Origin of the sequence: Citromicrobium bathyomarinum (assembly GCF_038594485.1) — a bacterium.
GTDB lineage: Bacteria > Pseudomonadota > Alphaproteobacteria > Sphingomonadales > Sphingomonadaceae > Alteriqipengyuania > Alteriqipengyuania bathyomarina_A.
The window spans coordinates 223,958-276,860 of record NZ_JBCFZG010000004.1 but is presented as its reverse complement, the minus strand read 5'-3'; the positions used below and the strand labels follow the sequence as shown (position 1 = coordinate 276,860).

Here is a 52,903-nt window from a genome sequence, read left to right as displayed (position 1 = left end):
CCGTTTCACCATGCCTCTACCCCGGCCAACGCATAAAGCGGGTGTCTGGCCCACGGGTTCTCCGAAAAACCTTCCAGCCCGCCGCGCACCAGCGACCAGCGGACCGGCGCGCCGAGCGGTATATACGCCTCTTGCGCCAGCAGGGCCCCTTCCGCCTCGGCCAGCAGGTTGCCCGCCTCGGCCGCGCCATCGGCCTGCAGCGATCGGGTCACCAGCGCGTCTGCGTCGGGGGAGCATGGGCCGGGGACCAGCGTGCAGTTGAACTGGTTGAGGAACCAGCGAGCGCTGGGGTAGCGCGCAAGCCGGTCGATCATCACCAGATCGGCCCCCTCGCGCACGCGGACCCGCCGCAGCTCCACCCCGATCGTCGCCATGTCGAGCGACAAGGCTTCCATCAGCCGATCCGCACCCGGCCCGTCGGGCAGCCAGAGGCGCACGCGCGCCTTCTGCCCGGTCGCGCGGCTCCACGCGGTCACCCGCGCGCGCGCCTGCGCCCGTCGGTCTTCCAGCGAAAGATTGGCCCAGCGCACGTTCTGCCTGCCCGATTCTTCGGGTAGCCCTGCCGGCACGATCCGCGCCGTCGGCTGCCATCCGCCCAGACTGAACTGTTCGAGCAGCCCCGGACGGTCGATCGCCATCGACAGCGCCTCGCGATTTCCGATCTGCGAAAGGAAACCCTGCTCGTTCGTCACGATCATCCCGAACAGACCGATTGCAGGATCGAGCCGGATCGTCCCGCGAGACAGCGGGCCGGTGTCGGCAAGCGGCAGGGTAAACAAGGTGCCATCGAGCAGCGCGGCGGCGTCTCCGCTGGAAAACGCCTCGTTCGCCTGTTTTCCCGATGCCGCCCACAGCCGAACCGGTTTGCCCGGTCGCCCCCCCGCCTGTTCGGGCAACCCCATTTCTTCTGGCGGGACGGGCTGCAATATTGCCACCTCTCCCTGCCGTTCCAGCCGCATGGGACCGATCGATTCGCCGTTGCGGGTGATCGCCAGTTCGGGCTGCGCGAGGAGCTGCAGGAATTCGGGCATCGGCCCGGTCAGGCGGATTTCGATGACCCGGTTCGTCATCGCGCGAATATCGTCGACCTTGCGCAGATCGAGCCCGAGCGAGGTTCCGCGCAATTGCCGGATCGTCGCGAGCAGGCTCTTGCGGGCATCCTCGGCCGTCAGCGGTTCGCCATCGGGCCAGTTGACCTGGCGCAGGCGGAAGATGAAGCTGCGGCCATCACCGGTGACGATCCAGCTTTCGCCCAGGGCGGGGACGACCTCGCCTTCCGCATTCAGCGCGACAATTCCGGAACTGGTCGCATCGCGGACCAGCTGTGCGCCCGGCGACAGGCGCAGGCCATCGGGAAAGACCGAATCGGGCTGCCCGATCAGGACGACCGGCAGCGTATCGTTATCGCCGTTGCCGCTGCACGAGCCGAGCAGCGACGCGAACGCCAGCATAACGAGGCTGAGTGGAGTGGTACGGGCCATCACGGGGGATGGCACTAGCAGGACCGCGCGCGCCGGTCAGCGCCGTAATCGTCAAATCTTGCGAAACGACCTCTGCTCGCGCTGTTCGGCGCTCTGCGGTGCGATCGAGGATGGTCGCACGTAACGCGGCGTCTGGTCGCCGGGAGCGACCGGTTCGCGCACCCGCTTCGAATCGATTTCGTTGTCGAACACGATCCCGAAGCGGTTGTCTTGCGTCCACGCGACCGAACCCTTGATCCGGCCGATATTGCGCAGCTCGATTCCCAGCCGCATGCCGCGTTCGACCTCCAGGTCGGCTTCCGCCATCATCCCCCCGTCGGAAAGGTTGCGCACCTTGACGCGCACGGGCTCGCCGCCATCGCCAAGGGTCAGATCGGCAGACAGAAACAGGCTGTCGCGCTTCAGCGAACGGGTGTCGATAGCAGTCATGAAGCCCAGGTAACCTTCAGCTTTCGAAACGGTTGGGTCGAACGGACCCGCAATGGGCCCAGGCCCTGCCTTAGACCATCACTGACTAACGAAGTTTAAACGCCGGTTTACCGAGCTTCTTTGGCTTGCCTCGCAGCTCAGTCGTTGCGCGAAATCTTCTCGCGGCGTTCGTGTGCCTCTTGCGCCTCGACGGTCATCGTCGCGACCGGGCGCGCGATCAGGCGCTGGAGCCCGATCGGATCGCCGCTGACTTCGCAATACCCATATTCGCCTTCGTCGATTCGGCGCAGCGCGGCTTCGATCTTGGCGATCAGCTTGCGCTGGCGATCGCGCGTGCGCAGCTCGATTCCCCAGTCGGTCTCGCTCGATGCGCGGTCGGTCAGGTCGGGTTCGCGCAATGGGGCGTCGGCAAGGTTCTGCAAGGTGCCGCCCGCTTCTGTGTGGAGCGACTGCTTCCATTCGATCAGCAACTTGCGGAAGAACTGCCGCTGCCTCTCGTTCATGTACTCTTCGTCGTCGGCAGGCGTGTAATCATCCGGCAAGGCTTCGTTCGCCTTGGCCAGAATTTCGCTTTCGTTGAGCGCCCCTGCGGCCATCACGTCCTCTATCTCTTGCGGTCCCACCCATGACCGGCCCCGCTGTCTGCCGTTGCGGCAAGCGGCGATGCCATGGCGGCGGCTCTTAGCAGGCATGCCAAGCCGAACAAGCGCTTATCCCAAGATGTCGTGCGATCTGTCGCTTCTGGAATGAACGCACGCCGAACGTGCCGACGCGCGGGGCGCAGAAAACGGTGTCGTCTTTAACGGCCTGTTTACCATAACCGGCAAGAACGGGATCTGCGGGCTGAAACCCGTCTAAAAGGGGATGAGAAGGACAGGGGAATATCATGCGACTGACTGCGATCGAAATCGAAACGGCCACGCCGGCCACCAACCAGGTTGCCGACCTGACGATTGCGAGGCTGATCGCCTCGGCAACCGATGGCGATGCTCAAGCGTGTTACGAGCTGGGCGTTATCTGGTCGACCGGAGGCCACGGGGTCGATTGCGACCTGATCGAGGCACACCAGTGGTTCAACCTTGCCGCCGCGCGGGGCCATCAGGAAGCAGCCTGGTGCCGGAGCGACATCTCGGACGAAATGACCGCGCGCGAAATCGCCGAAGCACAGCGGCGCGCCCGCCAGTGGCTCGGTGACCACCGCAAGAGCGCCTGACGCGGGTTACCGTTATCGGCTAGCCTTTCCTGAAGGGCGTCCGCGCCTCGAGGAAATTCTGCTCCACCGCGATGCCCTGACGCTCGCGTTCAAGAAATTCCGCCACCGCCGCGCGCAAGCCCGGGTCGGCAATGTAATGCGCCGAATGCGTCTGCACCGGGGCATATCCGCGGGCGAGCTTGTGCCCGCCCTGTGCGCCAGCCTCCACCCGCGCGAGGCCGCGCGCGATCGCCGCGTCGATCGCCTGATAGTAACATAGCTCGAAATGCAGGAACGGGATGTCGACGAGGCACCCCCAGTAGCGCCCGAAAAGCGTGGTGCCGCCGATCACGTTCATCGCGCCTGCGACCGGCTGTCCATCCAGATAAGCGAAGATGAGCAGGATGTGCTCACCCATCCGCTCGCCCAGCAGCGTGAACGCTTCGCGCGTCAGATAGGGCGTGCCCCACTTCCTTGCGCCGGTGTCCTGATAGAATTCCCAGAACGCATCCCACACCTCTTCGGTCAGATCATCGCCGGTCAGGTGGCGAATCTCGACCTGCTCCTGTGCTTTTGCCCGCTCCTTGCGCAGGTTCTTGCGCTTGCGGCTGGCAAGCGTGTCGAGAAACGCGTCGAAATCCGCGAAGCGCTCGTTTTCCCAGTGGAACTGCAAGTCGCTGCGGATCAGCCAGCCCGCCTGCTCGAACAGCGCCAACTGCTCGGGCGCAATGAAGGTGGCGTGCGCGCCCGACAGCGCATGTTCGTGGCAGACCTGCTCGGCCGCGCGCAGCAGGGGCGCGGCGAAAGCCTGGTCCTCGAACAGCAGGCGCGGCCCCGTTGCGGGGGTAAACGGCGCGGCAATCTGCAGCTTGGGGTAATAGCGGCCGCCCGCGTGTTCGTACGCGTCCGCCCAGCCCTGATCGAACACGAATTCGCCCCGGCTGTGCGATTTGAGGTAGGCGGGCATCGCCGCGTGGATCGCCCCGCCCTCGTCCGCAATCGTGATCGGCGCGCCCTGCCAGCCGGTGCCCGGCCCGACGCTGCCCGAATCTTCCATCGCGGAAAGGAACGCGTGGCTGACGAAGGGATTGTCATCCCCCGCCAGCCGATCCCACTCGGCCGCGTCGATCCCGGCGACCCCGCCGTGAATTCGTGCCGTGAGTTCGATATCCGCCATTTCGTCGATATGGGGAGCCTTGCGCGCTTTGCGCAGCCCTAGTGCTGCGGATGCAGTGCGATGATCGCGTCGACCTCGACCGCGGCACCCAGCGGCAGGCTCGGCACGCCGACCGCCGCGCGCGAATGCCGCCCTGCTTCGCCGAACACGTCGAACATCAGTTCCGACGCGCCGTTGGCGACCTTGGGCTGGTCGGTGAAATCGGCGGTGCAATTGACGAAGGCGCCGAGCTTGATGACCCGCTCCACCCGGTCGAGCGAGATGCGCGCCGCCTCCAGCTGTGCAAGGATCATCAGTCCGCAGGCGCGTGCGGCGGCCATGCCATCATCGAGGCTCACGTCTTCGCCCAGACGCCCGGTGACCAGTTCGCCGTCGACGAACGGCAGCTGGCCGGAGACATAGGCAAGGTCGCCGTGCACCGCGACGGGCACGTAGCTGGCCACGGGGGCCGCAGCCTTGGGCAAGGTGATCCCCAGTTCGTCGAGGCGGGCTTGGATGGTCATGCGGGTTCCTCCAGTCGTTCCAGTATCCATGGCAGCGCGTCGCGCCACGTATCGATTCGTGCGTGCGCATCGCCCGCCTTCTGCCCACAGGCAATATGCGGGGCGAGGTCGGGTTCGCCGCACAGGTGCAGCCGGGCAATTTCGGGCGCATGTTCGCGCGCCGACGCGTGATGCTGCGACAGGTCGTCGATGAAGACCGCGCGGCTGGGGGCGTACTCGTCCAGAATGCGGGCGATCGCGCCGCCCTTGGGCCCCTGGTTGGTATAGACCTTCACGTCGATCCCGTGCCGCGCAAGCTGGCGCGCGCGATCTTCCTGCCGGTGGTCGAGCAGGTTGGTCAGCACGACGACGTCCGCCTTTTCAGCCAGCGTGCCATAGGCTTCGACCGCGCCCGCGATCGGCTCCTGCCGCTCCATCTCGGTATCGAAGAAGCCGTTGAGCAGCCGCCAGATGTCCTTCTGCTCGACCGTTTCGCCGCTCTCGCGCCGGGTCAGCGCGGTGGTGAAATCGGGCGCGTCGAAAGCGAAGTCGATGTCGTGCGCCTCGCCCAGCCAGTCGCGGAAATGCGCGACCATGTGCAGCAGCACCTCGTCGCAATCGGTGATCACCAGCGGGCGGCTCATACAGACAGCTCCCGGTGCGCGGAGATGATCGCTTCAGGTTCGACGTTGAGCGCATCGGCGGCGAGCACCAGGTCGGGCTCGTGCGCGGCAAGAAAGTCGAGCACGGCGGCCTGCACGTGTCTGTCCTCGATCCCGTGGCGCAGCCGGTCCGGCGTCAGGCCGGTCAGCGAGAGCAGCCGTTCCGCGCGCCGTTCGTCGGTCAGGATCCAGCCGAGCGCGCCCAGCGCCAGCGCTTCTGCACCTGTATGTTCGGTCGCGGGCGGCCTGGAAGGATCGGGCGTTGTCATGGGGGCGGCTGCTGGCCTATTCGTTCGCGTTAGAAGGAGTGGACGGCCCGTGGCAAAGCGCATCCTCGTTGTCGAGGACAACGATCTCAACCGCAAATTGTTCTGCGACGTGCTTCGCGCCAAGGGGTACGAAGTGCTGGGGTGCGCGGACGGCAACGCGGTGATCGAATCGGCGCGGCGGTTTCGCCCCGATCTGGCGATCATGGATATCCAGCTGCCGCATGTTTCCGGGCTGGACCTGATCGCTCAGATGAAATCCGACGCGCACCTCTCCGCCGTCCCCGTGCTCGCGGTCACAGCCTATGCGGGCAAGGGCGACGAGGATCGCATTCGCGCCGCCGGGGCGGAGGATTACCTTGCGAAACCAGTCTCCATCGGGCCCTTTTCGGCCAAGGTGATCGGGCTGATCGGGCTGATCGGGGAGTAGCGCAGCCTCGCGAAAGCTTGACAAAAGGCGGGCCAAGGCGCTTTGCCCCGCCAATTCTCGAAAGATCATAGAAAAAAGGATGCCCGCGATGGACCGTGCCGAGATCGACCGGCGAATCCGCGACCTGATCGCCCCGTTCAACAAGAACGACGTGACGATTACCGATGCGACGACGTTCCAGGGCGATCTGGAATTCGACAGCCTGACCGTGATGGATTTCGTCGCCGCGATCGAGGACGAGTTCGACATCATCATCTCGATGAACCAGCAGGCCGAGATCGAGACCTACGGCCAGCTGGTCGATTCGGTGAAGAAGCTGGTCGAGGCGGAGTGAGCGCAGCATGAGCGAAGGCATCAGCCAGCCCGACGCCCCGGAGGCGTTCGAAGGCCGCGCCAAGGGCGATCTGTTCGCCAAGTTCGACGAGCTGATCGCGATGCGCGAAGGCCTGCTCGCCAGCGGGGTGGAAGACCCCTTCAACCTCGTAATGGAAAAGGTCCTGTCGCCGACCCGCGCAATCTGCAACGGGCGCGAGACAATCCTGCTGGGCACCTACAACTACATGGGCATGACCTTCGACGAAGATGTCATTGCCGCGGGCAAGGAGGCGCTCGAGAAGTTCGGCAGCGGCACCACCGGCAGCCGCGTGCTGAACGGGACGTACCAGGGCCACAAGGAGTGCGAGGACGCGCTCAAGGAATTTTACGGAATGGACCACGCGATGGTCTTTTCCACCGGCTACCAGGCCAATCTCGGAATCATCTCCACGATCGCCGGCAAGGGCGATTACGTCGTGCTCGATATCGATAGCCACGCCTCGATCTACGATGGCTGCGCGATGGGCCGGGCCGAGATCGTCCCCTTCCGCCACAACGACATCGAAGCGCTCGAAAAGCGGCTGAAGCGCATTCCCGCCGACGCGGGCAAGCTGGTCGTGCTCGAAGGCGTCTATTCGATGCTCGGCGATGTCGCACCGCTCAAGGAGATGATCCGCGTCTCCAAGGAAGCGGGCGCGATGGTGCTGGTCGACGAAGCGCATTCGATGGGCTTCATCGGCGAACATGGCCGCGGCGTCGCCGAGGATCAGGGCGTGCTCGACGATGTCGACTTCGTGATCGGCACCTTCTCGAAGAGCGTCGGCACGGTGGGCGGCTTCTGCGTCTCCAACCACCCCGATTTCGAGATCATGCGGCTGGTCTGCCGACCCTACGTGTTCACCGCCAGCCTGCCGCCGAGCGTGGTCGCCACCGCCGCGACCAGCATCCGCAAGCTGATGCACGGGTCGAACAAGCGCGCACACCTGTGGGAGAATTCCCGCACGCTGCACAAGGGGTTGAAGGACCTCGGCTTCCAGCTCGGCACCGACGAGCCGCAAAGCGCGATCATCGCCGTCATCATGCCCGACCTGACCAAGGGCGCGCAGATGTGGGAGGCGCTGCTGAAGGAAGGGCTGTACGTCAACCTCGCCCGCCCGCCCGCAACGCCCGCCAACATGACGCTGCTGCGCTGTTCGCTGTGCGCAGAGCATAGCGACGAGGAAGTCAGCACGATCCTCGGCATGTTCGAACGCGCAGGCAAGGCTGTCGGGATCATCTGATTTGCTGCGGTTCGATGACGTTGCCCTTTGGCAACGCACAGAAAAGTGCCGCACAAATATATAGCCCTAAAGAGTTTTCCGGTTGCGCAGCGCCTGGGTTCCGGGTGATCTGATCGAAGGTAACTCCCGGGGGGGAAATCAACAGATGATCAGCCGTAAAACGGGCGCCTCTGCCGTGCGCCCGTCATGCCTCGCGCTTGCCGCGACCTTCCTTCTCATGGCGTGCGGTGGTGAGGGCAGCAGCGCCACGCCCACACCGACACCGGTGGGCAGCAATTCGGCACCCACCTTTACCTCGGCAACGACGGCTTCGATTGCCGAAAATTCGACCGGCGCGTTCTATACTGCGGTTGCCAGCGATGCGGATGGCGATGCGATCACGCTTGCGATCGAAGGCGGTGCCGATGCAGATTTGTTCGCAATCTCGGGGAGCCAGCTGCGTTTCAGTGCCCCGCCCAATTTCGACCTCCCTGCCGACTCGGACCGCGACAATGCCTACCAGGTCACGCTGCGCGCTCGGGACGGCAGGGGCGGATCGGCCGATCTCGCGCTGACGGTCACCGTCAGCAATGATCGAGAGGGGATTGCGGTTCGACGTGTGGCGACCGGACTCACCGATGCGGTCGCGCTTGCCGCCGGCGAAGGGGCGACCGGGCTCCTCGTGGGATTCCAGAACGGCGAGTACCTTCGGATCGACGGCGCCACGGGCGCAGCGGGTGCGCGCGCCAAATTCGGATCGATAGGCGTTGTCTCTTACGAACTGCTCGACATTCTGGAGCGGCCGGGGAGCGGTGCCTACAACGGCGTGTTCTTTCTGCTTCGCCTGGAAGGCAGCAACGCGCTGGTGGTCTTTAGAAACAGCAATCTGGTTCTCGGCAGTCCTGCGAACCCCGAACCGGTAACGGGCTCACTCGGCTTTGGCCCCAACGGCGACATTTTCGTGGCTTTTGGCGCGAGCAACGGTGCGGACGCACAGAACGAGGCCTCGTTCTTCGGCAAGCTCTTCCGGGTGACCAACAACCCCGATCCCTATGCCGGGGCGAGTTGTTGCCGCTACTTTTTCGCCGAAAGGGTCGGGCGCGGTGTCCGGTCGCCTCATGGGCTGGGCCTCGTCAACGGGATGGTGGCATTCACGGACAGAGGCGCGGATGTCGCCGACGAAGTGAGCGCCTATCCCGGTTCCGGTTACGTCAATTTCGGCTGGCCCTTTTTCGAAGGCACACAGCGGATTTCCGATGGTGAGCCAGCCTCACTCACCGCTCCGCTTGCGGCCTTGCCACTAGGTTCCGACACAAGGGCGAGCGCCGGACTCCTCGGGCCGGTATTCTACGATGGTACGGCCATCGACGGATTGCGCGATCATGTGGTGTTTCTGGACGCCGACGGCACGGTCTTCAGCTACGATATCGACCGCAACGCCGATGGCACCGTGATCGGCGAATTGCAGGTGGAAGTCCGGACCGAAGACTTCGCGCCGGACGCAGGCAGCATCGAAAGCCCGGTCGCTGTTGTCCGCGACAACGAAGGAACGGTGTATATTCTCGACGGGGATGGAGAGTTGTTCCGGGTCGAGGCTGCGACCTAGGGGGCCGAAGGGAGTCGGCATCCCGCTTTGCCGCCCGTCTCGTCGTTTGGCGTACCGACGGGCGGCAGAATTGTTCGAAGCGGGATCCTCCGATCAGCCGCCGTCGACCCCATGCCGCACCGGTTTCACCGGGATGCGCAGGTAGGCGACGCCGTTGTCCTCCGCTTCGGGGAAGTGCCCGGCGCGAATGTTTACCTGGATCGAGGGGAGCAGCAGCCGCGGCACGGCAAGGTCGCTGTCGCGCGCCTCGCGCATGGCGACGAAATCCTCCTCGCTCACGCCGTCGTGGACGTGGACGCTGTTCTTGCGCTGCTCGCCCACCGTGGTCTCCCACGCATAATCGTCGCGCCCCGGGGCCTTGTAATCGTGGCACATGAACAGCCGCGTCTCGTCGGGCAGCGAAAGGAGGCGGCGGATCGAGTGGTAGAGCTGGCGCGCGTCGCCCCCCGGGAAGTCCGCCCGTGCGGTGCCGAAGTCGGGCATGAACAGCGTATCGCCCACGAACACAGCGTCGCCCACCTTGTAGGCGAGATCGGCAGGCGTGTGGCCGGGGACGTGGAGCACCTCGACTTGCAGCGATCCGATGGAGAAGGTCTCTCCATCCTCGAACAGGTCGTCGAAGTCCGATCCGTCGGTCTTGAGGTCGTCCATCCCGAAGACCGGGCGGAAGATCTTCTGCACGTCGCGGATATGCGCGCCGATCCCGATTCGCGCGCCGGTCTTTCCCTTGATGAAGGGAGCGGCGCTCAGATGGTCGGCATGGGCGTGGGTTTCGAGCACGCGCTCGATCGTCACGCCTTCCTCCGCAGCGGCGGCGAGGATCGCTTCGGCAGAGCGCACATCCGCCTCGCCCGCGGCGAGATCGAAGTCGAGCACCGGGTCGATCACCGCGCCCTTTGCCGTGTCCGGGTCCCAGACCAGATAGCTGACCGTGTTGGTTGGTTCGTCGAAGAATGCACGAATGCGGGCGTTTGCCATGACGCGTCTCCATCAAGTGTTCGTTGTCGCTTGACATATATTAGACGTGACTTAATTAGCAAGTGCTAATGGAAAACGAAGTGCTTCTCGCCCCCGCACACCTCGCCACGTTCGAGGCGAATGCCGCGAATGTCGCAGAGCTGCTCAAGGCGCTCGGCAACACGCGCAGGCTGATGGTGATGTGCAAGCTGGCCGAACGCGGCGAGATGCGGGTTGCCGCGCTCGCAGAGGAGGTCGGCCTGTCGCAGTCCGCCCTGTCACAGCATCTCGCGAGGATGCGGGCCGAAGGCCTGGTCGATTTCCGGCGAGAGGCGCAGACGGCGTGGTACCGGATCGCCGATCCGCGCTGCCGCACGCTGCTCGCCACCCTTCACGATCTCTATTGTCAGGAGTGAGCGCGATGGATGCGACGACGATTGCGCTCACGCTGCTTTCGGGGGGAGTTATCGGCTTCGTGCTGGGGCTGGTCGGCGGCGGCGGGTCGATCCTTGCCGTGCCGCTGCTGGTTTACGCCGTGGGCATCGATTCGCCGCATGTCGCGATCGGCACCGCTGCCGTCGCCGTGGCGCTGAATGCGCTGGTCGGCCTGATCGGGCACGCGCGCAGCGGCAATGTCCGCTGGAACTGCGCGATCAGCTTCGCGCTCGCCGGGTCGGCAGGGGCGGCGCTGGGCGCGGAAGCGGGCAAGGCGTTCGACGGGCAGCGATTGCTCGGCCTGTTCGGCGGGCTGATGATCGTGGTCGGGATGCTGATGCTGCGCAAGCGCCGCGGGGTGGAGAACGCGCAGGTCCGTATGACCCGTGCCAACGCGAAGCAGATGCTCGCGCGGATCGTGCCCACGGGGCTTGGCACCGGGCTGCTCGCCGGTTTCTTCGGCATCGGTGGCGGGTTCCTGATCGTGCCGGGGCTCGTGTTGGCCACGGCGATGCCGCTGACGTTGGCGATCGGCAGTTCGCTGGTCGCGGTCACCGCCTTCGGGCTGACCACTGCCGGGTCCTATGCGCTCTCGGGTCTCGTCGACTGGGTCGTGGTCGCCTGGCTGGTGGCCGGGGGCGTTGCGGGGAGCGTGCTGGGGCGCGGAGTCGGCACGAAGCTGGCTGGCCACAAGCGCGTTCTGGAGGTCGGTTTTGCCGTTCTCGTCGCGGCCATCGGCCTGTGGGTCATCGCCGGATCGCTCGGCTGGCACGGCAGTTGATCCCGGCGATCTTCGTACAGGCGGAACCGCTCGCCCCTCCTTTCGTCTGACAGGGCAGAAGGAGATTTATCGAATGGCAAATGTGAGCACCGGCAGCGCGAAATACGAAGGCTTCGGCAAGGACGGCAAGGGCCACGTCTCGACCGGATCGGGCGCGCTCGACAACCAGCCTTACGGCTTCAACACGCGGTTCGAGGGTGCGCCAGGGACCAACCCCGAAGAACTGATTGCCGCCGCGCACGCCAGCTGCTTCACCATGGCGCTGTCGTTCCAGCTGGCGGGCAAGGGCCATTCGGACGGCACGATCGAGACCACCTGCAAGGTGACGCTGGAGAAGATCGGCGACGGCTTCACCGTGACCAAGTCCGCGCTTTCGGTAAAGGGCGGCGGCGAAGGGCTCGACAAGGCAACCTTCGAGGAATGCGCCAAAACCGCGAAAGAGAACTGCCCGCTGTCGCGGCTGCTCGACACCGAAATCACGCTGGAGACCGAGTTCACTGGCTAACCTCGCGCGGGCGCGGCGCTAGAAGTCTTCCAGCGTCGCGTTCGCGCAGGGGTCGTTGGCGCTGCTGGCGTCGTCGTGGTGGCCCAGCTGCGTGACCAGCAGGAAGCCGCCTACCACCAGCACCACGAAGAGCGTGGTCAACGGCACCAGGTACTTGTCGATGAAGATCTTGATCGGCGCGCCGAACAGGCGGAACAGCACACCCACGGTCATGAAGATCAGCCCGCGCCCGGCAATGCTCGCGATCAGGAACGTCGCGAAGTTCATGTGCACGAACCCGGCGGTGATCGTCATCAGCTTGTAGGGGATCGGCGTGCTCGCGGTGGTGAACACCGCCCAGCCGCCATTGGCGTTGACCGTGCAGGCCGCCCACGGGAAGATGTCGGCATAGCCCAGCTTGGTAATCAGCCACAGCCCGATGCTGTCATACAGCAGCGCGCCGATCGCATAGCCGAACATGCCGCCGACGACCGAGGCGGCGGTGGCGATCAGCGCGAAACGCACCGCCTTCTTCGGCTCGGCAAGGCACATCAGCCCCAGCAGCGGGTGCGGCGGGATCGGGAAGAAACTCGATTCGACGAAGGCGAACAGCGCCAGCCACCACTGCGCGTGGGGATGCGCCGCCTTTTCCATCGTCCAGTTGTACAATCCGCGCAGCATGGCCGCTCCCTCGCCCGTGTTGCCGCCGCTTAGGCGAGCCCGCGAACCCGCGCAAGCAACCGCATTCGCAGCTAAATCACCATATGGGTTATTTTATGATTGACATCGCGACGCTCTTTGGTTAGAGAAGCGGAACATCGCGATGGTGCGAACGGCCCGGACGGCCAACGCCCCCCGCAGCGGCCTACGCCAGATTTCGAGGCGCTCCTTTTATGACCAGCAATATGCGCACTTCGCTCCCCGCAAGGGCGAAGCGCAAGAACGTGCGCTTTACCGATGCGCAGAAGGCGGCCGAAGGCGAAGGCCCGGTCAACAAGCACTGGCGGACCTACTTCCTCCAGAACCTCGCCGCGACTTCCAACGTCAGCGCTTCGGCGAAGAAAGCGGGCATCTCGCTCAGCCGGGCATACAAGACGCGGCGCGAACATGCCGACTTCGCCGCCGCGTGGCGCGCCGCGCTTTACGAAGGATACGAACATCTGGAGATGGAAGTGCTCGCGTGCCTGCGGGGCTACGATCCGGAGCGCAAGCTCGACATCGCCAACGCGATCCGCCTGCTGGCGGCGCACCGCGCCACGGTGGCGGAGGAGCGTGCACGGCGCGGCGGGCGGGACGAGGCGGCAGTGTTCGCCGCGCTTGACCGCAAGCTCGACGCGATCCGCGCACGCCGCCTTGCCAAGCCGGCGCAGGCTCACGCCGATGAAGCCTAACCGGCTCGATGATCTCGCCAACCTGTCGGATGCCGGGCGAGCCGACTGGTACGCCTCGCTGAAGGAGGACGAAGCCGACGCGCTTGGCCTGTACTGGCGCCTGTGGGCGCGGGCCCAGCAATTGCCGCCGTTGGGCGAATGGGACACCTGGCTGATCTGCGCCGGTCGAGGTTTCGGCAAGACCCGGGCGGGGGCAGAGTGGGTGCGCGCGATCGCGGGCGGCGATCCCGAAGCGCGCATCGCGCTCGTCGGGGCGTCGCTGGGCGAGGTGCGCAGCGTGATGATCGAGGGCGAAAGCGGTATCCTCGCGGTGTGCGCGCCGGATCAGTCTCCGCTGTGGGAACCCTCTCTGCGGCGACTCTCATGGCCGGGCGGCGCGCGCGGCTATTGCTACTCTGCCGCCGAGCCCGAATCCTTGCGCGGTCCGCAACACAGCCATGCGTGGTGCGACGAGATCGCCAAGTGGGACAATGCAGGCGAGCGTGCCACGGCGGCGTGGGACAACCTGCAGATGGGCCTGCGGCTGGGCGAACACCCCCGCGTGGCTGCCACCACCACGCCGCGCGCCGTGCCGCTGGTCCGGCGATTGCTGGAGGGAGGCGAAACGGGCGATGTCGCGGTAACGCGCGGGACGACATGGGACAACGAGGGCAACCTGCCCGCCCGCTTCGTCAACCGGATGCGCCGCCAGTTCGCCCGCACCACGCTGGGGCGGCAGGAACTCGACGGCGAACTGCTGACCGATATCGAAGGCGCGCTATGGACCCGCGCCATGCTGGAAACGTGCCGCCAAGCTCCCCCTCCCCTTCAGGGGAGCGAGCGGGGCTGCCGTCCTGTCCCCCGGACAGGATCGGCGGGCGCCCCGCTGGGGGGTGGGGCCGACAAGGCCTCAAACCCCACCCGCATCGTCATAGGCGTAGATCCCCCCGCCAGCGCCCACGGCGACGCCTGCGGGATCGTAGTCTGCGGCGTGGATGAGGAAGGCCTCGCGACCGTCCTCTCCGACGAAAGCGTCGAACGCGCCTCACCCGAGAAATGGGCCCGCGCCGTTGCCCGTGCCGCCGAGAAATGGCAAGCCGACCGAGTGATTGCCGAAGCCAACCAGGGCGGCGCGATGGTCGAAAGCGTGCTGCGCGCAGGCGAAGTCTTGCTGCCGGTCAAGCTGGTCCACGCCAGCCGCGGCAAGGCCGTCCGCGCCGAGCCGGTCGCCGCGCTCTACGAAGCAGGCCGCGTACGCCACGCCGGGCTGTTTGCGAAGCTAGAGGACCAGCTATGCGGGCTTATCGTAGGCGGCGGCTACGAAGGCCCGGGAAGATCGCCCGACCGCGCCGACGCGCTGGTCTGGGCGCTGACCGAGCTGATGCTGGGGCGAAGCGGAAGGCCGCGGGTGCGGGGGATGTAAACCAACTAGTCACCCCGGACTTGGGCAGAGCAGGAGGCCAAAAATCATTAGTTTTTAGCGATTTGTGGACAAATCGATAAGTGACTCATTCACCTCAGAAAATTCGATTTGCTCCCATGTGAGCAATGTGCAAAATGCGGTTATCGGAAATATCCGATGGTGGTAGCCGCCCTACCGCTCAGTCTAGGTTAGAATGAGAACGACAACTGGTTGGGCCAGCGCCGGGTGTGAGCAGTCACGTGCTCCTCCCGGCCGAACCGCCAGCGCTTATAAGAACGTACAAATACGCGCTTCATAAGCCACCGCCTTTCTTTATGCAGGGTTGAGCCTGCTCTCCGGAAGGCACGCTTGCCTCCGCCGCCGTTCAGAGGCGCGCGGTCCGGAAAAAAGACGGTAGGACGACTACCGATTCGCATCATCGGCTATCAGGCCGGATTCGCGCAATATAAAAATCTCATTTTGTTCTTGTTGCTGGGGATAACGTGCCGCGTTGTCGCCTCGACAGGTCACGCCCTCTGAAAATCGAAGGGAACCCCATGTCCTTCCTCAATACCATCACCTCCGCCTTCAAGGGCGGGGGGAGCGCCCGTGTGCCTATTGCACGCGGGTTTGCCTCGCCCTGGGCTTCGGCCTTCGAAATGCGCGGACAATCCGCACCACCGTTCGACTATGCCACCAGTCTGGAGGCCGGATACGCCTCCAACCCGGTCGCGCAGCGGGCGGTGCGGATCGTGGCCGAGGGGGTGGGGGCCGCGCCCGTCTCCACCGATGCGGACGAACTGCTCGCGCTGGTCACCGCGCCCAGCGCGGGGCAATCGCTGGTCGAGAGCATAGCCGCGCACCTGCTGCTCCACGGCAATGCCTTCATCCAGATCCTGAAGGACGCCAGCGGCAGGCCGGTCGAGCTGTTCGCCTTGCGGCCGGAGCGGGTGACGATCCGCCAGCGCGCCGACGGCTGGCCGGAAAGCTTCGCCTATCACCTCGGCGCGCAGACGCATGTGATCCCGCTGGAGGACGAGGATGGCTGGCCCGAGCTGATCCATCTCAAATGCCTCAATCCGGGCGACGATCACTATGGCGCGGGCGCGCTCAGCGCCGCCGCGCAGGCCATCGCGATCCACAACGCGGCGAGCCGCTGGAACCATGCCCTGCTGGAGAATGCCGCGCGGCCCTCGGGCGCATTGGTTTATCAACCCGGTGACGGGCAGGGGTTGACCGCCGACCAGTTCGAGCGGCTGAAGGCCGAGCTCGCCAGCGCCTTTCAGGGCAACGGCAATGCGGGTCGCCCGATGCTCCTCGAAGGCGGGCTCAGCTGGCAGAGCATGGCGCTCTCTCCCGCCGATATGGACTTCGCGACGCTCAAGGCGGCGGCGGCGCGCGACATTGCGCTCGCCTTCGGGGTCCCGCCGATGCTGCTCGGCCTGCCGGGGGACAACACCTATTCCAATTACCGCGAGGCCAACCGCGCGCTGTGGCGGCTCACCCTGCTGCCGCTGGCCGACAAGATCTTCGGCGGGATCGCGCAGGGCATGGCGCCGTGGTTCGAGGACGCCTCGATCGCGGTCGACCTCGACCGGGTGCCCGCACTCTCCGAAGACCGCGAACGGCTGTGGAAGCAGGTCAGCGAAGCGGATTTCCTCACACCCGAAGAACGCCGCGCGATGCTGGGGCTAGAACGGCCAAAGTGATGGCACTTCGCCCCGATAATTCTCGGCGAAGCTGCACTCGTGGCGGTCGTAGTGGTAGCTTCCACCGCTATCCAGACAGGTATCTGCTGCCCAGAATCCTGCCGATTGCAGGTATCCCAGATACGCCAAGACGGGTGCGGCCAGGACCACCGCCACGATCAGCAATCTGCGCAAATTCGACAATCTCTCGCCCCCTCGGCGGGCCAGTCTTGCCGCATCTCAAGAGGCTAGTGAACCCATGACCAACGAAGACATGCTCGCCGCGCTGCTGGCGCAGGCGCGTACCGAGGGTGCCGAACTCGTCACCCTGCGCGCCATCGCGGAGGAAGCGGGCGAACTTGGTGCCAACCGTGCGCTGGTGCGCATCGGCCTGTCGGACGAAGCCGCGTCGGGCGATATCGACGAATTGCGCGAGCTGTTGCAGGCGTGGCGCGATGCCAAGGCGAGCGCGTGGAAGGCCGCAATCGAGTGGCTGGTGCGCGGGATGTGCGCGCTGCTGCTGCTCGGCATTGCGGTGCGGCTCGGCGTGCCGGGGCTGCTGAAGTGAGTGTGTCGACGTTTGCCCGCGTTCTCCCCTCCCTTGGGGGAGGGGCCGGGGGTGGGGGTACGGCCTCGATTGCTCACGCAGAACCACCTCCCCTCGATCCCCTCCCCGCCGGGGAGGGGAGGATGTTGCGGATCGCCGGATACGCCGCGCTGTTCGATATTGCCGACGCCGCGCGCGATACCATTCGTCACGGGGCCTTCGCCGCCACGCTCGCGCGACAACGCGAGCCGCTGCCGCTCTACTGGCAGCACGATCCACGCCGGAGGATCGGCACGGTTGAACGGATCGAAGAGGATTCGCGCGGGCTGAGGGTCGTCGCGCGGATCGACCGGCCCGCCAGCCGTGCCGCTGCGCTACTCGCTGCGCGCTCCGTCAGCGGGCTCAGCTTCGGATACCGCGCCACGCAGGCGCGCCACGGCCCCCAAGGCCGCGAACTTTTGGCGGTCGACCTTATCGAAATCAGCCTGGTGACGCACCCGCTACAGCATGGCGCGCGGGTCCATCTGATCGCCTGACGCGCGGGCTATTCGAAGCCCCAGTCCTTGAAGATCGCGTCGAGCCCGACGTCGATCCCACCCGTATAGTCGCCCTTGTCGAACTTCGCGGCCATCGCCTTGGTCGTCGGGTCGGTGAAGGCTGGCCGGAAGGTTTCATCGCCGACGAAGAATATTTCGCGCTGGTCGATCGCGATCACGATCGCCGGTGCGCCCTTTTCGAAGGCGAGCTTCCCGGCGGACAGGGCGTGATCGTTTCCGCTGAAACTGTCGACGAACATGAGCTCGAACGGTCCGGCGTTGTAGTCATTGAAGAACTTGTCGACCTGCGCCTTCAGCTTCGCCTGCGTCGCGGGATCATGCAGCCCGGACCAACCCGCCTCGGCGGTCGCGCTGGCGGTCGGGGTGGGTGTCGGTGCGGCATCCTCGGTTACAGGCGCACCATCCGCGACGGTCGATTCTTCGGTCGCTGCATCATCGCTGGCCTCAGACGGCGCGCCGCATCCGGCGAGCGCGGCGGTCAAAATTACGGCCATGAATGCAGTCTGCAGTGAACGGATCATCGCTTCGGTCTCCCCTTCCTCAACGGTCGGTGGAGCGTAGGTCCGGGTCCGCCACCGGTCAAATCGAGCCAGAAATGCCTTCCCCGGGCGCGCCGTGTTGCGGGCGCGCCTCTCGCCATCCTGCCCTCCCTCCAAGAAAGGTGAACTGCCCCATGGATATCCAGACCCCGATTACCGACCCCGCCACCGATCCGCTCGACGCCAGCTTCGACATCGTCGCGCGGCAGGATGCGCTGGAAGAAAACGTCGCCACGATCCGCACCGACCTCGACGAAGTGAAGGCCCGCGTCGACAAAATCGGCCGCGCGGCGCAGCGCCCCGCGCTCGGCACAGGCGACAGCGCACCTGCCGAGGTGAAGGGCTTCGTCGACGGCTACCTGCGGCGCGGTGCGGTGCACGAGATCAAGTCGCTCTCCGGCACCGTGCCCTCCGATGGCGGCTACGCGGTCCCCCGCCAGATCGACGCGATGATCGCCCGCGAGTTGACCGACATCAGCCCGATCCGCGCCATCGCGCAGGTCGTGCAGACGGGCACCGCAGGCTATCGCAAGCTCATCTCTACCGGTGGCACCGCGAGCGGCTGGGCGAGCGAGATCGGTGAGCGCGACGCAACCGACACGCCGACCTTTGCCGAAATCGCCCCGCCGACGGGCGATCTCTACGCCAACCCGGCGGCATCGCAGTCGATGCTCGACGATGCGGCCTTCGACCTCGAATCCTGGCTGGCGAGCGAGATCGCGATGGAATTCGCCCGCGCAGAGGGTGCAGCCTTCGTCAATGGCAGCGGCACCAACCAGCCCAAGGGCTTCCTCAAGGCGACCACCTCCACGCTGGGCGACGGTTCGCGCGCCTTCGGATCGGTGCAGTATATCGGCACGGGCAGCGCGACCGGGCTCGGCGAGGATCCCGACCTGACGCTGATCGACCTGGTCCATACGCTGAAAGCCGGCCACCGGCAGGGCGCTGCTTTCGTGATGAACTCCGCTACGCTGGCCGAAGTGCGCAAGCTCAAGACCGTCGATGGCGCGTTCCTCTGGCAGCCGGGCCTTGTCGAAGGCCAGCCCGATCGCCTGCTCGGTTATCCGGTGGTCGAGGCGGAGGACATGCCCGACATCGCGGCGGACGCATATCCGATCGCCTTCGGCAATTTCCGCCACGGCTACCTGATCGCCGAACGCAGCGCCACGCAGGTGCTGCGCGATCCCTTCAGCAACAAGCCCTTCGTCCACTTCTACGCGACCAAGCGGATCGGCGGACAGGTGCTCGACAGCGCAGCGATCAAGCTGCTGCGCATCGAAGCGTAGTTCGTTTGCGTCCTCAAGCGCCGGGCGCGGGCCATCCGGCCCGCTTGGCTGCGGCCTAACCGGCCCCTCGGCTGGCTGGCAAGCCAGCCGCTCAGGAAAGGCCGCGCAGTCGCGCTCTGGCTGCCGCGACTTGAGGCAAGACGCTGAGCCACTCCGCATACTGATACGGTGCCCCGCTCCTCTCCCGAGATGTGGGCCTCCGTGCGCCCGCGCCGCTGCTGCACCTCCGGCTTCTCCCCTGGCCGTTCGAGGACACTGCGGCGCGGGCGCCTTCCTTCACACGACAATTCAGGAGACCGCCCATGACCCGCATGGTGTTGGCTACCGGCGATCTCTCGCCCGCGCTGGCAGAGCTGAAGCACTGGCTCGGCATCACCCGCAGCGCCGACGATGTGCAGTTGACCGCGCTGATCGGTGCCGGGGTGGAGGCGTGCGAGGCCTTCACCGGCCTCACCCCGCTGGCCGCGACGGTCGAGGAAAGGTTCGATGCGAGCCACGAGTGGGCAAGGCTCGTTACCCGGCCGATTGCGCAGGTGGCCGGTGTGGAGATGCTCGATGCCGACGGCGCACGCGCGCTGCTGGGCGATGACGAATACGATCTGCACCTGTCGGGCGATGGATCGGCGCAGCTGCGTTTACGGCGCGGGCCGTTCGTCAGCCGCGTGGTCGCGACGCTGGAAGCCGGGCTCGCGACGGACTGGGCGCACCTGCCCGATGGCCTGCGCCACGGCATCCTGCGCTTCGCCGCCTACCTCCACCGCGAAGGCGAGGCCTCGCTCGCCGAACCCCCGGCAGCCATCGCCGCGCTGTGGCGCCCGTGGCGCGTGGTGAGGCTCGCATGATCCGCGTGCGTGTCCCGGCATTGGACCGGCTGGCTCTCGCGCTCGAACGGCGCGCGCTGCGCAGGCTCGACGCGCGTGCCCGCGCCGTGCGGCTCGACGGCCACGGCTGGCGCTCGCCCGCCAAGCTCTGGCCGCATTTCGGAGACGACTGATGGAGACCGCCCTGCGTAGCGCGCTGATCGACCACCTGCGCGCCGATACCGCGCTGATGGATACCATCAACCTCGTCGACGAGGCAGAAATCGAGCGTGCCTACGCCCCTTGGCTGGCACTGGTGGCCTCGGCTGCAATCGACTGGAGCACCAAGACCCACGCGGGGCGCGAAGTGCGTGTTGCCTTGGAACTGCGGCTGCACGGCGACGATCCTGCCACCGGGATCGATATCGCCGGATTGGTCGATGCGCGGGTTCTCTCGCTTCCGGCGGCACAAACCGGCTTCCGTGTCGTCAGCGCCCAGTTCCTGCGCGGCCAGACCCAGCGCCGGGACCGCAACGCCCGCGCGATACTTCGCGAATACCGCTTCCGCATCCTCGAACACACTCACCCCTGACCCGTTCGGGCTGAGCCTGTCGAAGCCCTGTTCTTTTCTTCCAGAAGTGCAGCCCTTCGACAGGCTCAGGGCGAGCGGAATTGTCCAGAAAGGTCCCCTGCCATGACTGCCCAGAAAGGCTCCGCCTTCCTCCTCAAGATCGGCGACGGTGCCGCCCCGCCCGCCTACGAAACCGTCGCCGGGCTGCGCACGACGCAGATGTCGATCAATGGCGACAGCGTGGTGGTGACACACAAGGATTCGGGCGGCTGGCGCGAATTGCTGTCGGGCGCGGGCACCCGCTCGGTCTCGGTCAGCGCGGGCGGCATCTTCCTCGGCTCGCAGGCGGAGGCGCGCGTGCAGGCGCACGCCCTCGCCGGGACGATCGCCGACTACGAATTGTCGTTCGAGGATGGTGCGCGGCTGCGCGGGCGTTTCCTCGTCCAGCGGCTCGACTATTCGGGCGATTTCAACGGCGAGCGTAACTACACGATCCAGCTCGAAAGCTCGGGCGCGGTCGCGCCGGTATGACTGCGGAACAGGTCCGGGGTGACGCCCCCTATCCGCCCCCCAACCCCCTTCGCGGCGAAGCGGCGATCCGTATCGCGGGCGAGGTGCGAACCTTGCGCCCCAGCTTCGCCGCGCTGGTTGCCGCCGAGGAGGAGCTCGGCCCGCTGTTCGCGCTGGTCGAGCGGGCGGGCAATGGCGAGCTGCGCCTGACCGAGATCGCCGCGCTGTTCTGGCACTGCCTCGAATCGCGCGACGGCCTGACCCGCGAGACGGTGGGCGAGGCGATCCTCGCCAACGGGCTCGCCGCCAGCACGAAGCCGCTGCGCGCGCTGCTCGCCGCGATCCTCCAAGGCCGCTGATGAGCGATTTTCGTTCGGGCGTGCCCCCGCTCGCCGCGCTCGCCGCGCAGGCGCTCGGCTGGCCACCCGATGCCTTCTGGCGCGCCACTCCGGCGGAGCTTGCCACCGCGCTCGGGCCCATCGCCCCGCAGCTGGAGGGCATGACCCGCAGCGATCTCAAAACCCTGATGGAGCGCGACGCCGATGCCTGATGCCGTAGACGAAATGATCATCGACGTGCGCGCGAGCACGCAGGGCTTTGCCGAGGACATGGCGCAGATGCGGCGCGACCTCGATGGAGAGCTGGTGTCAGGGTTCGCCCGCGCAGGCGACGTTCTCGAACGTGGATTGCTCACGGCGATCCGGCGCGGGAGCCTGGGTTTCGAAGACCTGCAGGCCAGCGCGACCAAGGCGATCGACAGGGTCGCGGCACAGGCGCTGAAGCTCGGGCTGGGCCAGATCTTCGGGCCGAACGATCCTATAGGGCGGGTGTTCAACAGCTTCGTCGGCGGCATTCTCGGCCTGCCGGGCCGCGCGACCGGTGGTTCGGTGTGTGCCCAGCGCGGCTATCTGGTTGGCGAGCGCGGGCCCGAACTGTTCGTACCGCCCACCGACGGGCGCGTTGTGCCGGTGGCGCAGGGCGGCGGAGCGAGGCGGGTGGACGTATCGATCCAGATCGCCGCGCCTGCCGGGACAGCTGCGCCGGTCGCGCTCGAACGCTCGTCCCGCCAGATCTCCGCCGCCGTGCGCCGCGCAATGGAGAATTCGTGATGTCCTACTGGCTTGCCTCGCGCCGCAGGGGGCAGGAGCACGACCATATCCAGCGCTTCGATCCGCGCTTCTGGACGGTCAATTTCCCGCGTCCGATGATGGCGAGCGTGGTCACCACCGCGCCCGACGCGCTGCGCGTGACCTGCGAGTTCCACCATAAGGGCGAACTGGCGGGGCTGATCTGGGAGAGCAAGGACACGCTCGACCACTCGCTCCACGCCTATGCAACCGACCGCGACTATGCGCACACGGTCCTCTCCTTCAGGTGGCGCAGCGGCGGGCTGATCGCGCTCGACGCGGTCAATGGCCCGACGCTGACCATCGAAGGACGCGACGCCAGCGGTACGCCGCGCGCGTGGTATGTCCGCCTGTGGAATTATGCGAAAGGATCGCCCGAGGATGCGGTAGTGACGCTGCCGTTCTCGAGCCTGGAAAGCGGCTTTTCCCTCCCCGGCGCGCCGATCCACCCGTCGGATATCGACCGGATGTTCATCTCGCTCGTCCCTCCCGGTTATGTCGCGGGCAGCGACGAAGCGCTTGCCGCACAGGCCGATGGCTGGGTCGAGCTGAGCAATATAACCTGCGACGGCGCACGCGCGATGCTCGAGATCGGCGACTGCATGCTGCCCGAACATGGCGAGCAGATCGCTACCGCCTACGACGACTGCTTCAACCAGACCCCCGCGCGGCTGATCCGCCAGATCCGCCATCTCGGCTATCGCGGGCGGGTGGTCCACTATGTCGGGATGAGCCACTATTTCCGGCTCGAACCGCTGGGTGGCGGGCATTATGTCAGCCTGGCGGGCGGCGCGCTCAACGATGCCTGTGCTGCGTGGCACCGCGCTTTCGCCGAGGAAGCGGCAGCGGCAGGGTTCGAGCCGATCTGGTCGCTCTCCTACGAACTGCTCGACGCGCATTGCTGGAACGACTGGAAGCAGCGCAGCGCTGATGGCTCGCCTGCACAGACCGGATGGGAGCCGCCCTCCGCGCTGCTCTCGCCCGCGCATGCAGGGGCGATGGGTTATCTGCGGCAGGTTGCGGCGGCGTTCGTGCAGATTGCACGCGATGCGGGCCTGCCGGTCCGCTTCCAGATTGGCGAGCCGTGGTGGTGGGTGATGCCGGGCAGCTTCGCACCGTGCCTGTACGACGATGCCGCGCGCGCTGCATTCGGCGGCGATCCGCCGCTCATCACCGACATGCGAGCGAGCCTCGACACCGCGCAGATCAACCTGCTGGACGAGGCCGGGGCACTCCTCGCCGCGTCGACCGCCGCGCTCGCGCAGGCGGTGCGCGATGCGGCTTCGGGTGAAGCGGAGGTGCTGCTCCTCGCCTTCACGCCCACGATCCTCGACGGTCAGACGCCGGAGCTGGAGCGCGCCAATCTGCCCACTGGCTGGGCCTACCCGGCGTTCGACCGGTTGCAGCTGGAAGATTACGACTGGCTCACCGCCGGGGCCGAGGCGCGCCGCCGCGCCGCCTACGCGCATGTCGATGCACGGCTGGGCTACCCGATCGAGCGGCAGGATTATTTCGCAGGCTTCGTGCTGAATGCGGAGGATGCCGCAACCTACTGGCCGCGCATCGATGCCGCGCTCGACGAAGCAAAGGCGCGCGGGATCGCGCACCGATACGTCTGGGCGCTGCCGCAGGTCGCGCGCGACGGATACACGCGGCTCGCGCCGCCTCCAAAGCCCGAGGACGAAATGCAGGCATTCGACGACGTTTCCTACCCGCTCGCGCTCGGGACCGATGCCAGCGCGAGCCCCGAATTCTCGACCACCGTGCTGGTCACAGCCTCGGGACACGAGCGGCGCACTGCGCAATGGGCCGACGCCCGTTTACGCTTCGACGTGGGGCCCGGCATTCGCTCCGAAAGCGAGCTGGCGACGCTCGCCGCATTCTTCCGCGCGCGTCACGGCCCGGCGCGGGGCTTCCGGCTCGCCGACCCGTTCGACCACTCGTCGAACGGTGCCACCGGTGCCCCCTCAGCGACCGACCAGTTGCTCGGCACCGGAGACGGCGAGACCACCCGCTTCGCGCTGGTGAAGCGGTACGGCGAGGGGGCCGAGCCGCAGGTGCGGCGGATCACACGTCCGCGTTCGGGTAGCGTCATGGTGTCGGTCGGCGGCGAAGCGACGTCCGCCTTCACGCTCGATCCGCTGGGTCAGGTGATCCTTGATGAAGCACCCTCCCAGGGCATCGAAGTGCGTGCAGGCTTCCTGTTCGATGTGCCCGTACGCTTCGCGGAGGATCGCCTCGCCCTGAGTGCGGCAGGCTTCGCCGCGGGCCAGGCCCCGAGCGTGTCGCTGATCGAAATCAGGGAAGCGGCATGAGCGCGGCTGGGTATGCCGACCATCTCGATACGCAGGCGTTCTTCTGGCGGATCGAGCGGCGCGATGGGGTGACGCTGGGCTTCACCAGCCATGACCGCGACCTCCGGCTGGGTGGAGTGGCGCTCCGCTCGGCCCCGGGAATTCACCCCGCCGCGCTGCGCCTGACCACCGATATTGCGGGCGATGACGCACAAATGGATGGCGCGCTGACGCACGACGCGATTTCGGCGGACGATCTTGCGGCGGGCCGGTTCGACGGCGCCGCCGTCGATGTCGGCACGATCGACTGGCAGAGCGGCGCGGCGCGCGTGCTGTTTTCGGGCTCGATCGGAGAGACCGAAGCGGGCGCGGAAGGGTTCTCCGCACAGCTCCGCTCGCTCAAGGCAGCGCTCGAGTTCGATCCCGTTCCGCGCACCAGCCCCGGCTGCCGCGCGCGCTTTTGCGGGCCCGGTTGCAACCTCTCGCCCGCCCGCTTCACGGTCGAGGCGGTCGTAACCGCAATCGACCCTGCTGCCGACGCAATCGCAGTGGCCGGGATAACTCCGGCGGACTTCGTTTTCGGCGAGCTTCGCTGGCTCGATGGCGCAGGTGTCGGATTTCGCCACGCGATCATCGCGCGGGACGACAATTTGCTGATCCTCGATGCGTCGCTGCCTGCTGGGGTGGTCGAGGGCACGCGCGTGCAGCTACGCGAAGGTTGCGACAGGACCATCGCGACCTGCGCAGCCCGCTTCGCAAATGCGCTGAATTTTCGTGGCGAGCCCTTTCTGCCGGGCAACGATCTGGTCGCCCGATACCCGTCGCAAGCCTGATGGAACGGAACATCGCGCTTGCCACCGCGGCGGGCGAGCTGGCCGGCACGCCGTTCCGGCTGCAAGGGCGCGATCCGGCGCATGGTCTCGACTGCATCGGCCTGGTGCTGGTCAGCCTGGCCCGGATCGGGATCGAGCTGCACCTTCCTGCGGATTACCGGCCGCGAAGGCGGCGGTTCGAAATTCCGGACGCAGCCCTGCAACGCGCCGGGCTGGCAAGCGCCCCAGCCCCTTACGTCGCGGGCGACATCCTCCTCCTGCGGACCGCGCCCGTGCAGGTCCACCTCGGAATCGTGCGCGACGCGGGCTGGGTCATCCATGCCCATGCGGGACTGGGCCGGGTCGTTGCCCAGCCGCTGTCAGAAAGCTGGGCCGTCGCTGCGGCGTGGCGCTTCGTCACAGAAACTGTCCCAAAAGGAGACATCGAATGGCCACGCTGATCCTTTCCGCCGTCGGCACGGCCGTGGGCGGGCCGATTGGTGGCGCGATCGGCGCGCTGGTGGGCCGATCGGTCGATACCCGCATTATCGGTCGGCCGAGCCGCCAGGGTCCCCGCCTGACCGAACTGGCGGTGACGACCTCCAGCTACGGGCAGCCGATACCGCGCATTTTCGGCAAGATGCGCCTGCCCGGCGCGATCGTCTGGGCGACCGATCTGCAGGAAAGCAGCGAGACGAGCGGCGGCAAGGGCCAGCCAAGGACAACCACTTATAGCTACGCGATTTCCTTCGCGGTCGCGCTTTCCAGTCGCCCGATTTCCGGCATGCGGCGGGTCTGGGCGGATGGTTCGTTACTTCGGGGTGCGGCAGGCGATCTGAAGGTCGGCGGGACCATGCGGCTGTACCGGGGCCTTGGCGACGAGGCAGCCGATCCGCTGATTGCCGCAGAACTTGGCAGCCATGCGTGCGGTTTTCGCGGGCTGGCCTATGTGGTGTTCGAAAACCTCGATCTCGCCAGCTTCGGCAACCGCATTCCCGCGCTCAGTTTCGAAGTCGAAACCGGCGATGGCGCGCTCGATCTGGTCGACTTCCTCGACGACGCGATACTCGCGCCGGGGGCATCGGTGCCGCTCGATGGCCTCACCGGGTTCGCGGATGAGGGCGGGACGCGCGCCGATCTGCTCTCGCATATCTCGGGCGTGTTTCCCCACATCTCTACCGCGACCGAGGACGGGATCGGTCTGGCAGCCATGCCGGACACCGCCTCGTCGGTTCTGCCACCGGCCATCGTGGGACGCGTGGACGAGCACGCCCTGCCCGCCGTGACCCGCCGTCCGGTCGATCCGGACGCGCCCGCAGCGCTGCGATATTACGATGCGGCGCGCGACTACCAGGCTTCGGTCCAGCGTGCCCCGGGAAGCGGGGCGCAGGGCTCAACAATCGAATTTGCCGGTGTCTTCGGGGCGGGCGACGCACAGTCGCGGATCGCCCAGTTGCGCCAGAGCGCGCATCGCCTGCGCGAATGGCTATCCTACCGCATTGCCGAACCGACGTCCGGGTGCGCGCCGGGACAGGCGGTGTATCGCACAGGCGATGTGCGTAGCTGGCTGGTCCGCGGTTGGGAATGGCACTCCGGCGGCGTGGATCTGATGCTGCAGCGTATTGCAGCCCGTCGCCCCATCGGCGCGGTGGCGGACCCGGGTGCGGCGTCTGTGCCCCTCGATGCGCTCCCGGGCACGCTTCGACTGCGCTATTTCGAGATGCCGTGGGATGGCACAGGCGCAGGCAATGTGCCGCAGCGCTATGCCGCCGTCAGCCAGACCAGCTCTCGCGCATCGGTCACGCTTTCGGGCGTCGAGCACGATTCGCTTATTCCCCTGGGCCTGTCTGCGCGCGGTTCGGCTGTTCTGGGCGAAAGCACCGTCGATCTTGCGGCGTCGGCCGCGCTTGTTTTCGAACCCGCCGCGACCCTCGGGATCGCACTGTCGTCGGGGCAGGCCCAGCTGCAATCGGTTGATGAAAGAGCCCTCCTCGATGGCGCGAATCGTCTGCGCATCGGGGAGGAGATCGTCCAGTTTCGCGTTGCGGAGCCTGTGGGAGACGGGCATTGGATGCTCAGCGGCCTGCTGCGCGGTCGGGGCGGGACCGAGCATTTTGCCGCGTCCGGACACCCGGCGGGCAGTCCGGTGATTCTGCTGGACCGGCAGTTGCTGGCGCTGCCCGCGAACAATTACGACGAGATTTGCGGCGAGAGCGGCCTTACAGGTTCCGCTCCGGTGTACGCACAGCTTGAGTCTGCGGGGTCGACCTTGCGCCCGCTTGCGCCGGTGCATCCTTCCGTCTGTGCGACCCCCGCCGGCGATCCCGAGTGGCGCTGGATACGGCGCGCAAGAGGATCGTGGCGATGGCTGGATGCCGTCGACGTTCCGCTGGCAGAGGAACGCGAAGCGTACCGGATCGGGCTTGGCCCCGTGGCCGCACCCGTTGCGCAATGGGAGGCGACCTCGGCCTCGTTCTCGCTGTCCGCCCCGCAATGGGACGCGCTGCGGGCGGCGCATCCCGGTGCCCAGATGTGGGTCTGCCAGGTCGGCAGCCACGCCGTCTCGCTTCCCACCCTGCTTCCCTCCTGACCCAAATCTGGGAGATCCTTTCATGACCGAACCGCTTATCTTCGCCGATCGATCGCCGTGTACCGACCTTCCCTATCTCTTCGCAGGGCAGGCCCAGAAAGAGCCAACCGTAAACGAGGCGCTGGCCCGCATCGACGCTCTGCTGAGCCGGTCGGTGGAGGGTGAAAGCGGATCGCCGCCCCCCGATCCGGTCGACGGCGAATGCTGGATCGTCGGCACGGGCGCGAGCGGCCCATGGGACGGGCACGAGGGCGACCTCGCCTTCTTTACCGCCGGCGCGTGGCTGTTCGCATCGCCTCAACCGGGCTGGCAGGTCTATGATCGCGCCGCAGGCTTGCAGCGCACCTGGATCGACGGCTGGCGCGCTCCGACGCTCCCCGGCGAGCCTGCCGGAGGGACGACAATCGACGTGGAGGCGCGCGCGGCGATCGCAGCCCTCATCGAAGAATTTCGCAGTGCCGCCATCGGGGCTTGACCGAAGAACGGGAACCGGGTTCATGGCAAGACGTTGGCGCCATGGGAGGAACGGGAGTAGTACCCGTCTCCAGAGAAAACTCGAACCAGCTGCTGAGGCAATCGTGCAACAGTGCTTTCGCTTTGCTAGAACGGAAGCCTGGCTGCTTGCCTCTTAACTGGGGAAAAGTTAAGTGGGTGCCTCCTGGTGGCTCCCAATCATTGCAAAGGGGATTTTCAGTAATGCGCAATCTTGTCATCGGAATGGCGATGGCTTCGACGGTGCTCGCATCGCCGGCACTTGCACGCGACGACCAATGGTACGTGCAGGTTCAGGGCGGTCCGATGCTCGTTGAAGACCTCGACTTCGACGTGAACGGCCAGGTCGAAAACCTGACCGCCGACTACGACACCGGCTACGATTTCGGTGGTGTGATCGGCTATGACTTCGGTCCTTTCCGGCTCGAAGCTGAAGGCAGCTATCGCGCTGCGGACATCAATTCGATCCAGGTCGGCTCCGAAGGTTTCCCCCTCCAGCTGCCGGGTCTGCCCGTCCGTAGTCTCACTCCGAGCACCGCTCCGGCAGCAGGCGACATCAGCTCGCTGAGCTTCCTGGTCAACGGCCTGTTCGATCTGGGCCCCGACGATGGCCTGCAGGGCTTCATCGGTGGTGGTGTCGGCGTTGCCCGCACCCAGGCGAAGATCTCGATCAACCCGACCAACACTCCGGGTCTCGACGATTCGGACACCGGTTTCGCGTGGCAGCTCCTCGGTGGCGTTCGCGCTCCGCTGACCGACCGCATCGACGCGGGTCTGACCTATCGCTTCTACAACGCGGAAGACGTGCAGCTGGTCGACCTGCTGGGCAATTCGCTCGAAGGTCGTTTCCGTTCGCACTCGCTGCTCGGCACGCTGACCTACAACTTCGGCGAACCTGCGGCTCCGCCGATGACGCCTCCGCCGCCGCCGCCCCCGCCGCCGCCGCCTCCGCCCCCGCCGCCTCCGCCGCCGCCTCCGCCGGCTGTGAAGTGCAACACGGGCCCGTACATCGTGTTCTTCAACTGGGATCGTTCGGACATCACTCCGGAAGCTGCCCAGGTGCTGAACAACGCGGTTTCGGCTTACCAGAACTGCGGTAGCGCTTCGGTTATGCTCGCCGGTTACACCGACCGTTCGGGTACCGAGCAGTACAACCTCGGCCTTGCGGCACGTCGTAACGCTTCGGTCCGTTCGTACATGACCGGCCGTGGCATCCCCGACGCCCGCATCAGCAGCGAAGCCTTCGGTGAAGCGAACCCGCGCGTTCCGACCGCCGACGGTGTCCGCGAGCTGCAGAACCGCCGCGTGGAAATCACGTACGGTCCGGGTTCGGGCATGTAATCGAGCGGACTTCCGCTACGAAACAGTTGAAGGGGCCGGAGCAATCCGGCCCCTTTTTCGTTGTGCGGGTAGAAGGAGATCTGCCCGCCATGATTCATATTCCTAAATCGACGCTCCCCATCGCCAGCGCTATGACTGCGACCGTCGCCCTTTCGGCCTGTGCGAGTATGCCTCCGCCAGCTTCAGAAACGATCGCTACGGCCATGCTAGTCGACGCCACGGGCAATCCCACAGGCGAGGCGCGCCTGCTTGCCATCGGTGATCGGGTGGAACTGTCGCTGACTGCGGAGGGACTAAGCCCCGGCGAGCATGGGTTTCACCTGCACACTACTGGCCGCTGCACGTTGCCCGATTTCAAATCTGCCGGCGGGCACCTCAATCCATCGAATGAAGGGCACGGCCTGCTCGACAATGACGGCCATCACCTGGGGGACCTGCCCAACCTCACCGCCCTCGCCAATGGCACGGCAAGCGCACAAGTGACGATCGACGGCACGCGCAGTTATGTTCTCGACCAGATTTTCGACGCGGATGGCACTGCCGTGGTCATTCATGCCGATGCGGACGATGGCCGCACCGATCCTTCGGGCAATGCCGGATCGCGGGTCGCCTGCGGCGTTCTCACGCGCGGGTAGTGATTGCCGACCTGGACGGCTGGACGCTGCCGCCTAAGCCGCGGCAGCGTCTTCAGACTTGCCGATAGCGATCACACGCTCCTGCGCGGCCGGCACCAGCTTGAGCGCGATCAGCAGCAATATGAGACCGATCGGCGCGCCCCACAGCGTGCTCAGCATACCAAGACCCAGATCCCCGTCTGCCTTCGAAGAGACGAGGCCTGCCAGATAGGGGCCGAGCGCAAGACCGACCAAGGTTGTCGCCAAGAAGAAAGTGGCGGTTGCCACCCCGCGCATCCGTGGCAGGACGAGCGACTGGCTGGTCGCGGCGGCGGCACCCAGGGCGCTAGAGGCAAACAGCTGCGCCGTCGCTGCGAGCACCAGGAACAGCGCCTTGCTGTCGGTGGTGAACATCACCCACACAACGGGTACCGGTGCCAGCAGGCCGAACAGAACCACATACAGGCGCCCAGCGGGCACGCGGGCGAACAGCCAGTCGGCCACCCGGCCCCCTATGATCACCCCGAGGAAGCCCGTCACAGCGGCAGGCGCGCCGAGCAGCAGGCCAAGCTCGCTCTTCGAAATCTCGAACACGCGCTCGCCATAAGGCGCACCCCAATATGACGTCGCGTAGGAGATGAACGCCACCATGCCGTAGCCAAGGATCGTGCACAGGAATGCAGGCGATCCCCACGTGAGCGCGAAGGTAGAGGGATCGCGCGATCGCAGCGCGCTCGCCCAGCTGAAGATGGCGTAGTAACCCAGCGCCAGCAGGAACCACTGGTCCGATATTTCGACACCGATATCGGTCGCCGCCATGATGAAGCCCTGGCCCGTGACCGCGAGCTTGGTGATCAGCCATGCGGCGAAGAAGAACCCGACCAGCCCGGCGAGATTGGCGACCAGCGGCACCATTCCGCGCCGCGCCGCGCCCACGATCGTGAAGGGTGGGATGATCTGCAGAAGTTCTTCGACGAAGCCCTTGAACGGGCGTTCGCTCGGCTCTTCGGTCGGAATCCCGTCGATCAGCCCGCGGACCGGTTCCTTTAGCGTAAAGACCCAAATCGCGAGCAGGATGCCCGGCATGCCCACCGCGATAAACGCCGCCTGCCACCCGGCAAGGCCCAGCGGGCCGCCATCGGGGTAACTCGCGTTCCATTGCTCGACAATCAACCCGCCGATCAGCAGCGAAATACCGCCGCCGACATACAGGCCCGATGAATAAATCGCGAGCGCGGTGGCGCGCAGGCGCGCGGGAAACCAGTCCGAAATCAGCGAATAGGCAGATGGGCTGGCCGTGGCCTCCCCGATGCCGACCCCGACGCGCGCGCCCGACAGCATCGCGGCATTCTTCGCAAAGCCCGACATCGCCGTCATGATCGACCACAGGCCAAGCCCGATCGTCATCAACCGGACGCGATGCCAGCTGTCCGCCAGCTTGCCGAGCGGGATGCCGAACAGCGCATAGAATATCGCAAACGCCGTCCCATACAGGAAGCCGAGGAAGGCATCGTCGACACCGAGGTCCGCCTTGATATCATTGGCAAGGATCGAGAGGATTTGCCGGTCGACGAAGTTGAGGACGTAAACCAGCACAAGAACGCTGAGCGCATACCAACTGTAGGCCGGAACCCGGGCGTTCTCTGCCGCCGCGGGCTTGTCAGTCTCGCTCATAGCATCCCTCACTTTGCGTTATGTTTCGGCAGGATAGCTGAGGCCATCCTCAAGTCCAGCCGCTGCGAACCCACCCTTGCGTAAACGGCAGCTGTCGCACAGGCCGCATGGCAGGCCATCGTCCCTCGGATCGTAGCAAGACCAGCTGAGCGACGTATCGAGGCCAAGCCTCGCCGCCTCTCGCGCGATGTCCGCCTTGCTGAGGAACTGCAGCGGCGCGTCGATCGCGAAGCCGCCGCCCTCGATCCCCGCTTTGGTACCCAGCCTCGCCGCTTCCGCAAACGCCGCGATGAACTCGGGTCGGCAATCGGGATAACCCGAATAGTCGAGCGCGTTGACCCCGATCACGATCCGACCGGCACCCCTGGTTTCGGCAAACGCGGTGGTCAGTGCCAGGAACACCAGATTGCGCGCGGGCACATAGGTGACGGGAATGTCTTCTCCGACGCCGGCCTTGGGCACGTCGATATCGGCCGTGAGCGCGGAACCACCGAACTGCCGCAGGTCGAGCGAGATTTCGGAGTGACTCGCCAGGTCGAGCGCGGATGCAATTGCACGCGCGGCTTCGATTTCGCGCCGGTGCCGCTGCCCGTAATCGATCGTCAACGCGTGGACGACCTGCCCACGCTCTTTCGCGAGCGCAGCAGCAACCATCGAATCGAGCCCGCCGGAAAGCAGGGCAGCAGCAATGTTGGAACGATCTTCGGCAGGCATGACCCGCCGCTAGCGCCTCTTGACGTCAACCTGCAAGGCCGGTTGCGCAGTCAGTCTATCGGCAATTGCCGACCCGGCGTCCTTCCGCTTCGAGCGAGAAGGGTGAACCACGCTCGATCCCGTCGCTGCGAAGCTGCACCAGATCTGGGGATTCGCGGCGAATCTGCGTCCGGCCGTAGCCCGCGCCGTTACAGCTGTACTGCACCGTGGCGCTGGCGCCCTTTTCGTCGACAAGAATACGACGGCAGGTCTGTCCGCGATGGCGAAGCTGCACCAGATCGCTCTCACTGCGCAGGCACACGCGGCGTGGACGCTCTGCGCCCCGCTCGCGAAATTCCCACTCGCCGAGCCTCAACTGGCCGAACAGGGCGGTAGTGGCGGTGCTGGCCGCAAGGGGTGCCGTGAAGATGGCACCTATCGTCAGGCCCAGCGCAGTGGCCGCCCCTAACTTCAGATGTCGCATAACGCTTTTCCTTCACACGTGGCCCACATCAGGGCACCACAAATTGCATCATAGGGGATCGACGACCGATCCAACCTGAACAAATCACGTCACAATCGTGAAAATCTTTGAGCAGAACGCACAATCGACCAAAATGTCCCCGGCTTCGTTGCGCATTTCGGCGCGCTCTTCCTCTGGAAACTGCGCGATGACCGATTGGTAGTGCTCGACGCTGCAACGACAGCCGCGCGAGATCGCCGCACCGGGGAACACCCGAACCTCGTCCTCTTCGTGGAACAGCCGCCAGACCAGCGCTTCGAGCGGGATGGCCGTGTCGAGCAGTTCCTCATGCCGGATGGATGATGCCATCACCTGCACATGCTCCCAGTGGGGGTGCGACAGGCGGACGTGCAACCGCTCGCGCCCCACTTCGCCGTCGGGCAGGTGCTGCGCGAGCATGCCTGCGGCCAGAGTGCGGTCGCCTTCGGTCCGGACCGCGACCCGCAGCAGCGAGGGGACCTGCTCCGATTGCATGAAATAGCTCTCGCACGCCTGTGCCAGGCTATCGCCTTCGAGCGGGACGATCCCCTGATAGCGGCCGCCTTTTGCGGGCACGTCGAAGGTCAGCGCCAGATGCCCTTCGCCGAACAGCGAAGCGAGCGACGGGTTTGCGCCAAGCGTGGCGAGCCGTTCGCGATCGAAATCCGCGTAGCCCCTGATCGCCCCGTTGCGATAGTCGCACACCAGCAGGCGGACGATGCCGTTGCTCGTCTGCGCCTGGATCGTCAGCTGGCCTTCTTCTTCGTCGATCAGGCCGCCGATCAGTGCGGTCACCACCAGCGCTTCCGCCAGCAGGTTGCGCATTGCGGGCGGATAATCGTGGGCAGCCAGTATCTCGGCCAGCGGCTGTTCGAGCCGGACCATCCGCAGGCGCGCGTCCCGGGCAGGGATGGAGGCTCCGAGCAGGCGGTCGGAGAAGGTTTCGCTATGTTGGGAAGTATCGTTCACGCCGCGCTATATGGGGGCGCTTTCGCGCTCCCCAAGAGCCGGCCCGCATCAAAGCTTGCCGAGCGCCCATAGAAGCACGGATTTCTGCGCGTGAATGCGGTTTTCCGCTTCGTCGAACACGCAGGATTGCGGCCCGTCGATCACGCTTTGCGTTACCTCATCGCCGACGTGCGCGGGCAGGCAGTGCAGGAAATCGGCCCCCGGCTTGGCCAGGGCCATCAGCGCATCGTCGACCCGGTAGGGCTGCATCGCGCCCAGCTTGTTCTCGACATTCTCCTGACCCATCGAGACCCAGGTATCGGTGACGATCACATCGGCATCGCGCGCAGCCGCCTGCGCATCCTGCGTCAGCGTAATGGTGGCACCGGCAGACCGCGCAGCATCGACGAAGGCGCTGTCGGGCTCGAACCCTGCGGGGGTCGCGACCCGGACGTTGAACTTGAAGATCCCGGCGGCTTCCAGGATCGAGTGAAGCACGTTGTTGCCATCGCCAAACCACGCCAATTCCAGCCCGGGCAAAGGCTTGCCCTGCTCGATGACCGTCAGAAGATCGGCGACAATCTGGCAGGGGTGCGACTTGTCGGTCAGCCCGTTGATTACCGGCACGCTGGCGTAACGGGCCATTTCCTCGACCTTCGCGTGATCATCGGTGCGGATCATGATCGCATCGACCATCCGGCTGAGCACGCGCGCCGTATCGGCGATGCTTTCCCCCCGGCCAAGCTGCATCGAGCCGCCTTCCATCACGATCGCGCTACCCCCAAGCTGGCGCATCGCGATGTCGAAGCTGACCCGCGTGCGGGTGGAGCTTTTCTCGAAGATCATCGCCAGTACGTGGCCCGCCAGCGGCGCGTCGGCGTCCGCCTTGCCCTTAGGCCAGGCCTTGCGGGCACCCTTGCGGTCGATCGCGTCGTTCAGCATCGCGGCGAGCGCATCGCCGCCCGCGTCCGACAGGTCGAGGAAATGGCGCGTGCCCATCAGCTGGCGTCCGGCACTTCATAGTCGGCCGCACCCGCCGAAAGCTTGTCGAAGAACTCGTCGATCTCGGCGTCGCCGATGACGAGCGGCGGAAGGACGCGCAGCGTGTTGTCGCCCGCCGCCACGGTCAGCAGCTGGTGCTTGTCGCGCAGGTGCTGGAAGAACGGGCGGCTTTCCACCTTCATCTTGATGCCCAGCATCAGGCCTTCGCCGCGCACCAGTTCGAACAGTTCGGGATAATTGCCGATGAACTGTTCAAGCTTGGCTTTCAGCCGCGCGCCGGTGTCGCGTACATGCTCGAGAAATTCGTCGTTGGCGACGGCTTCCATCACCGCGGTGCCTGCAGCCATCGCCAGCGGGTTGCCACCATAGGTCGAGCCATGCGTGCCGAACGTCATCCCGCGCGCGGCATGTTCGGTCGCCATGCATGCGCCCAGCGGGAAGCCGCCCCCGATTCCCTTCGCGGTTGCGACGATATCGGGCGTGATGCCGTAGAGCTCATGCGCGTAGAGCTTGCCGGTACGGGCGACGCCGCACTGCACCTCGTCGAGCACCAGCATCAGCCCGTGTTCGTCGGCCAGATCGCGCAGGCCCTGCATGAATTCCTGGCTGGCGGGGCGAATGCCGCCCTCACCCTGGATCGGTTCGACCAGGAAACCGGCGGTCTTGGGGCCGATCATCGCCCGCGCCGCTTCCAGATCGTCGAACTCGCAATACTTGAAGCCTTCGAGCAGCGGCAGGAAGCCGTGGTGCATCTTCGCCTGGTTGGAGGCGCTGATGGTGGCCATCGTGCGCCCGTGGAACGCGCTGGTGAAGGTAATCAGCTCGGTGCGCGCCGGATCGCCGCCTTCGTGCTGGTGGAACGCGCGCGCGGTCTTGATCGCGCATTCGACCGCCTCGGCACCCGAATTGGTGAAGAACACCGTATCGGCGAAGGTCTTGTCGACCAGCATCTGCGCGAGGCGTTCGCCCTGCGGGCTGCCATAGAGGTTGGAGACATGCATCAGCGTTTCCGCCTGCTTCTGGATCGCGCCGATCAGCCCTTCGTGGCTGTGGCCGAGCAGGTTGACCGCGATGCCGCTCGCGAAGTCGAGATAACGCGTGCCGTCCTCGTCGATCAGGTGGCAGTGTTCACCCTTTACGGGGCGGACGTCGCAGCGGGGATAGACGGGCATCAGGGCGGGGATCGACATGGCAACTCCGAAAAATTCAAACCGGGGAACGACAAATGGCGGCCCCGCGAGGGAACCGCCATTCGCGAATGACCGGCGATCTATTGCGTCAGCCGGGCCGGGTCAAACTCATGATCCGGGCCCGCGCCGTCACCGACCTCATTCCTGTACGGGAACGAGGTTGACCGCCGAATACTTGCCTCGTCGGTCGACTTCGAGATCGAACTCGTAACGTTCGCCTTCGTTGATCTGCGAAAGACCCGAACGCTCGACCGCGCTGATGTGGACGAAGGCATCGGGCTGGCCGTCATCGCGGACGAGGAAGCCGAAGCCTTTCATCGCGTTGAAGAACTTGACCGTGCCGGTCGCCTTCTCGCCGGTCAGCTCACGCCGGGGCGGGCCGCCTGCCGCATCGCCGCCGGGAGCAGCTGCGCCACCGCCGGTGACGGGGATGACGTCGCCGACCACCTGCAGATCCTGCGCGGAGATCTTGCCGCCGCGATCGACCAGGTTGAATTCCAGCTCCTGCCCTTCGGCTAGGCCTTCGAGACCGGCGCGTTCGACGGCACTGATGTGCACGAACACGTCGTCTCCGCCGCCTTCCTGCTGGATGAAGCCGAAGCCCTTCTGGCCGTTGAAGAATTTCACCTGGCCCTTGCCGGTGCCGACGACCTGCGCGGGCATGCGGTTGAAACCGCCGCCGCCGCCACCGCCGCCACGCGGGCCGCCGCCGCCGAAGCCGCCGCGACCACCGCCGCCGCCACGATCCTGGAAGCCACCGCGATCCTGGAATCCGCCACGGTCCTGAAAGCCACCACGGTCGTTGTATCCGCCGCCGCGATCGTCGAATCCGCCGCGATCCTGGAATCCCCCGCCGAAATCACCCCCGGGAAACGGCTCGAAACCGTCTTCGCCGATGTTGTCCCGCTTGTCGCGACCGCGCCGACGTCCTTTATCGTAACCCATAACTCGCCAAAAACCTTGTTACTTCCATCCGCCCTTAAACCGAAACACCGGCAGGCGCGGACGGCCACTTACCGGCATTGCTATCGGGCAAACGATCGACGTTCTCGCCGCAAATCCCCCGCCACGCACCGGTGACCCATACCGCAGAACGCAGGCCAGCGCGAACCAAATCGCACGTGCACCCATATTCCGCAGAAATATGACAATCTCGAAGATGCCAGGACCCGCCTCTTCTTGCGCGTTCGCACACCAGACGGCATGTCACGCAGCCGATGGAGAGGCAAATGACACCCGGCGACTGGGCCCAACGCGCACCGGAGGGAACGGGTCGTCGATTCGCGGCACGCTTCGCCCCTGCCCAGCGCCGCTGCGCGAGCCGCTGAACGGATGGAAGGGCAAACCCTCCAGCTGATCGGCTCGCTCGCCGCGATCCTCGTTCTCGCCGGAATCGCGTGGGCGCTCAAACTCGGCCACTCCACGCGGATCGAGGGCGCGCAGCACGCCATGGCGCTCGCCAGCGAGGCCGATAGCGGCTTCGATCCGGTCGAAGCAGCGGTCTCGCGCGATGGTGACGGCGCGATCGTGGCGGACAAGGCGGGCCGGATCATGGTGCTGCGCGGCCACGGCGCGCAATTCGCGGGGCGTGTGCTGGAACCTGGCAGCGCTACGCAGGTCGAGACCCATTCCCTGATCGTCACACCTGCCGATCGGCGCTACGGCCCCGTCACGCTCGACCTTGGCGATGAAGCACAGGCTTGGGCGTTGCGCATCGACGCGCTACACAAGCAGCCCGATGCCTGATTTTTCGCCCGTCGATTACGCTGTTCCCGGCTTCGTCCTGCTCGTGCTGGCTGAGATGCTGTGGGCACGCTGGAAAGCGCCGCAGGCTTACGAGCCGAAAGATACGCTGGTCAGCCTCGCCTTCGGGCTCGGCAGCACGGTTGCCGGGCTGCTGCTCGGCGGATTTGCACTGGCGGTGTTCCTCGCCGCCTACGAGGTGCGCTTTTTCACCATCGGATGGGCATGGTGGGCGTGGCCGCTTTGCTTCGTTCTCGACGATCTCAAATATTACTGGGTCCACCGATTCGGCCACCGCAGCCGGTGGTTCTGGGCAAGCCATGTGAACCACCATTCCAGCCAGCACTACAACCTGAGCACCGCGCTCAGGCAAACCTGGACCGGCGCGTTCACGCTGGGCTTCGTCTTCGCGCTGCCGTTGGTGCTTATCGGCTTCCATCCGGTGATGATCGCGATCTGCGGAGGGTTCAATCTGATCTACCAGTTCTGGATCCATACCGAGGCGATCGACAGGATGCCGCGCTGGTTCGAAGCGGTGATGAACACGCCCAGCCATCACCGCGTGCACCACGCAACCAACCCGCGCTATCTCGACCGCAATTACGCGGGCGTGTTCATCGTGTGGGACAGGATGTTCGGCACCTTCGAGGCGGAGCGGCCGCACGACGAAGAACCGATCCGCTACGGCATCGTCAAGCAGCTGGGCAGCTTCAACCTGCTGTGGGCGGTGTTCCACGAATGGATCGGGATGCTGGGCGACATCTGGCGCAGCCCCTGGAAGCACAAGCTTTCCTACCTCCTGCGCGAACCGGGCTGGAGCCACGACGGCAGCCGCGAGACTTCGGACATGATTCGCGCACGGTGGGAAGCGCGGCAGGAGCAGGCGCATCGGGCCGGCACGCAGCCATCTGCTGAACAGCCTGGCCCGAGCACAAGGGAAAAGCCGATTGCGGGTCCGCGCCGGGCAGCCTAACCTTTCCGTAAACGGATAGGGGAGAGGAACCCGATGGACCAATATGATTACATCGTCGTCGGCGGTGGCAGCGCAGGCTGCGCGGTCACCGGGCGGCTCGCGGTCGGTGGCCAGCGGAGCATCTGCCTGATCGAGGCGGGTGGTCGCAACAACACCGTTGCCGTCAAGACTCCCGGGATGATGCCGTTCCTGCGCAACTCGCAGAACTATCGGTACGAAACCGTGCCGCAGAAGGGTCTGAACGGACGCGCGGGATATCAGCCTCGCGGCAAGGGACTGGGCGGCTCCAGCGCGATCAACGCGATGATCTACATCCGCGGCAACGCGTGGGATTACGATAACTGGGCAGCGATGGGCTGCGACGGGTGGGCGTACGACGATGTCCTGCCGTGGTTCATGAAGGCCGAGGCGAACGAGCGCGGCGCAGACGAATATCACGGGGCAGGCGGGCCGCTGTTCGTTTCGGACCAGCACTGGACCAACGAAACCAGCCGCGCCTTCGTGAGCAGTGCCGCCGCCTTGCAGCTGCCGCAGACGCAGGACTTCAACGGCGAACGGCAGTCAGGCTTCGGCATCTACCAGGTGACCCAGCGCAAGGGCGAACGCTGGTCCGCATCCCGCGCCTATGTCGAACCGATTCGCAATCAGGAAAATCTCGATATCCGCACCAGGACGCTGGTCGAAAAACTGGTGATCGAGGGTGGTCGCGTCACCGGCGTTGCGATCCGCAAGGGCCGCCACCGCGAAACGATCTACGCGCGGCGCGGGGTGATCCTGTCGGCGGGTGCGTTCAATTCGCCGCAGATCCTGATGCTATCCGGCATCGGGCCGGGCAATCACCTGCAGGCGCATGATATCCCCGTTACGATCGATCGCCCGGCGGTCGGCAGCAACCTGCAGGATCATATCGACTACGTTTCGAGCTGGGAGAGCGCCAGCCGCGTGCCGATCGGCAATAGCCGCGAAGGAACGATGCGAATGCTCGGCGCGATTCTGGAACATCGCCGCAAGCGCACCGGCGTGATGACCACCCCTTATGCCGAGGCGGGCGGGTTCTGGACGGTGGGCAGCGATGCGCCCTGCCCCGACGTGCAGTGGCACTTCGTACCCGCGATGCTGGAAGACCATGGGCGCGAGAAGGTGAACGGCCACGGCGTCTCTCTCCACGCCTGCGTGCTACGCCCCGAAAGCCGCGGGACCGTGCGCCTCGCCGGTCCCGACGCTGGCGATGCGCCCGCAATCGATCCCAATTTCCTCGACGATGATCGCGACATGGCGGTGCTGCGTGCGGGCGTGCGCCTGTCGCACCGCATTGCCGAGGCACCGCCGCTGGCCGACTACGAACTGACCGACAGGCACCCGGTCGACCTCAACGACGATGCCGCGCTCGACGCGATGATCCGGGCCCGCGCCGACACGGTCTATCACCCCGTCGGCACCTGCCGGATGGGATCGGATGAAGAGGCGGTTGTCGACCCGAAGCTCAAGGCGCGCGGGATCGATGGCCTGTGGATCGCCGACGCTTCGGTGATGCCCAAGATCGTTTCGGGCAACACAAATGCCCCCTCGATCATGATCGGGGAGCGGTGCGCCGATTTCGTGATGCAGGCGGAGAGGGCGGCCTAGCGCCACCCTCTCACCACTACATGTCTCAGGAGCCCTGCGTCGTGACCGGCAGGCCAAGCGATGCGAAAATGTCGTCGGTCGGCTCGATCTCGGGCGGGGTCGGGTCGATCGTGCGGCAATAGCCGGGCTCGATCGAGGTTTCGATACACACGAAGCGGTCGTATTCGAATTGCGCGCGCGCCCATGCGTTGGCCCCGTCCCGGCGCGTGTATTCGCCGTAAACCGAGTAGATCGGGCTGTTCTTCTTCTCGCTCTGCCGCTCGACATTGCGCAGCGTTCCCGAACGATAGGCCTTGCCCGGATCGACGAAATAGCTCTGCAGCTCGAGGATCGCGTCGAGCCGCGCTTCGCCGGCACCATCGCCGAATACGATACCGCCCAGCCGGTCATAGGCGCGGACGAGTTCCAGATCGCGCTCGCGCTGGTAGAAATCGACCGTGTTCACTCCGACCGTTTCGAACACCAGTTCGATCTGTTCGGGTGCATTGGGCACGCTGCGGACCGAGCCGATGAAGGCTTCGCGGTCGCATCGGCCGCTCCACACGGAACCGTCGGTGGTGTCAAACAGGCGGCAATTGGCACCGCTGCGGCGGCCGATCAGGGTCGACGGGCGCATCCCGCCTGTGCCGCGATACTGGCCGCGCACGATGTCGCCATCGAACTCCAGCTCGGCCTGGAAGCTGCCGCCGATCAGTTCGGGGCAACCGCCTTCGCGCTTCGGACAGGTGGTATCGGTGCGGCGCGGGGTTCCGGGAACGGTCGCCCGTACCTCCCCGCTGTGGTTGCCGAAATACTGGACCTTGCCGTGGAAATCGTCCGGCAGGCCTTCATCGGCAGCCGGAACCACCACCTGGGCCGCCGCTGGCGCAACCCCAAGTATGGCGAGAGAAAGTGCGAGAAACAGCGAACGCATTGAGGTTGGCTCCTCATGATTGCCTATGGCGTTAACCATATCATGATCCTGCCACATTCAGAAGCATTGCTTTGCTGAAGGCAGGATTTACGCCGCAAGATCCAGCGGCGATGGCCGGGTCAGCCGCCGATGTAGCGATCGGTGGCGCGCGTGGGCAGTCCGTCGATGCTGCTGGTACGGCCCGCCATCTTGGCCTCCCACTGTGCGGGATCGGCCTGCGCGTGTGCCTTCTTCAAAGTCGACCGTTCCTCGCGATACTCCATGAAGGGAACGCCCCACCCGCACGAGGTCTGCACGCTCTCCACGTCGATCACGAAGATTTGCCGAGTGCCGGGCAGCAGCGTGAAATGCGCTGCCAGCGCGTCCCATTCGGCATCCTGCGGCAGCACCGGACGGCCCCGACCGTAGATCCGCAGGATCAGCGCGGGCTGCTCGAAATTGCAGAACATCACCGTGATGCGCCCCCCGTTTTCATGGACATCCGCTGCGAGATGCGCGTGGGTCTCGTTTCCCGAACCGCCAAGGTCGAGATAGGCAACCTCGTTCGGCGCGAGCACACGAAACGCGTCGTAACCCTTGGGGCTGAGGTTGATCCGCGCATCGGGCGCGGCGGTGGCGACGAAGAAGACCGGCTGCTTCGCGATCATCGCGATGTGCTTGTCCGTCAGCGTGTCGAAGAAGTCGGCCATGGGGCAGATTTACCGCAAGCCGCATTGGCCGTCACCCCCGCGAAGGCGGGAATGACAGGGTGGGTTTTACCGTTCCTTGGTCGCGGAGAACTTCAGGTCCGGGTTCTTCTCCGCCTGGTAGTTCACGTCCCACGGGCTCTTGGCGAGAAACACCATGTCGCCGTCGCGATCCTTGGCGAGGTTGGCGCGGTTGAACTTCTCGAATTCCTCGAGTGCCTTGTCCTCGCCCTTCACCCAGCGCGCGGTCGCGAAGGGTGCAGGCTCGAGCGCGGCCTCGACCTTGTACTCGGCCTGCAACCGCGAGATCAGCACCTCGAGTTGCAGCTGGCCCACCACGCCGACGATGTGCTGCGCGCCCAGCTCGGGGTAGAAGACCTGGATCACGCCCTCTTCGGAGAGATCGTCGAGCGCTTTCCTCAACTGCTTGGTCTTGGTCGGGTCTTTCAGTTGCACGCGGCGCAGGATTTCGGGTGCGAAGTTGGGCAGGCCGGTGAAGCGCACCTCGTTCTTCTCGCTCAGCGTATCGCCCACGCGCAGCGTGCCGTGGTTGGGGATGCCGATGATGTCGCCGGGGTAGGCATTGTCGGCAATCTCGCGGTCCTGCGCGAAGAACAGGATCGGCGAATGCACCGCGATCGGCTTGCCCAGCCCGCTCGGCGTCAGCTTCATGCCGCGTTTGAAGGTGCCCGAAACCTGCCGCATGAAGGCGATCCGGTCGCGGTGGTTGGGGTCCATATTGGCCTGCACCTTGAAGATGAAGCCGGTGACTTCGTCGCGGTCCGGCGCAATCTCGCCCTCGTCGGTCGGCTGCGGGCGCGGGGCGGGTGCGTATTTGGCGATCGCATCGATGATCGCGGTGACGCCGAATTCCTTGAGCGCGGAGCCGAAATAAACCGGCGTCAGGTCGCCATTGCGATAGGCCTCGAAATCGAACGGGGCATAGCCCTCGCGCGCCAGCAGCCCTTCCTCGGCCACCCGCGCAACGCCATCGGCGGAGAGATATTCGGCGAGCTTTGCGTCTTCGGGCCCGTCGACCTTCACGGTCTTGCCCTGGAATTCCTTGCTGTCGCCTTCGGGCAGATACAGCTCGTTCTCCTCGAAGTCGTAGACGCCTTCGAACAGCCCGCCCATGCCGACCGGCCAGCTCATCGGCGCGGTGTCGAGCGCGAGCTTTTCGGCAATCTCGTCGAGCAGCTCGAACGGCTCGCGCCCTTCGCGGTCGATCTTGTTGATGAAGGTGATGATCGGCACGCTGCGCAACCGGCAGACCTCGAACAGCTTCAAGGTCTGCGCCTCGATACCCGCCGCCGCGTCGAGCACCATGATCGCCGAATCGACCGCGGTCAGCGTGCGGTAAGTGTCTTCGGAGAAATCCTCGTGCCCCGGCGTGTCGAGCAGGTTGAAGGTGATCCCGTTCCGCTCGAAGGTCATCACCGAGGACGTGACCGATATACCGCGCTGCTGCTCGATACTCATCCAGTCGGACCGCGCCCGCCGCGCCGCTCCGCGCGCCTTGACCTCGCCCGCAAGATGGATCGCGCCGCCGCGAAGCAGCAGCTTCTCGGTCAGCGTGGTCTTACCCGCGTCGGGGTGCGAAATGATCGCGAAGGTACGGCGTTCGGAGGTCATAGGCGTTACTTATCTTTCCGTTCGGGCTGAGCTTGTCGAAGCCCTGCCCTTCACTTCGGGAGCTGCGCTGAAGAAAATGCAGCCCTTCGACAGGCTCAGGGCGAACGGAGCTTGCTAGGAATCCCGCGCCACGCGGAAGCCCGCGAAGTCCTGCGTCACCGGCATGATCTCCAGCCGGTTGACGTTGAGATGCGCGGGCAGTTCGGCGACCCAGCGAATCGTCTCGGCAATATCCTCGGCCGTCATCGGGTGCGCGCCCGCATAGAACTCGTCCGACTTGTCCTGGCTGCCGGTGCGCACGGTGGTGAATTCGGTCTCGACCATGCCCGGCTCGATACTGGTCGCGCGCACGCCGGTGCCGTGCAGGTCCGCGCGCAGCGCCAGCGTGAAGTGGTTCACGAAGGCCTTGGACCCGGCATAGACCGCCCCGCCGGGATAGATGTAGCTGCCCGCGACCGAGCCGATGTTGACGATCGCGCCCTTGCGCTCGATCAGGCCGGGCAGCAGCCTGCGCGTGAGGCCCAGCAGCGCGACGACATTGGTGTCAACCATCGTGTGCCAGTCGGCAAGGTCCGCCTCCTGCGCCGCGTCGAGCCCTGCGGCGAGGCCCGCATTGTTCACCAGCAGGTCGATATCCGACCAATCATCGGGCAGGCCGTCGAGCGCGGCGTTACGCGCCTCGGCATCGCGGACGTCGAACACGAGGCCGAGGAAGCGATCCGCGCCAAGCTCTTGGCCCAATGCATCGATCCGCTCCTGCCGCCGCCCGGTGCCGATCACGCGCCAGCCATTGGCGGCGAGAGTGCGCGCGGTGGCCTGACCGATGCCTGCGGTCGCTCCGGTAATCAGTGCGGTTTTCATTCTGCTTCAACCTTCGAGGAAATAAATTCCAGTGAGATACGTGGCGATACGTGGCTTGTGAGCGGAAGCCGATAGTCGTTGAAGGCCAAGCGTGCTCGGAATTTCACTTCTTCATAGTGATCAACAATGTCGCGGACGCTGATCGAAAGAAGCTCTTTTGAGACGTCAGGGTTGTCGAGAACTACCCAGACGTACGCCTCCGGGCAATTATTACCCGAGGCATACATGCCGTGCGCGTCATTGTAGATGTAACCCCGGACCAAGAGCTCCCTGCCGAGCAGTTCATCTTGGCGGGATTCAAGCTCACATACCGACACGCTATCTGTTGGCTCTTCCGCATTCGTAGCGCCACACGGTACGACCATCAGCAGCGCGGTCGCCAAGAGCACCTTCATGCGCGCAACTCCGCTCCGGTTTTCGTCGCCGCCTTCACGACCGCATCGGAAATCGCTTTCAGCTCTTCATCGGTGAAGCTCTTCTCGCCCGGCTGGAGCGTGACTTCGAGCGCGAGCGAGGTCTTGCCCTCGGGCACGCCCTGCCCGTCGAACCGGTCGAAGATGCGTGCATCGACGATCCGCGCCTTGTCCGCGCCGCGCACCGCCTTGACCAGATCGCCCGCAGGCAGCGAGCTATCGACCAGGAAGGCGAAGTCGCGCGTCACCGGCTGGAGCGCAAGCGGGCTGTAGGTCGAGCGGGCGAATTCGGCGTTCTTCTTCGCCGGGATCGCGTCGAGGAAGATCTCCGCTGCGACCACCGGCCCGTCGATATCGAACGACTTGAGCGTGGCGGGATGCAGCGCGCCGAAGCGGGCGAGCACCTTCTTCGGGCCGAGCCGCAGCGTCGCCGACTGGCCGGGGTGGAACTGCGGTCCAGCTTCCCCCATCACCATCAGGTTGTCGACCGGCGCACCGGCGGCTTCGAGCAGCGCGAGCGCTTCGGCCTTGGCATCATAGGCGTCGAACCCCTGCGCCTTGCCAGTCGCCCAGCCACGCGGCGTCTTCTCGCCCGCGAGCACGAGGCCCAGCGTCGCGCGTTCGTCGCTATGGCCGCCTTCCCCACGGAAATAGCGCCGCCCGATCTCGAACAGCCGCGCACCTGCCGCGCCGCGATCCGCCGCCCGCTTGGCCGCGGTGAGCAGGCCCGGCAGCAGCGAGGGGCGCATGGCCTTGAGGTCTTCGCTGATCGGGTTGTCGAGCACCCAAAGATCGGCCCCGTCGGCGAAATGCTCGGCCTCCGGAACGGGCAGGAAGCTCCACGTCACCGCTTCGTGCAGACCGCGTGAAGCCGCCGCACGGCGCAGCTTGCGCTGGACCAGCTGCTCGGGCGTGGCGGTCGGCCTGGCGACGCCGGGCGCGCGGGTCAGCGGGACGCTGGCGACCTTGTCGAGCCCTTCGATCCGGACGACTTCCTCGACCAGATCGGCAGGGCCTTCGATGTCGTGACGGCGCGGCGGGCAGGTGACGGTCCAGTCGTCGGCCACCTTGAAATCGAGCGCGGTCAGGATCGCGCGCTGGCGGTCTTCCGGCACCTCGACGCCGCCAAGCTTTGCCGTGCGTGCCGGATCGAACTGGACGACCTTGGGCTCGACCGGCGGCTGGCCTGCGCGCACCACTTCGGTGGGCGTACCGCCGCAGGTCTTAACGATCAGCGAGGTCAGGATCGCGAGGCCTTCGTCGAGGAATTCGGGGTCCACGCCGCGCTCGAACCGGGTGCGCGCATCGCTCGTCAGGCCCAGCTTGCGGCCGGTGACGCCGATCCGCGCCGGATCGAAATACGCGATTTCGAGCAGCACGTCGGTGGTGGCTTCGGTCGCACCCGAATGCTCGCCGCCCATGATCCCCGCGACGTCGTGCACGCCCGCATCGTCGGCGATCACGGTCATCGTGTCGTCGAGCGTGTAGGTCTTCTCGTTCAGCGCCTCGATCTGCTCGCCGTCCTTCGCGCGGCGGGCAACCACCGGGCCGGTGAGCTTGGCAAGATCGTAGACATGCGCAGGCCGCCCGAAGGAAAGCATCAGGTAGTTGGTGCAATCGACCAATGCCGAGATAGGCCGCTGGCCCGCCGCCTTCAGACGACGCTGCATCCACTCGGGGCTAGCACCGTTGCTCACGCCGCGGATCACGCGGCCGTAGAAGGCGGGGCAGCCCTCGGCATCGTCGGTGCGGATCTCGACCGGGCAGGCGCCTTCGCCCGCGATCTCGTCCGCCTCGACCGGCTTGAACGTACCCAGGCCCGCCGCCGCCAGATCGCGCGCAATGCCCATCACGCCCATGCAATCGGGCCGGTCGGGGGTGATCGCCACGTCGATGATCGGCGAGGCGGTGTGATATTCGGCAAAGCTCGCGCCGACCGGGGCATCGGCGGGCAGCTCGATAATGCCGTCGTGTTCCTCGCCCAGCTCCAGCTCGCGGACCGAACACATCATGCCGTTCGATTCGACGCCGCGAATCTTGGACTTCTTCAGCTCCATGCCGTTCGCAGGCACGACCGCGCCGGGCAGGCCCAGCACGCCCTTCATCCCCGCGCGCGCATTGGGCGCACCGCACACGACCTGCAAAGGCTCGCCCTCACCGGTGGAGACGGAGAGCACCTGCAGCTTGTCGGCATCGGGGTGCGGCCCGGCGGTGAGCACTTCGGCAACGGTGAACCCGGCGAGTTTGTCCGCCGGATCCTCGATCCCCTCCACCTCGTGGCCGATTGCGTTCAGCGTGTCGGCAATCTCCTGCACCGAGGCATCGGTTTCGAGGAAATACTTCAGCCATTCGATCGAGAACTTCATGCGCGCGCTCCCACACCGCCCGAAAGCGTCGGTTGGTCGAAGGGCGAGAAGCCGTAGTGCGACAGCCAGCGGGCGTCGCCATCGAAGAAGGCACGCAAGTCGTTCATTCCGTATTTGAGCATGGCAAGGCGGTCGATCCCACAGCCAAAGGCAAAGCCCTGATATTCATCGGGGTCGAGCCCGGCAGCTGCAATCACCCGCGGGTTGACCATGCCGCTGCCGAGCAGCTCCATCCACGCATGGCCTTCGGCATCGCCGTGGCCGCCGACCACGCGGCGGCCGCCTTCGTTGGAGTAGCCGACATCGACCTCGACCGAAGGCTCGGTGAAGGGGAAGTAGGACGGGCGCAGGCGCAGGACGATATCGTCACGCTCGAAGAACGCCTTGAGGAAGGTCTCCAGCGTCCATTTGAGATGGCCCAGATGGATGTCGCGGTCGATCGCGAGTCCTTCGATCTGGTGGAACATCGGCGTGTGCGTCGCATCGCTGTCCGACCGATAGGTCCGGCCCGGCGCGATGATCCGCACCGGCGCGCCCTCACCCACCATCGTGCGGATCTGCACCGGCGAAGTGTGCGTGCGCAGCAGCATGCGGTTTCCGTCCGCATCGCGTTCGGGGAAATAGAAGGTGTCCATTTCCGCGCGCGCCGGGTGCGTTTCCGCCATGTTGAGCGCGGTGAAATTGTGCCACTCGTCCTCGATCTCCGGCCCGGTGGCGACCGCGAAGCCGAGATCGGCGAAGATTTCCGCCAGCTCGTCCATCACCTGGCTGACCGGGTGGACCGATCCTTGCGGCGTTTGCGGCGCGGGCAGCGTCAGGTCGAGAACTTCGGTCGCCAGCTTCGCTTCGAGCGCCGCGGCTTCGAGCACCGCCTTGCGATCCTCGATCGCGTCGGCAACGCGCGCGCGCATCCCCTGCAGGCGCGGCCCTTCGGTCTGGCGTTCCTCGGGGCTCATCTTGCCCAGCGTCTTCATCAGCGCGTTGAGCCAGCCCTGCTTGCCCAGCGCCTCCACCCGGATCGCCTCGAGAGTGTCGAGATCGCCCGCGGCATGCAGCCGCTCCAGCGTCTGCGTAACTTGTGCTTCGTGTTCGGTGCTGTCAGCCATTATCGTCATTCCTGCGCAGGCAGGAACCCATCTCCATCGTTCAAGACCGGTTTGACACGATCGGCGGCAACATTGCGAAGCCCAGTTCGACCGCCAGATCGCGCCAGTCGGCATTTTGTTCGCGAATGAGATTGATCTTCCATTCGCGCTTCCATTTCTTGATCCTTTTCTCGCGCAGGATCGCTGCGTCCATCGTGGCGTGCTGTTCGAACCAGACGAGGCGATTGACGCCGTAGTCTTTCGTGAACCCTTCAATCAACCCGTCGCGGTGCTCGGCCATGCGTTTGACCAGGTCCGACGTGACGCCGACATAGAGCGTGCCGTTGCGGCGCGAGGCGAGAAGATAGACCGTCGGCTGGAAATCGCGTGCCATCCGCCCCCCTTGGAGTTGGGTCCCTGCCTTCGCAGGGATGACGGCACAGGACAAAGAAAAAGGGCGCCGAAGCAATGCCTGGCGCCCTTGTTTCTTCAAGCAGTTCGGCTGCGGTTACGCCGGAAGCGCGTCCTTGGCCTGCTTGATGATCGCCTTGAAGGCCGCTTCCTCGTTCATGGCGAGGTCGGCCATCACCTTGCGGTCCAGCTCGATGCCGGCCAGCTTGGTGCCGTGCATGAACTGCGAATAGGTCAGGCCTTCGGCGCGGACAGCCGCGTTGATGCGCTGGATCCACAGCGCGCGGAAGTTGCGCTTCTTAACCTTGCGGTCGCGATAGGCGTACTGGCCGGCCTTTTCGACCGCCTGACGGGCAACGCGAATCGTGTTCTTGCGACGGCCGCGATAGCCCTTCGCCTGGTCTAGCAGCCGCTTGTGCTTCTGGCGCGTGGTGACGCCGCGTTTGATGCGAGGCATTTCGTATATCCTTTCAGAAAGTCAGATGACGCGAGGGCCCGGGCCCTCCAGCGATCACTTCAGGCCGTACGGGGCCCACTTTTTCACGTGGTCGACATCCGACTTGGAAAGCACGTCGGTGCCACGGTTCTGGCGGATATACTTCGCGTTGTGGCTCATCAGGCGGTGGCGCTTGCCGACGACACCATGCTTGACCTTGCCGGTTGCGGTGAACTTGAAGCGCTTCTTCACACCGCTCTTGGTCTTCATCTTGGGCATTTTCATCTCCTTTACAGAGACACGTCCGAACCAGCCCTGGCAGCCCTTACGGCCAGGCCGGCGGTGAAATACGTGTCGGTGAAGGCGCGCGATCTAGCGATTTGGCGCGCAAAAGCAAGTCAGAAGTGCGCGAGGTAGCCGCCGTCGACCGCCAGCACCTGCCCGGTGATGTAGCCCGCGTCGGGCGAAGCAAGGAAGGCGACCGCGCCCGCGATCTCCTCCGGCTGGCCCCAGCGGCCGAGCGATGTGCGGCGTTGCAGATGTGCGGCAATCTCGGGATCGGCGACCATCTCGGCATTGGTTTCGGTCGCGAAGTATCCCGGCGCGACCGCGTTGACCGTGATGCCGTGCGGGCCAAGCTCCGCCGCGAGCGCGCGGGTCAGCGCGTCGAGCCCGCCCTTGCTTGCGGTATAGGCGACATCGCCGCGCGCGATCTGGCCCGCAATGGAAGTCACATTGACGATTCGGCCCCAGCCAGCCGCGATCATGTGCGGCGCCACCCTGCGCGCAAGATCGTAAGGCGCAGCGAGGTTGGTCTCCAGCATTGCGGAAAAGGCCTCTCGCGGCAGCTCCGCCACAGCCCGGCGGTCGCGCATGCCGGCATTGTTCACCAGGATATCGATCCCGCCGACGTGCTCCAGCGCAGCGGCGCACGCGGTTTCGTCATCGAGGTCGAAGACCAGCGGCTGCGTCCCGCCACCAACGTCGCGCAACGCCGATTCGTTGCGACCCGACACGAAGACCCGCGCACCGTTCTGCGCCAGCCGCAGCGCGATCGCCCGGCCCAGCCCTCGTGCCGCGCCGGTTACAAGCGCCGTCTTGCCGGTCAGATCGAGATGCCCCCCCGCGTTCATGTCAGTCCTCGTAAATCATCTTCACCGTCATGCCACCATCGACGTTGATCGCCTGCCCGGTGACGAAGCCTGCGCCGATCAGCCAGTGCACCGTGTCGGCGATGTCCGCCGGTCGCCCGACGCGGCCCGCCGGGTGCTGCGCCTTGTCCTGCGCGCGGTGTTCGACCTTTTCGCGGGCCCCTTCCTTCTGCCAGTTGCGCGTCTCGATCCAGCCGGGGCGGATCGCGTTGACGCGAATGTCCGGGCCGAGCGAGACCGCCATCGCATGGGTCAGAGCGTCGAGCCCGCCCTTGGCCGCTGCATAGCCGAAGCAATCGGGCTCGCTCATCACCGCGCGGGTGGAAGAGATGTTGACGATCGACCCACCCTCGCCGCGCCGCAGGAACGGCAGGCAGGATCGGCTGCACAGGAAGGCGGCCGTCAGGCTGGCGTCGATCCAGCTCTGGAAATCGGCGAGCGACAGGTCTTCCATCGGCCCCGCATAGGGGTCCGCTATTCCGGCGTTGTTGACGAGGCAGGTAAGCGGTGCACCGTCGAGCCATTCGGACAGGCGGTCTGCGGTGTCGATCACATCCGCCTCGCGCCCGGCATCGCCGGGAATGAGCAGCAGTTCGCCGTCGAGCCCCTCGCGCAGTTCGGTCAGCGCCTCGTCGTCGGGGTCGAGCCCCGCGACCCGCCAGCCGAGCTGTGTGTAGAAGACGGCGAGGGCGCGGCCGATGCCGTTGCCGATGCCGGTGATGAAGATGGTTTTCTGGGTCATGGCTCCGCAACGCACGGCGCGGACGAAAAGTGCCGTGAGTTCCGGGGCTTATTCGCGCGCCTCGAAAGGTTTGCGATCGGTTTCCCGCAGCCATGCGCCGAAATCCCCGCCCGGGATCGGCTCGGCCTCGTGGGGTATGGCGCGCACATAACAATAGGCGAAGGCATCGGTCGTGGTCCCGTCGGCAAGCGTCACCGGTACTTCGCGGCGGGCATATTCGTCGTCGGGCTGGCCCTGTGCATCCTCGAATGCATCCATTGCAGGCCAGTCTACGCCGCTCGCATCGTGGAGCATGCCGTGAACCTTGCCCGATTCGCCGGGCAGCAGGATCGGATACCACCCGCCATCTCCGCCGCGCAGCGCATAGAGAGTGCCTTCCACGCTCGCGCGCCGTCCTTCTTCTAACGGCGCGATCAGTTCGGCCGCGCGGCCCTTCGCCAGTTCGCGGATCAGCACGCCATAGACGAAGAGGCGCGTCAGTGCCTGTGCCCTGCCGGATCGTGCGAATGTCCGCCCAGCGCCTCCAGCACATCTTCCAGCCGCGCCGGGTCGCCCAGCGCGATCACCGTGCCGTCGCTTTGCGCGTCGAGCGGGTTGCCCTGCCAGTCGGACATGGTCCCGCCCGCGCCCTCGACCACCGGCACCAGCGCGGCGTAATCATAGACGCTGAGGCCCGATTCGCACACGATGTCGAGATGTCCGCCCGCGAGCAGGCCGTAATTGTAGCAATCGCCGCCATAGACGATCATGCCCTGCCGCTTGTTGCCGCCGACCGCATGGGCCAGCTTCATGTAACCGTCTGCCGAAGCCTCGTCGAAATAGTGGGGGCTGCTGGTCGCCAGGGTCGCCACGTCGAGGCTTTTGCAAGACCGCGTGCTGACCTCCTTGCCGTTGAGCGTCGTCGGCATGCCGATTCGCCCAACCCAGCGTTCGCCGATGATCGGCTGGTCGATAATGCCGAGCACCGGCCAGCCGTCCTGCATCAGCGCAATCAGCGTGCCGAAGATCGGACGCCCGGCGATGAAACTGATCGTACCGTCGATGGGGTCGAGCACCCATTGCCGGCCAGAGCGGCCCTCGTGCTCGGGATACTCCTCGCCGACGATCCCGTCCTGCGCATATTCGGACATCAGGATCGCGCGCATCGCATCCTCCGCCTCGCGGTCGGCGATGGTCACGGGCGAGGCATCGCCTTTGAATTCCGGAGAGACGCTGCGGAAATGCGGCCGGATCGCCTCGCGCGCTGCATCGGCCAGACGATGCGCAACCGCCAGTTCGTCGTCGAGTTTCATGCGACTAGTCGAACAGGCTCGAGACCGAGCTTTCGTCCGCAATGCGCCGCACCGCCTCGCCGATCAGC

63 protein-coding genes (1 of these 63 only partly in view) are annotated in these 52,903 nt (G+C 65.7%); 31 read left to right on the top strand and 32 right to left on the bottom strand.

The genetic code is table 11. From position 1 onward, the window contains the following. Nucleotides 1-5 precede the first annotated feature (5 nt). From AAG591_RS07005 to dksA, 3 genes are all read right to left on the bottom strand, one after another. Nucleotides 6-1,481 (bottom strand): ABC transporter substrate-binding protein, encoded by a 1,476-nt coding sequence (locus AAG591_RS07005; protein ID WP_342530375.1) that lies wholly within the window; start codon nucleotides 1,479-1,481, stop codon nucleotides 6-8. Between the two features lie 51 nt (nucleotides 1,482-1,532). After that, on the bottom strand, nucleotides 1,533-1,910 hold the full coding sequence (locus tag AAG591_RS07000) for a PilZ domain-containing protein (protein WP_342530374.1): 378 nt from the start codon (nucleotides 1,908-1,910) through the stop codon (nucleotides 1,533-1,535). A gap of 137 nt (nucleotides 1,911-2,047) precedes the next feature. Continuing rightward, a complete protein-coding gene (gene dksA, locus AAG591_RS06995) occupies nucleotides 2,048-2,506 on the bottom strand; it encodes an RNA polymerase-binding protein DksA (RefSeq protein ID WP_342531225.1) in 459 nt (152 codons plus the stop codon). A gap of 290 nt (nucleotides 2,507-2,796) precedes the next feature. Here dksA and AAG591_RS06990 point away from each other — a divergent pair, with 290 nt between their 5' ends. Continuing rightward, nucleotides 2,797-3,123, top strand: a complete 327-nt coding sequence (locus AAG591_RS06990) for an SEL1-like repeat protein (RefSeq protein WP_342530373.1) — start codon at nucleotides 2,797-2,799, stop codon at nucleotides 3,121-3,123. Between the two features lie 19 nt (nucleotides 3,124-3,142). On the opposite strand, the gene AAG591_RS06985 is transcribed toward AAG591_RS06990, so the two are convergent. The 4 genes from AAG591_RS06985 to AAG591_RS06970 are packed head-to-tail and all read right to left on the bottom strand — an operon-like array spanning nucleotide 3,143 to nucleotide 5,692. Further along, entirely contained in the window at nucleotides 3,143-4,279 is a 1,137-nt protein-coding gene (locus tag AAG591_RS06985) for a GNAT family N-acetyltransferase (RefSeq protein WP_342530372.1), read from the bottom strand. A 38-nt stretch (nucleotides 4,280-4,317) separates the two neighbouring features. Then, entirely contained in the window at nucleotides 4,318-4,782 is a 465-nt protein-coding gene (locus tag AAG591_RS06980) for a RidA family protein (protein ID WP_342530371.1), read from the bottom strand. Further along, nucleotides 4,779-5,405, bottom strand: a complete 627-nt coding sequence (locus AAG591_RS06975; RefSeq protein WP_342530370.1) for an HAD family hydrolase — start codon at nucleotides 5,403-5,405, stop codon at nucleotides 4,779-4,781. Before AAG591_RS06975 ends, AAG591_RS06980 begins: the two co-directional genes overlap by 4 nt. Beyond that, a complete protein-coding gene (locus tag AAG591_RS06970; protein ID WP_342530369.1) occupies nucleotides 5,402-5,692 on the bottom strand; it encodes a DUF3572 domain-containing protein in 291 nt (96 codons plus the stop codon). The genes AAG591_RS06975 and AAG591_RS06970 overlap by 4 nt, the downstream gene beginning before the upstream one ends. Nucleotides 5,693-5,741: 49 nt before the next feature. On the opposite strand from AAG591_RS06970, the gene AAG591_RS06965 reads away from it, so the two are divergent. The 4 genes from AAG591_RS06965 (at nucleotide 5,742) to AAG591_RS06950 (ending at nucleotide 9,299) form a co-directional block, all read left to right on the top strand. Beyond that, nucleotides 5,742-6,119, top strand: a complete 378-nt coding sequence (locus AAG591_RS06965; RefSeq protein WP_342530368.1) for a response regulator — start codon at nucleotides 5,742-5,744, stop codon at nucleotides 6,117-6,119. Between the two features lie 88 nt (nucleotides 6,120-6,207). Beyond that, the gene (locus AAG591_RS06960; protein ID WP_342530367.1) at nucleotides 6,208-6,453 is read left to right on the top strand and encodes an acyl carrier protein; all 246 of its coding nucleotides are present in this window, start codon (nucleotides 6,208-6,210) and stop codon (nucleotides 6,451-6,453) included. 7 nt (nucleotides 6,454-6,460) lie between these two features. Continuing rightward, nucleotides 6,461-7,714: a serine palmitoyltransferase gene (spt, locus tag AAG591_RS06955; RefSeq protein ID WP_342530366.1), complete on the top strand. Its 1,254-nt coding sequence runs from the start codon at nucleotides 6,461-6,463 to the stop codon at nucleotides 7,712-7,714. 145 nt (nucleotides 7,715-7,859) lie between these two features. Beyond that, complete coding sequence (locus tag AAG591_RS06950; RefSeq protein WP_342530365.1) at nucleotides 7,860-9,299, top strand: PQQ-dependent sugar dehydrogenase; 1,440 nt, start codon at nucleotides 7,860-7,862, stop codon at nucleotides 9,297-9,299. A gap of 93 nt (nucleotides 9,300-9,392) precedes the next feature. On the opposite strand, the gene AAG591_RS06945 is transcribed toward AAG591_RS06950, so the two are convergent. Next, on the bottom strand, nucleotides 9,393-10,277 hold the full coding sequence (locus AAG591_RS06945) for an MBL fold metallo-hydrolase (RefSeq protein ID WP_342530364.1): 885 nt from the start codon (nucleotides 10,275-10,277) through the stop codon (nucleotides 9,393-9,395). Between the two features lie 68 nt (nucleotides 10,278-10,345). On the opposite strand from AAG591_RS06945, the gene AAG591_RS06940 reads away from it, so the two are divergent. From AAG591_RS06940 to AAG591_RS06930, 3 genes are all read left to right on the top strand, one after another. Then, nucleotides 10,346-10,672 (top strand): ArsR/SmtB family transcription factor, encoded by a 327-nt coding sequence (locus AAG591_RS06940; protein ID WP_342530362.1) that lies wholly within the window; start codon nucleotides 10,346-10,348, stop codon nucleotides 10,670-10,672. A 5-nt stretch (nucleotides 10,673-10,677) separates the two neighbouring features. Next, nucleotides 10,678-11,472: a sulfite exporter TauE/SafE family protein gene (locus AAG591_RS06935; RefSeq protein ID WP_342530361.1), complete on the top strand. Its 795-nt coding sequence runs from the start codon at nucleotides 10,678-10,680 to the stop codon at nucleotides 11,470-11,472. A gap of 73 nt (nucleotides 11,473-11,545) precedes the next feature. Then, nucleotides 11,546-11,977, top strand: a complete 432-nt coding sequence (locus AAG591_RS06930) for an OsmC family protein (protein ID WP_342530360.1) — start codon at nucleotides 11,546-11,548, stop codon at nucleotides 11,975-11,977. A gap of 18 nt (nucleotides 11,978-11,995) precedes the next feature. On the opposite strand, the gene AAG591_RS06925 is transcribed toward AAG591_RS06930, so the two are convergent. Beyond that, a complete protein-coding gene (locus tag AAG591_RS06925) occupies nucleotides 11,996-12,637 on the bottom strand; it encodes a YqaA family protein (RefSeq protein WP_342530359.1) in 642 nt (213 codons plus the stop codon). 212 nt (nucleotides 12,638-12,849) lie between these two features. Between AAG591_RS06925 and AAG591_RS06920 the strand changes: the two genes are divergently transcribed. The 5 genes from AAG591_RS06920 to AAG591_RS06900 all read left to right on the top strand — a co-directional run bounded on the left by AAG591_RS06920 (nucleotide 12,850) and on the right by AAG591_RS06900 (nucleotide 17,499). Further along, complete coding sequence (locus AAG591_RS06920; RefSeq protein WP_342530357.1) at nucleotides 12,850-13,347, top strand: hypothetical protein; 498 nt, start codon at nucleotides 12,850-12,852, stop codon at nucleotides 13,345-13,347. Continuing rightward, nucleotides 13,337-14,749 (top strand): DNA-packaging protein, encoded by a 1,413-nt coding sequence (locus AAG591_RS06915; protein ID WP_342530356.1) that lies wholly within the window; start codon nucleotides 13,337-13,339, stop codon nucleotides 14,747-14,749. Before AAG591_RS06920 ends, AAG591_RS06915 begins: the two co-directional genes overlap by 11 nt. A 536-nt stretch (nucleotides 14,750-15,285) precedes the next feature. After that, nucleotides 15,286-16,437, top strand: a complete 1,152-nt coding sequence (locus AAG591_RS06910) for a phage portal protein (protein ID WP_342530354.1) — start codon at nucleotides 15,286-15,288, stop codon at nucleotides 16,435-16,437. Nucleotides 16,438-16,675: 238 nt separating this feature from the next. Further along, nucleotides 16,676-16,984, top strand: a complete 309-nt coding sequence (locus AAG591_RS06905) for a DUF6127 family protein (protein WP_010409669.1) — start codon at nucleotides 16,676-16,678, stop codon at nucleotides 16,982-16,984. Nucleotides 16,985-17,106: 122 nt separating this feature from the next. Continuing rightward, the gene (locus tag AAG591_RS06900) at nucleotides 17,107-17,499 is read left to right on the top strand and encodes an HK97 family phage prohead protease (protein ID WP_342530353.1); all 393 of its coding nucleotides are present in this window, start codon (nucleotides 17,107-17,109) and stop codon (nucleotides 17,497-17,499) included. Between the two features lie 8 nt (nucleotides 17,500-17,507). Here AAG591_RS06900 and AAG591_RS06895 read toward each other — a convergent pair whose 3' ends face one another. Beyond that, complete coding sequence (locus tag AAG591_RS06895) at nucleotides 17,508-18,041, bottom strand: TPM domain-containing protein (protein WP_342530351.1); 534 nt, start codon at nucleotides 18,039-18,041, stop codon at nucleotides 17,508-17,510. A gap of 152 nt (nucleotides 18,042-18,193) precedes the next feature. Here AAG591_RS06895 and AAG591_RS06890 point away from each other — a divergent pair, with 152 nt between their 5' ends. The 15 genes from AAG591_RS06890 (at nucleotide 18,194) to AAG591_RS06820 (ending at nucleotide 30,517) form a co-directional block, all read left to right on the top strand. Next, a complete protein-coding gene (locus tag AAG591_RS06890; RefSeq protein ID WP_342530350.1) occupies nucleotides 18,194-19,345 on the top strand; it encodes a phage major capsid protein in 1,152 nt (383 codons plus the stop codon). 302 nt (nucleotides 19,346-19,647) lie between these two features. Next, nucleotides 19,648-20,187: a head-tail connector protein gene (locus AAG591_RS06885; protein ID WP_342530349.1), complete on the top strand. Its 540-nt coding sequence runs from the start codon at nucleotides 19,648-19,650 to the stop codon at nucleotides 20,185-20,187. Further along, nucleotides 20,184-20,339, top strand: a complete 156-nt coding sequence (locus AAG591_RS06880) for a hypothetical protein (RefSeq protein ID WP_342530347.1) — start codon at nucleotides 20,184-20,186, stop codon at nucleotides 20,337-20,339. The genes AAG591_RS06885 and AAG591_RS06880 overlap by 4 nt, the downstream gene beginning before the upstream one ends. Beyond that, entirely contained in the window at nucleotides 20,339-20,737 is a 399-nt protein-coding gene (gene gp17 / locus AAG591_RS06875; RefSeq protein WP_342530346.1) for a tail completion protein gp17, read from the top strand. Before AAG591_RS06880 ends, gp17 begins: the two co-directional genes overlap by 1 nt. Nucleotides 20,738-20,839: 102 nt before the next feature. After that, nucleotides 20,840-21,247 carry a phage major tail protein, TP901-1 family gene (locus AAG591_RS06870; RefSeq protein ID WP_342530344.1) on the top strand — a complete coding sequence of 136 codons (408 nt, stop codon included), beginning with the start codon at nucleotides 20,840-20,842 and terminating at the stop codon, nucleotides 21,245-21,247. Further along, nucleotides 21,244-21,585 carry a gene transfer agent family protein gene (locus AAG591_RS06865; RefSeq protein WP_342530343.1) on the top strand — a complete coding sequence of 114 codons (342 nt, stop codon included), beginning with the start codon at nucleotides 21,244-21,246 and terminating at the stop codon, nucleotides 21,583-21,585. The genes AAG591_RS06870 and AAG591_RS06865 overlap by 4 nt, the downstream gene beginning before the upstream one ends. After that, the gene (locus tag AAG591_RS06860; protein ID WP_342530341.1) at nucleotides 21,585-21,776 is read left to right on the top strand and encodes a phage tail assembly chaperone; all 192 of its coding nucleotides are present in this window, start codon (nucleotides 21,585-21,587) and stop codon (nucleotides 21,774-21,776) included. Before AAG591_RS06865 ends, AAG591_RS06860 begins: the two co-directional genes overlap by 1 nt. Beyond that, nucleotides 21,769-22,335, top strand: a complete 567-nt coding sequence (locus tag AAG591_RS06855; protein WP_342530340.1) for a tail tape measure protein — start codon at nucleotides 21,769-21,771, stop codon at nucleotides 22,333-22,335. Before AAG591_RS06860 ends, AAG591_RS06855 begins: the two co-directional genes overlap by 8 nt. Next, on the top strand, nucleotides 22,335-24,668 hold the full coding sequence (locus AAG591_RS06850) for a DUF2460 domain-containing protein (RefSeq protein ID WP_342530339.1): 2,334 nt from the start codon (nucleotides 22,335-22,337) through the stop codon (nucleotides 24,666-24,668). Before AAG591_RS06855 ends, AAG591_RS06850 begins: the two co-directional genes overlap by 1 nt. Beyond that, nucleotides 24,665-25,480 carry a DUF2163 domain-containing protein gene (locus tag AAG591_RS06845; protein WP_342530338.1) on the top strand — a complete coding sequence of 272 codons (816 nt, stop codon included), beginning with the start codon at nucleotides 24,665-24,667 and terminating at the stop codon, nucleotides 25,478-25,480. The genes AAG591_RS06850 and AAG591_RS06845 overlap by 4 nt, the downstream gene beginning before the upstream one ends. Further along, nucleotides 25,480-25,920: an NlpC/P60 family protein gene (locus tag AAG591_RS06840; protein WP_342530337.1), complete on the top strand. Its 441-nt coding sequence runs from the start codon at nucleotides 25,480-25,482 to the stop codon at nucleotides 25,918-25,920. Before AAG591_RS06845 ends, AAG591_RS06840 begins: the two co-directional genes overlap by 1 nt. After that, complete coding sequence (locus AAG591_RS06835; RefSeq protein WP_342530336.1) at nucleotides 25,908-28,049, top strand: GTA baseplate fiber-binding domain-containing protein; 2,142 nt, start codon at nucleotides 25,908-25,910, stop codon at nucleotides 28,047-28,049. The genes AAG591_RS06840 and AAG591_RS06835 overlap by 13 nt, the downstream gene beginning before the upstream one ends. Nucleotides 28,050-28,071: 22 nt before the next feature. After that, nucleotides 28,072-28,524 (top strand): DUF2793 domain-containing protein, encoded by a 453-nt coding sequence (locus AAG591_RS06830; RefSeq protein ID WP_342530335.1) that lies wholly within the window; start codon nucleotides 28,072-28,074, stop codon nucleotides 28,522-28,524. Between the two features lie 221 nt (nucleotides 28,525-28,745). Beyond that, entirely contained in the window at nucleotides 28,746-29,882 is a 1,137-nt protein-coding gene (locus tag AAG591_RS06825) for an OmpA family protein (RefSeq protein ID WP_342530334.1), read from the top strand. Nucleotides 29,883-29,971: 89 nt separating this feature from the next. Next, nucleotides 29,972-30,517, top strand: coding sequence for a superoxide dismutase family protein (locus tag AAG591_RS06820; RefSeq protein ID WP_342530333.1), 546 nt, complete (start codon nucleotides 29,972-29,974; stop codon nucleotides 30,515-30,517). A gap of 33 nt (nucleotides 30,518-30,550) precedes the next feature. Here AAG591_RS06820 and AAG591_RS06815 read toward each other — a convergent pair whose 3' ends face one another. The 7 genes from AAG591_RS06815 to AAG591_RS06785 all read right to left on the bottom strand — a co-directional run bounded on the left by AAG591_RS06815 (nucleotide 30,551) and on the right by AAG591_RS06785 (nucleotide 37,450). Further along, on the bottom strand, nucleotides 30,551-32,170 hold the full coding sequence (locus AAG591_RS06815) for an MFS transporter (protein WP_342530332.1): 1,620 nt from the start codon (nucleotides 32,168-32,170) through the stop codon (nucleotides 30,551-30,553). 18 nt (nucleotides 32,171-32,188) lie between these two features. Continuing rightward, nucleotides 32,189-32,884: a 7-cyano-7-deazaguanine synthase QueC gene (gene queC / locus AAG591_RS06810; RefSeq protein WP_342530331.1), complete on the bottom strand. Its 696-nt coding sequence runs from the start codon at nucleotides 32,882-32,884 to the stop codon at nucleotides 32,189-32,191. A gap of 55 nt (nucleotides 32,885-32,939) precedes the next feature. Continuing rightward, nucleotides 32,940-33,347 carry a DUF3617 domain-containing protein gene (locus AAG591_RS06805; protein ID WP_342530330.1) on the bottom strand — a complete coding sequence of 136 codons (408 nt, stop codon included), beginning with the start codon at nucleotides 33,345-33,347 and terminating at the stop codon, nucleotides 32,940-32,942. 84 nt (nucleotides 33,348-33,431) lie between these two features. After that, a complete protein-coding gene (gene hslO / locus AAG591_RS06800; protein WP_342530328.1) occupies nucleotides 33,432-34,334 on the bottom strand; it encodes an Hsp33 family molecular chaperone HslO in 903 nt (300 codons plus the stop codon). Nucleotides 34,335-34,382: 48 nt separating this feature from the next. Next, the gene (argF, locus tag AAG591_RS06795) at nucleotides 34,383-35,312 is read right to left on the bottom strand and encodes an ornithine carbamoyltransferase (RefSeq protein ID WP_342530327.1); all 930 of its coding nucleotides are present in this window, start codon (nucleotides 35,310-35,312) and stop codon (nucleotides 34,383-34,385) included. After that, the gene (locus tag AAG591_RS06790) at nucleotides 35,312-36,505 is read right to left on the bottom strand and encodes an aspartate aminotransferase family protein (protein ID WP_342530326.1); all 1,194 of its coding nucleotides are present in this window, start codon (nucleotides 36,503-36,505) and stop codon (nucleotides 35,312-35,314) included. The genes argF and AAG591_RS06790 overlap by 1 nt, the downstream gene beginning before the upstream one ends. Nucleotides 36,506-36,643: 138 nt before the next feature. Further along, entirely contained in the window at nucleotides 36,644-37,450 is an 807-nt protein-coding gene (locus tag AAG591_RS06785; RefSeq protein ID WP_342530325.1) for a cold-shock protein, read from the bottom strand. Nucleotides 37,451-37,837: 387 nt separating this feature from the next. Between AAG591_RS06785 and AAG591_RS06780 the strand changes: the two genes are divergently transcribed. From AAG591_RS06780 to AAG591_RS06770, 3 genes are read left to right on the top strand one after another with little or no spacing between them, the layout of a single operon-like run. After that, nucleotides 37,838-38,251, top strand: coding sequence for a hypothetical protein (locus tag AAG591_RS06780; protein ID WP_342530324.1), 414 nt, complete (start codon nucleotides 37,838-37,840; stop codon nucleotides 38,249-38,251). Further along, nucleotides 38,244-39,221 carry a sterol desaturase family protein gene (locus AAG591_RS06775; protein WP_342530323.1) on the top strand — a complete coding sequence of 326 codons (978 nt, stop codon included), beginning with the start codon at nucleotides 38,244-38,246 and terminating at the stop codon, nucleotides 39,219-39,221. Before AAG591_RS06780 ends, AAG591_RS06775 begins: the two co-directional genes overlap by 8 nt. Before the next feature lie 33 nt (nucleotides 39,222-39,254). Beyond that, on the top strand, nucleotides 39,255-40,847 hold the full coding sequence (locus AAG591_RS06770; protein WP_342530320.1) for a GMC family oxidoreductase: 1,593 nt from the start codon (nucleotides 39,255-39,257) through the stop codon (nucleotides 40,845-40,847). Nucleotides 40,848-40,872: 25 nt separating this feature from the next. On the opposite strand, the gene AAG591_RS06765 is transcribed toward AAG591_RS06770, so the two are convergent. From AAG591_RS06765 to AAG591_RS06695, 15 genes are all read right to left on the bottom strand, one after another. Next, a complete protein-coding gene (locus AAG591_RS06765) occupies nucleotides 40,873-41,760 on the bottom strand; it encodes a hypothetical protein (protein ID WP_342530319.1) in 888 nt (295 codons plus the stop codon). Nucleotides 41,761-41,879: 119 nt separating this feature from the next. Next, nucleotides 41,880-42,449 carry a pyridoxamine 5'-phosphate oxidase family protein gene (locus tag AAG591_RS06760; protein ID WP_342530316.1) on the bottom strand — a complete coding sequence of 190 codons (570 nt, stop codon included), beginning with the start codon at nucleotides 42,447-42,449 and terminating at the stop codon, nucleotides 41,880-41,882. A gap of 66 nt (nucleotides 42,450-42,515) precedes the next feature. Then, nucleotides 42,516-44,078 (bottom strand): peptide chain release factor 3, encoded by a 1,563-nt coding sequence (locus AAG591_RS06755; RefSeq protein ID WP_342530314.1) that lies wholly within the window; start codon nucleotides 44,076-44,078, stop codon nucleotides 42,516-42,518. Nucleotides 44,079-44,192: 114 nt separating this feature from the next. Continuing rightward, nucleotides 44,193-44,939, bottom strand: a complete 747-nt coding sequence (locus AAG591_RS06750) for an SDR family NAD(P)-dependent oxidoreductase (protein ID WP_342530313.1) — start codon at nucleotides 44,937-44,939, stop codon at nucleotides 44,193-44,195. Next, complete coding sequence (locus tag AAG591_RS06745; protein ID WP_342530310.1) at nucleotides 44,936-45,334, bottom strand: hypothetical protein; 399 nt, start codon at nucleotides 45,332-45,334, stop codon at nucleotides 44,936-44,938. Before AAG591_RS06745 ends, AAG591_RS06750 begins: the two co-directional genes overlap by 4 nt. Continuing rightward, nucleotides 45,331-47,718 (bottom strand): phenylalanine--tRNA ligase subunit beta, encoded by a 2,388-nt coding sequence (pheT, locus tag AAG591_RS06740; protein WP_342530308.1) that lies wholly within the window; start codon nucleotides 47,716-47,718, stop codon nucleotides 45,331-45,333. Before pheT ends, AAG591_RS06745 begins: the two co-directional genes overlap by 4 nt. Further along, the gene (pheS, locus tag AAG591_RS06735; RefSeq protein WP_342530306.1) at nucleotides 47,715-48,824 is read right to left on the bottom strand and encodes a phenylalanine--tRNA ligase subunit alpha; all 1,110 of its coding nucleotides are present in this window, start codon (nucleotides 48,822-48,824) and stop codon (nucleotides 47,715-47,717) included. The genes pheT and pheS overlap by 4 nt, the downstream gene beginning before the upstream one ends. Before the next feature lie 40 nt (nucleotides 48,825-48,864). Further along, on the bottom strand, nucleotides 48,865-49,197 hold the full coding sequence (locus tag AAG591_RS06730; RefSeq protein WP_342530303.1) for a GIY-YIG nuclease family protein: 333 nt from the start codon (nucleotides 49,195-49,197) through the stop codon (nucleotides 48,865-48,867). Between the two features lie 114 nt (nucleotides 49,198-49,311). Next, nucleotides 49,312-49,671 (bottom strand): 50S ribosomal protein L20, encoded by a 360-nt coding sequence (rplT, locus tag AAG591_RS06725; RefSeq protein WP_010239708.1) that lies wholly within the window; start codon nucleotides 49,669-49,671, stop codon nucleotides 49,312-49,314. Nucleotides 49,672-49,725: 54 nt separating this feature from the next. Next, nucleotides 49,726-49,929 carry a 50S ribosomal protein L35 gene (rpmI, locus tag AAG591_RS06720; RefSeq protein ID WP_342530302.1) on the bottom strand — a complete coding sequence of 68 codons (204 nt, stop codon included), beginning with the start codon at nucleotides 49,927-49,929 and terminating at the stop codon, nucleotides 49,726-49,728. Nucleotides 49,930-50,048: 119 nt separating this feature from the next. Beyond that, a complete protein-coding gene (locus AAG591_RS06715) occupies nucleotides 50,049-50,783 on the bottom strand; it encodes an SDR family oxidoreductase (protein WP_342530301.1) in 735 nt (244 codons plus the stop codon). A 1-nt stretch (nucleotide 50,784) separates the two neighbouring features. Beyond that, complete coding sequence (locus tag AAG591_RS06710) at nucleotides 50,785-51,543, bottom strand: SDR family NAD(P)-dependent oxidoreductase (RefSeq protein WP_342530299.1); 759 nt, start codon at nucleotides 51,541-51,543, stop codon at nucleotides 50,785-50,787. Between the two features lie 48 nt (nucleotides 51,544-51,591). Next, a complete protein-coding gene (locus tag AAG591_RS06705; protein WP_342531224.1) occupies nucleotides 51,592-52,023 on the bottom strand; it encodes a gamma-glutamylcyclotransferase family protein in 432 nt (143 codons plus the stop codon). Then, on the bottom strand, nucleotides 52,020-52,835 hold the full coding sequence (locus AAG591_RS06700; RefSeq protein WP_342530298.1) for an inositol monophosphatase family protein: 816 nt from the start codon (nucleotides 52,833-52,835) through the stop codon (nucleotides 52,020-52,022). Before AAG591_RS06700 ends, AAG591_RS06705 begins: the two co-directional genes overlap by 4 nt. A 4-nt stretch (nucleotides 52,836-52,839) precedes the next feature. Further along, a protein-coding gene (locus AAG591_RS06695) for a ribose-phosphate pyrophosphokinase (RefSeq protein WP_342530296.1) crosses the window boundary here: on the bottom strand, nucleotides 52,840-52,903 show its 3' end. 872 nt of this gene lie beyond the right edge of the window; only the last 64 of its 936 coding nucleotides appear in the window; the start codon falls outside the window, past its right edge; its stop codon occupies nucleotides 52,840-52,842.

Excerpts from the sequence above, each read along its gene's own strand:
- AAG591_RS06970 (WP_342530369.1), bottom strand. The coding sequence starts at position 5,692 with ATGACAACGCCCGATCCTTCCAGGCCGCCCGCGACCGAACATACAGGT.
- AAG591_RS06780 (WP_342530324.1), top strand. The coding sequence starts at position 37,838 with ATGGAAGGGCAAACCCTCCAGCTGATCGGCTCGCTCGCCGCGATCCTC.
- AAG591_RS06715 (WP_342530301.1), bottom strand. The coding sequence starts at position 50,783 with ATGAACGCGGGGGGGCATCTCGATCTGACCGGCAAGACGGCGCTTGTA.
- queC (WP_342530331.1), bottom strand. The coding sequence starts at position 32,884 with ATGCCTGCCGAAGATCGTTCCAACATTGCTGCTGCCCTGCTTTCCGGC.
- AAG591_RS06805 (WP_342530330.1), bottom strand. The coding sequence starts at position 33,347 with ATGCGACATCTGAAGTTAGGGGCGGCCACTGCGCTGGGCCTGACGATA.
- pheT (WP_342530308.1), bottom strand. The coding sequence starts at position 47,718 with ATGAAGTTCTCGATCGAATGGCTGAAGTATTTCCTCGAAACCGATGCC.
- AAG591_RS06925 (WP_342530359.1), bottom strand. The coding sequence starts at position 12,637 with ATGCTGCGCGGATTGTACAACTGGACGATGGAAAAGGCGGCGCATCCC.
- AAG591_RS06945 (WP_342530364.1), bottom strand. The coding sequence starts at position 10,277 with ATGGCAAACGCCCGCATTCGTGCATTCTTCGACGAACCAACCAACACG.
- AAG591_RS06845 (WP_342530338.1), top strand. The coding sequence starts at position 24,665 with ATGAGCGCGGCTGGGTATGCCGACCATCTCGATACGCAGGCGTTCTTC.
- AAG591_RS06820 (WP_342530333.1), top strand. The coding sequence starts at position 29,972 with ATGATTCATATTCCTAAATCGACGCTCCCCATCGCCAGCGCTATGACT.
- argF (WP_342530327.1), bottom strand. The coding sequence starts at position 35,312 with ATGGGCACGCGCCATTTCCTCGACCTGTCGGACGCGGGCGGCGATGCG.
- AAG591_RS06960 (WP_342530367.1), top strand. The coding sequence starts at position 6,208 with ATGGACCGTGCCGAGATCGACCGGCGAATCCGCGACCTGATCGCCCCG.
- spt (WP_342530366.1), top strand. The coding sequence starts at position 6,461 with ATGAGCGAAGGCATCAGCCAGCCCGACGCCCCGGAGGCGTTCGAAGGC.
- AAG591_RS07005 (WP_342530375.1), bottom strand. The coding sequence starts at position 1,481 with ATGGCCCGTACCACTCCACTCAGCCTCGTTATGCTGGCGTTCGCGTCG.
- pheS (WP_342530306.1), bottom strand. The coding sequence starts at position 48,824 with ATGGCTGACAGCACCGAACACGAAGCACAAGTTACGCAGACGCTGGAG.
- gp17 (WP_342530346.1), top strand. The coding sequence starts at position 20,339 with ATGGAGACCGCCCTGCGTAGCGCGCTGATCGACCACCTGCGCGCCGAT.
- AAG591_RS07000 (WP_342530374.1), bottom strand. The coding sequence starts at position 1,910 with ATGACTGCTATCGACACCCGTTCGCTGAAGCGCGACAGCCTGTTTCTG.
- AAG591_RS06910 (WP_342530354.1), top strand. The coding sequence starts at position 15,286 with ATGTCCTTCCTCAATACCATCACCTCCGCCTTCAAGGGCGGGGGGAGC.
- AAG591_RS06950 (WP_342530365.1), top strand. The coding sequence starts at position 7,860 with ATGATCAGCCGTAAAACGGGCGCCTCTGCCGTGCGCCCGTCATGCCTC.
- AAG591_RS06760 (WP_342530316.1), bottom strand. The coding sequence starts at position 42,449 with ATGGCCGACTTCTTCGACACGCTGACGGACAAGCACATCGCGATGATC.
- AAG591_RS06935 (WP_342530361.1), top strand. The coding sequence starts at position 10,678 with ATGGATGCGACGACGATTGCGCTCACGCTGCTTTCGGGGGGAGTTATC.
- AAG591_RS06915 (WP_342530356.1), top strand. The coding sequence starts at position 13,337 with ATGAAGCCTAACCGGCTCGATGATCTCGCCAACCTGTCGGATGCCGGG.
- AAG591_RS06895 (WP_342530351.1), bottom strand. The coding sequence starts at position 18,041 with ATGATCCGTTCACTGCAGACTGCATTCATGGCCGTAATTTTGACCGCC.
- AAG591_RS06710 (WP_342530299.1), bottom strand. The coding sequence starts at position 51,543 with ATGACCCAGAAAACCATCTTCATCACCGGCATCGGCAACGGCATCGGC.
- AAG591_RS06840 (WP_342530337.1), top strand. The coding sequence starts at position 25,480 with ATGGAACGGAACATCGCGCTTGCCACCGCGGCGGGCGAGCTGGCCGGC.
- AAG591_RS06920 (WP_342530357.1), top strand. The coding sequence starts at position 12,850 with ATGACCAGCAATATGCGCACTTCGCTCCCCGCAAGGGCGAAGCGCAAG.
- AAG591_RS06880 (WP_342530347.1), top strand. The coding sequence starts at position 20,184 with ATGATCCGCGTGCGTGTCCCGGCATTGGACCGGCTGGCTCTCGCGCTC.
- AAG591_RS06745 (WP_342530310.1), bottom strand. The coding sequence starts at position 45,334 with ATGAAGGTGCTCTTGGCGACCGCGCTGCTGATGGTCGTACCGTGTGGC.
- AAG591_RS06885 (WP_342530349.1), top strand. The coding sequence starts at position 19,648 with ATGACCCGCATGGTGTTGGCTACCGGCGATCTCTCGCCCGCGCTGGCA.
- AAG591_RS06905 (WP_010409669.1), top strand. The coding sequence starts at position 16,676 with ATGACCAACGAAGACATGCTCGCCGCGCTGCTGGCGCAGGCGCGTACC.
- AAG591_RS06890 (WP_342530350.1), top strand. The coding sequence starts at position 18,194 with ATGGATATCCAGACCCCGATTACCGACCCCGCCACCGATCCGCTCGAC.
- rpmI (WP_342530302.1), bottom strand. The coding sequence starts at position 49,929 with ATGCCCAAGATGAAGACCAAGAGCGGTGTGAAGAAGCGCTTCAAGTTC.
- AAG591_RS06835 (WP_342530336.1), top strand. The coding sequence starts at position 25,908 with ATGGCCACGCTGATCCTTTCCGCCGTCGGCACGGCCGTGGGCGGGCCG.
- rplT (WP_010239708.1), bottom strand. The coding sequence starts at position 49,671 with ATGCCTCGCATCAAACGCGGCGTCACCACGCGCCAGAAGCACAAGCGG.
- AAG591_RS06985 (WP_342530372.1), bottom strand. The coding sequence starts at position 4,279 with ATGGCGGATATCGAACTCACGGCACGAATTCACGGCGGGGTCGCCGGG.
- AAG591_RS06855 (WP_342530340.1), top strand. The coding sequence starts at position 21,769 with ATGCCTGATGCCGTAGACGAAATGATCATCGACGTGCGCGCGAGCACG.
- AAG591_RS06825 (WP_342530334.1), top strand. The coding sequence starts at position 28,746 with ATGCGCAATCTTGTCATCGGAATGGCGATGGCTTCGACGGTGCTCGCA.
- AAG591_RS06730 (WP_342530303.1), bottom strand. The coding sequence starts at position 49,197 with ATGGCACGCGATTTCCAGCCGACGGTCTATCTTCTCGCCTCGCGCCGC.
- AAG591_RS06785 (WP_342530325.1), bottom strand. The coding sequence starts at position 37,450 with ATGGGTTACGATAAAGGACGTCGGCGCGGTCGCGACAAGCGGGACAAC.
- AAG591_RS06815 (WP_342530332.1), bottom strand. The coding sequence starts at position 32,170 with ATGAGCGAGACTGACAAGCCCGCGGCGGCAGAGAACGCCCGGGTTCCG.
- AAG591_RS06975 (WP_342530370.1), bottom strand. The coding sequence starts at position 5,405 with ATGAGCCGCCCGCTGGTGATCACCGATTGCGACGAGGTGCTGCTGCAC.
- AAG591_RS06750 (WP_342530313.1), bottom strand. The coding sequence starts at position 44,939 with ATGAAAACCGCACTGATTACCGGAGCGACCGCAGGCATCGGTCAGGCC.
- AAG591_RS06980 (WP_342530371.1), bottom strand. The coding sequence starts at position 4,782 with ATGACCATCCAAGCCCGCCTCGACGAACTGGGGATCACCTTGCCCAAG.
- AAG591_RS06830 (WP_342530335.1), top strand. The coding sequence starts at position 28,072 with ATGACCGAACCGCTTATCTTCGCCGATCGATCGCCGTGTACCGACCTT.
- AAG591_RS06930 (WP_342530360.1), top strand. The coding sequence starts at position 11,546 with ATGGCAAATGTGAGCACCGGCAGCGCGAAATACGAAGGCTTCGGCAAG.
- AAG591_RS06870 (WP_342530344.1), top strand. The coding sequence starts at position 20,840 with ATGACTGCCCAGAAAGGCTCCGCCTTCCTCCTCAAGATCGGCGACGGT.
- AAG591_RS06900 (WP_342530353.1), top strand. The coding sequence starts at position 17,107 with ATGTTGCGGATCGCCGGATACGCCGCGCTGTTCGATATTGCCGACGCC.
- dksA (WP_342531225.1), bottom strand. The coding sequence starts at position 2,506 with ATGGCCGCAGGGGCGCTCAACGAAAGCGAAATTCTGGCCAAGGCGAAC.
- AAG591_RS06865 (WP_342530343.1), top strand. The coding sequence starts at position 21,244 with ATGACTGCGGAACAGGTCCGGGGTGACGCCCCCTATCCGCCCCCCAAC.
- AAG591_RS06940 (WP_342530362.1), top strand. The coding sequence starts at position 10,346 with ATGGAAAACGAAGTGCTTCTCGCCCCCGCACACCTCGCCACGTTCGAG.
- AAG591_RS06790 (WP_342530326.1), bottom strand. The coding sequence starts at position 36,505 with ATGTCGATCCCCGCCCTGATGCCCGTCTATCCCCGCTGCGACGTCCGC.
- AAG591_RS06850 (WP_342530339.1), top strand. The coding sequence starts at position 22,335 with ATGTCCTACTGGCTTGCCTCGCGCCGCAGGGGGCAGGAGCACGACCAT.
- AAG591_RS06700 (WP_342530298.1), bottom strand. The coding sequence starts at position 52,835 with ATGAAACTCGACGACGAACTGGCGGTTGCGCATCGTCTGGCCGATGCA.
- AAG591_RS06765 (WP_342530319.1), bottom strand. The coding sequence starts at position 41,760 with ATGCGTTCGCTGTTTCTCGCACTTTCTCTCGCCATACTTGGGGTTGCG.
- AAG591_RS06990 (WP_342530373.1), top strand. The coding sequence starts at position 2,797 with ATGCGACTGACTGCGATCGAAATCGAAACGGCCACGCCGGCCACCAAC.
- AAG591_RS06755 (WP_342530314.1), bottom strand. The coding sequence starts at position 44,078 with ATGACCTCCGAACGCCGTACCTTCGCGATCATTTCGCACCCCGACGCG.
- AAG591_RS06860 (WP_342530341.1), top strand. The coding sequence starts at position 21,585 with ATGAGCGATTTTCGTTCGGGCGTGCCCCCGCTCGCCGCGCTCGCCGCG.
- AAG591_RS06770 (WP_342530320.1), top strand. The coding sequence starts at position 39,255 with ATGGACCAATATGATTACATCGTCGTCGGCGGTGGCAGCGCAGGCTGC.
- AAG591_RS06775 (WP_342530323.1), top strand. The coding sequence starts at position 38,244 with ATGCCTGATTTTTCGCCCGTCGATTACGCTGTTCCCGGCTTCGTCCTG.